58 protein-coding genes, 2 pseudogenes and 1 riboswitch (2 of these 61 cut by a window edge) are annotated in these 57,671 nt (G+C 28.9%); of the genes and pseudogenes, 44 read left to right on the top strand and 16 right to left on the bottom strand.

The features are described from left to right. Positions 1-217 carry the 3' portion of a pyridoxamine 5'-phosphate oxidase family protein gene (locus tag JYG23_RS01970; RefSeq protein WP_207236781.1) on the top strand. 185 nt of this gene lie to the left of the window's left edge, so the window shows 217 of its 402 coding nt (coding positions 186-402); the start codon falls outside the window, past its left edge; its stop codon occupies positions 215-217. A gap of 231 nt (positions 218-448) precedes the next feature. Here the strand turns inward: JYG23_RS01970 and JYG23_RS01975 are convergent, their stop codons facing one another. After that, a complete protein-coding gene (locus JYG23_RS01975) occupies positions 449-1,645 on the bottom strand; it encodes an MFS transporter (protein ID WP_207236782.1) in 1,197 nt (398 codons plus the stop codon). A gap of 886 nt (positions 1,646-2,531) precedes the next feature. Between JYG23_RS01975 and JYG23_RS01980 the strand changes: the two genes are divergently transcribed. Beyond that, positions 2,532-3,641, top strand: coding sequence for an alanine dehydrogenase (locus JYG23_RS01980; protein WP_207236783.1), 1,110 nt, complete (start codon positions 2,532-2,534; stop codon positions 3,639-3,641). A gap of 291 nt (positions 3,642-3,932) precedes the next feature. Here JYG23_RS01980 and JYG23_RS01985 read toward each other — a convergent pair whose 3' ends face one another. Further along, on the bottom strand, positions 3,933-4,370 hold the full coding sequence (locus JYG23_RS01985; RefSeq protein ID WP_207236784.1) for a hypothetical protein: 438 nt from the start codon (positions 4,368-4,370) through the stop codon (positions 3,933-3,935). Positions 4,371-4,606: 236 nt separating this feature from the next. Between JYG23_RS01985 and JYG23_RS01990 the strand changes: the two are divergent. From JYG23_RS01990 to JYG23_RS02020, 8 genes and pseudogenes are all read left to right on the top strand, one after another. After that, positions 4,607-5,454 (top strand): annotated as a pseudogene (locus JYG23_RS01990) (ParA family protein). After that, a complete protein-coding gene (locus JYG23_RS01995; protein ID WP_207236785.1) occupies positions 5,408-5,569 on the top strand; it encodes a hypothetical protein in 162 nt (53 codons plus the stop codon). The pseudogene JYG23_RS01990 and the gene JYG23_RS01995 overlap by 47 nt, the downstream one beginning before the upstream one ends. Before the next feature lie 2 nt (positions 5,570-5,571). Further along, positions 5,572-6,093, top strand: coding sequence for an ABC transporter permease (locus JYG23_RS02000; protein ID WP_242631613.1), 522 nt, complete (start codon positions 5,572-5,574; stop codon positions 6,091-6,093). Between the two features lie 35 nt (positions 6,094-6,128). Next, the gene (locus JYG23_RS14745; protein ID WP_242631614.1) at positions 6,129-6,401 is read left to right on the top strand and encodes a hypothetical protein; all 273 of its coding nucleotides are present in this window, start codon (positions 6,129-6,131) and stop codon (positions 6,399-6,401) included. After that, positions 6,374-7,087 (top strand): ABC transporter permease, encoded by a 714-nt coding sequence (locus JYG23_RS02005; RefSeq protein ID WP_242631615.1) that lies wholly within the window; start codon positions 6,374-6,376, stop codon positions 7,085-7,087. Before JYG23_RS14745 ends, JYG23_RS02005 begins: the two co-directional genes overlap by 28 nt. 11 nt (positions 7,088-7,098) lie before the next feature. Then, positions 7,099-8,733 carry an AMP-binding protein gene (locus JYG23_RS02010; protein WP_207236787.1) on the top strand — a complete coding sequence of 545 codons (1,635 nt, stop codon included), beginning with the start codon at positions 7,099-7,101 and terminating at the stop codon, positions 8,731-8,733. A gap of 102 nt (positions 8,734-8,835) precedes the next feature. After that, positions 8,836-9,537: an ABC transporter ATP-binding protein gene (locus JYG23_RS02015; protein WP_207236788.1), complete on the top strand. Its 702-nt coding sequence runs from the start codon at positions 8,836-8,838 to the stop codon at positions 9,535-9,537. After that, positions 9,534-11,243 (top strand): ABC transporter permease, encoded by a 1,710-nt coding sequence (locus JYG23_RS02020; protein WP_207236789.1) that lies wholly within the window; start codon positions 9,534-9,536, stop codon positions 11,241-11,243. Before JYG23_RS02015 ends, JYG23_RS02020 begins: the two co-directional genes overlap by 4 nt. A gap of 235 nt (positions 11,244-11,478) precedes the next feature. On the opposite strand, the pseudogene JYG23_RS02025 reads toward JYG23_RS02020, so the two are convergent. Next, positions 11,479-11,580, bottom strand: a pseudogene (locus JYG23_RS02025) (IS3 family transposase); the annotation flags it as partial. Between the two features lie 253 nt (positions 11,581-11,833). Here JYG23_RS02025 and JYG23_RS02030 point away from each other — a divergent pair. Together JYG23_RS02030 and JYG23_RS02035 are read left to right on the top strand one after the other, a co-directional pair. Then, the gene (locus JYG23_RS02030) at positions 11,834-12,397 is read left to right on the top strand and encodes a TetR/AcrR family transcriptional regulator (RefSeq protein WP_207236790.1); all 564 of its coding nucleotides are present in this window, start codon (positions 11,834-11,836) and stop codon (positions 12,395-12,397) included. Between the two features lie 131 nt (positions 12,398-12,528). Further along, positions 12,529-13,323 (top strand): SDR family oxidoreductase, encoded by a 795-nt coding sequence (locus JYG23_RS02035; RefSeq protein WP_207236791.1) that lies wholly within the window; start codon positions 12,529-12,531, stop codon positions 13,321-13,323. 289 nt (positions 13,324-13,612) lie between these two features. Here JYG23_RS02035 and JYG23_RS02040 read toward each other — a convergent pair whose 3' ends face one another. Further along, positions 13,613-14,914 (bottom strand): MATE family efflux transporter, encoded by a 1,302-nt coding sequence (locus tag JYG23_RS02040; protein WP_207236792.1) that lies wholly within the window; start codon positions 14,912-14,914, stop codon positions 13,613-13,615. Between the two features lie 60 nt (positions 14,915-14,974). Here JYG23_RS02040 and JYG23_RS02045 point away from each other — a divergent pair, with 60 nt between their 5' ends. The 6 genes from JYG23_RS02045 (at position 14,975) to JYG23_RS02070 (ending at position 20,009) form a co-directional block, all read left to right on the top strand. Beyond that, on the top strand, positions 14,975-15,808 hold the full coding sequence (locus JYG23_RS02045) for a MerR family DNA-binding transcriptional regulator (protein WP_207236793.1): 834 nt from the start codon (positions 14,975-14,977) through the stop codon (positions 15,806-15,808). 220 nt (positions 15,809-16,028) lie between these two features. Next, positions 16,029-17,063: a hypothetical protein gene (locus JYG23_RS02050; protein ID WP_207236794.1), complete on the top strand. Its 1,035-nt coding sequence runs from the start codon at positions 16,029-16,031 to the stop codon at positions 17,061-17,063. A 165-nt stretch (positions 17,064-17,228) separates the two neighbouring features. Beyond that, positions 17,229-18,515 (top strand): hypothetical protein, encoded by a 1,287-nt coding sequence (locus tag JYG23_RS02055; protein WP_207236795.1) that lies wholly within the window; start codon positions 17,229-17,231, stop codon positions 18,513-18,515. An 18-nt stretch (positions 18,516-18,533) separates the two neighbouring features. Then, positions 18,534-19,193, top strand: a complete 660-nt coding sequence (locus JYG23_RS02060) for an ABC transporter ATP-binding protein (RefSeq protein WP_207236796.1) — start codon at positions 18,534-18,536, stop codon at positions 19,191-19,193. Between the two features lie 308 nt (positions 19,194-19,501). Further along, positions 19,502-19,717, top strand: coding sequence for a hypothetical protein (locus JYG23_RS02065; protein WP_207236797.1), 216 nt, complete (start codon positions 19,502-19,504; stop codon positions 19,715-19,717). Continuing rightward, positions 19,698-20,009, top strand: a complete 312-nt coding sequence (locus JYG23_RS02070) for a YbjQ family protein (RefSeq protein WP_207236798.1) — start codon at positions 19,698-19,700, stop codon at positions 20,007-20,009. Before JYG23_RS02065 ends, JYG23_RS02070 begins: the two co-directional genes overlap by 20 nt. Before the next feature lie 108 nt (positions 20,010-20,117). On the opposite strand, the gene JYG23_RS02075 is transcribed toward JYG23_RS02070, so the two are convergent. Next, complete coding sequence (locus tag JYG23_RS02075; RefSeq protein ID WP_207236799.1) at positions 20,118-20,582, bottom strand: HD domain-containing protein; 465 nt, start codon at positions 20,580-20,582, stop codon at positions 20,118-20,120. A gap of 325 nt (positions 20,583-20,907) precedes the next feature. On the opposite strand from JYG23_RS02075, the gene JYG23_RS02080 reads away from it, so the two are divergent. The 9 genes from JYG23_RS02080 to JYG23_RS02120 all read left to right on the top strand — a co-directional run bounded on the left by JYG23_RS02080 (position 20,908) and on the right by JYG23_RS02120 (position 28,522). Then, positions 20,908-21,228, top strand: coding sequence for a PadR family transcriptional regulator (locus JYG23_RS02080; RefSeq protein WP_207236800.1), 321 nt, complete (start codon positions 20,908-20,910; stop codon positions 21,226-21,228). Between the two features lies 1 nt (position 21,229). Beyond that, positions 21,230-21,823, top strand: a complete 594-nt coding sequence (locus tag JYG23_RS02085) for a DUF2812 domain-containing protein (RefSeq protein ID WP_207236801.1) — start codon at positions 21,230-21,232, stop codon at positions 21,821-21,823. A 101-nt stretch (positions 21,824-21,924) separates the two neighbouring features. After that, positions 21,925-23,121 (top strand): metallophosphoesterase family protein, encoded by a 1,197-nt coding sequence (locus tag JYG23_RS02090; protein WP_207236802.1) that lies wholly within the window; start codon positions 21,925-21,927, stop codon positions 23,119-23,121. Positions 23,122-23,981: 860 nt separating this feature from the next. Then, on the top strand, positions 23,982-24,167 hold the full coding sequence (locus tag JYG23_RS02095) for a PspC domain-containing protein (protein WP_207236803.1): 186 nt from the start codon (positions 23,982-23,984) through the stop codon (positions 24,165-24,167). Positions 24,168-24,240: 73 nt separating this feature from the next. Continuing rightward, positions 24,241-24,975, top strand: coding sequence for a hypothetical protein (locus JYG23_RS02100; RefSeq protein ID WP_207236804.1), 735 nt, complete (start codon positions 24,241-24,243; stop codon positions 24,973-24,975). A 412-nt stretch (positions 24,976-25,387) separates the two neighbouring features. Further along, positions 25,388-25,852 carry a hypothetical protein gene (locus JYG23_RS02105; protein ID WP_207236805.1) on the top strand — a complete coding sequence of 155 codons (465 nt, stop codon included), beginning with the start codon at positions 25,388-25,390 and terminating at the stop codon, positions 25,850-25,852. Positions 25,853-25,863: 11 nt separating this feature from the next. Beyond that, positions 25,864-26,370 (top strand): GNAT family N-acetyltransferase, encoded by a 507-nt coding sequence (locus JYG23_RS02110; protein ID WP_207236806.1) that lies wholly within the window; start codon positions 25,864-25,866, stop codon positions 26,368-26,370. Positions 26,371-26,685: 315 nt separating this feature from the next. Continuing rightward, positions 26,686-27,726: a ribosome small subunit-dependent GTPase A gene (rsgA, locus tag JYG23_RS02115; RefSeq protein ID WP_207236807.1), complete on the top strand. Its 1,041-nt coding sequence runs from the start codon at positions 26,686-26,688 to the stop codon at positions 27,724-27,726. A 13-nt stretch (positions 27,727-27,739) separates the two neighbouring features. After that, entirely contained in the window at positions 27,740-28,522 is a 783-nt protein-coding gene (locus JYG23_RS02120; RefSeq protein ID WP_207236808.1) for a GNAT family N-acetyltransferase, read from the top strand. A gap of 214 nt (positions 28,523-28,736) precedes the next feature. Here the strand turns inward: JYG23_RS02120 and JYG23_RS02125 are convergent, their stop codons facing one another. Then, positions 28,737-29,738 carry an alpha/beta fold hydrolase gene (locus JYG23_RS02125; protein WP_242631616.1) on the bottom strand — a complete coding sequence of 334 codons (1,002 nt, stop codon included), beginning with the start codon at positions 29,736-29,738 and terminating at the stop codon, positions 28,737-28,739. Between the two features lie 404 nt (positions 29,739-30,142). Next, positions 30,143-30,655, bottom strand: a complete 513-nt coding sequence (locus JYG23_RS02130; RefSeq protein ID WP_207236809.1) for a helix-turn-helix domain-containing protein — start codon at positions 30,653-30,655, stop codon at positions 30,143-30,145. 775 nt (positions 30,656-31,430) lie between these two features. Here JYG23_RS02130 and JYG23_RS02135 point away from each other — a divergent pair. The 5 genes from JYG23_RS02135 (at position 31,431) to pepT (ending at position 36,822) form a co-directional block, all read left to right on the top strand. After that, positions 31,431-32,093, top strand: coding sequence for a hypothetical protein (locus JYG23_RS02135; protein ID WP_207236810.1), 663 nt, complete (start codon positions 31,431-31,433; stop codon positions 32,091-32,093). A gap of 130 nt (positions 32,094-32,223) precedes the next feature. Then, the gene (locus tag JYG23_RS02140; protein ID WP_207236811.1) at positions 32,224-32,793 is read left to right on the top strand and encodes a TetR/AcrR family transcriptional regulator; all 570 of its coding nucleotides are present in this window, start codon (positions 32,224-32,226) and stop codon (positions 32,791-32,793) included. Positions 32,794-32,979: 186 nt separating this feature from the next. Next, positions 32,980-34,089 carry a Xaa-Pro peptidase family protein gene (locus JYG23_RS02145; protein ID WP_207236812.1) on the top strand — a complete coding sequence of 370 codons (1,110 nt, stop codon included), beginning with the start codon at positions 32,980-32,982 and terminating at the stop codon, positions 34,087-34,089. Positions 34,090-34,109: 20 nt separating this feature from the next. Further along, a complete protein-coding gene (locus JYG23_RS02150) occupies positions 34,110-35,549 on the top strand; it encodes a sodium:solute symporter (RefSeq protein ID WP_207236813.1) in 1,440 nt (479 codons plus the stop codon). A 43-nt stretch (positions 35,550-35,592) separates the two neighbouring features. Further along, the gene (gene pepT, locus JYG23_RS02155; protein WP_207236814.1) at positions 35,593-36,822 is read left to right on the top strand and encodes a peptidase T; all 1,230 of its coding nucleotides are present in this window, start codon (positions 35,593-35,595) and stop codon (positions 36,820-36,822) included. 159 nt (positions 36,823-36,981) lie between these two features. On the opposite strand, the gene JYG23_RS02160 is transcribed toward pepT, so the two are convergent. Further along, complete coding sequence (locus JYG23_RS02160) at positions 36,982-38,703, bottom strand: hypothetical protein (RefSeq protein WP_207236815.1); 1,722 nt, start codon at positions 38,701-38,703, stop codon at positions 36,982-36,984. A gap of 218 nt (positions 38,704-38,921) precedes the next feature. On the opposite strand from JYG23_RS02160, the gene JYG23_RS02165 reads away from it, so the two are divergent. From JYG23_RS02165 to JYG23_RS02180, 4 genes are all read left to right on the top strand, one after another. Then, complete coding sequence (locus tag JYG23_RS02165) at positions 38,922-39,218, top strand: helix-turn-helix transcriptional regulator (protein WP_207236816.1); 297 nt, start codon at positions 38,922-38,924, stop codon at positions 39,216-39,218. Between the two features lie 17 nt (positions 39,219-39,235). Next, positions 39,236-41,758: an FAD-dependent oxidoreductase gene (locus JYG23_RS02170; protein ID WP_207236817.1), complete on the top strand. Its 2,523-nt coding sequence runs from the start codon at positions 39,236-39,238 to the stop codon at positions 41,756-41,758. 310 nt (positions 41,759-42,068) lie between these two features. Further along, the gene (locus JYG23_RS02175; RefSeq protein ID WP_207236818.1) at positions 42,069-42,407 is read left to right on the top strand and encodes a YlbF family regulator; all 339 of its coding nucleotides are present in this window, start codon (positions 42,069-42,071) and stop codon (positions 42,405-42,407) included. 15 nt (positions 42,408-42,422) lie between these two features. Then, complete coding sequence (locus JYG23_RS02180; protein ID WP_207236819.1) at positions 42,423-44,234, top strand: YcaO-like family protein; 1,812 nt, start codon at positions 42,423-42,425, stop codon at positions 44,232-44,234. 180 nt (positions 44,235-44,414) lie between these two features. Here the strand turns inward: JYG23_RS02180 and JYG23_RS02185 are convergent, their stop codons facing one another. Beyond that, the gene (locus JYG23_RS02185) at positions 44,415-44,807 is read right to left on the bottom strand and encodes a hypothetical protein (RefSeq protein WP_207236820.1); all 393 of its coding nucleotides are present in this window, start codon (positions 44,805-44,807) and stop codon (positions 44,415-44,417) included. 353 nt (positions 44,808-45,160) lie between these two features. Here JYG23_RS02185 and JYG23_RS02190 point away from each other — a divergent pair, with 353 nt between their 5' ends. Together JYG23_RS02190 and JYG23_RS02195 are read left to right on the top strand one after the other, a co-directional pair. Continuing rightward, positions 45,161-46,039, top strand: a complete 879-nt coding sequence (locus JYG23_RS02190) for a YitT family protein (RefSeq protein WP_207236821.1) — start codon at positions 45,161-45,163, stop codon at positions 46,037-46,039. A gap of 169 nt (positions 46,040-46,208) precedes the next feature. Then, positions 46,209-46,430 (top strand): small acid-soluble spore protein Tlp, encoded by a 222-nt coding sequence (locus JYG23_RS02195; protein ID WP_207236822.1) that lies wholly within the window; start codon positions 46,209-46,211, stop codon positions 46,428-46,430. A gap of 168 nt (positions 46,431-46,598) precedes the next feature. Here the strand turns inward: JYG23_RS02195 and thiT are convergent, their stop codons facing one another. Continuing rightward, positions 46,599-47,234 (bottom strand): energy-coupled thiamine transporter ThiT, encoded by a 636-nt coding sequence (thiT, locus tag JYG23_RS02200; RefSeq protein ID WP_207236823.1) that lies wholly within the window; start codon positions 47,232-47,234, stop codon positions 46,599-46,601. Positions 47,235-47,259: 25 nt separating this feature from the next. After that, positions 47,260-47,347, bottom strand: a riboswitch (TPP riboswitch). A 113-nt stretch (positions 47,348-47,460) separates the two neighbouring features. On the opposite strand from thiT, the gene JYG23_RS02205 reads away from it, so the two are divergent. Continuing rightward, a complete protein-coding gene (locus JYG23_RS02205) occupies positions 47,461-48,063 on the top strand; it encodes an HD domain-containing protein (protein ID WP_207236824.1) in 603 nt (200 codons plus the stop codon). A 54-nt stretch (positions 48,064-48,117) separates the two neighbouring features. Here the strand turns inward: JYG23_RS02205 and JYG23_RS02210 are convergent, their stop codons facing one another. Together JYG23_RS02210 and JYG23_RS02215 are read right to left on the bottom strand one after the other, a co-directional pair. After that, positions 48,118-49,140 carry a helix-turn-helix domain-containing protein gene (locus tag JYG23_RS02210; protein ID WP_207236825.1) on the bottom strand — a complete coding sequence of 341 codons (1,023 nt, stop codon included), beginning with the start codon at positions 49,138-49,140 and terminating at the stop codon, positions 48,118-48,120. Between the two features lie 133 nt (positions 49,141-49,273). Continuing rightward, entirely contained in the window at positions 49,274-49,966 is a 693-nt protein-coding gene (locus JYG23_RS02215) for an MgtC/SapB family protein (RefSeq protein ID WP_242631617.1), read from the bottom strand. A 349-nt stretch (positions 49,967-50,315) separates the two neighbouring features. Between JYG23_RS02215 and JYG23_RS02220 the strand changes: the two genes are divergently transcribed. Beyond that, positions 50,316-51,050 (top strand): nitroreductase family protein, encoded by a 735-nt coding sequence (locus JYG23_RS02220; protein ID WP_207236826.1) that lies wholly within the window; start codon positions 50,316-50,318, stop codon positions 51,048-51,050. Between the two features lie 96 nt (positions 51,051-51,146). Here the strand turns inward: JYG23_RS02220 and JYG23_RS02225 are convergent, their stop codons facing one another. Beyond that, a complete protein-coding gene (locus tag JYG23_RS02225) occupies positions 51,147-52,007 on the bottom strand; it encodes a DUF89 domain-containing protein (protein ID WP_207236827.1) in 861 nt (286 codons plus the stop codon). A gap of 368 nt (positions 52,008-52,375) precedes the next feature. Here JYG23_RS02225 and argS point away from each other — a divergent pair, with 368 nt between their 5' ends. Beyond that, complete coding sequence (gene argS / locus JYG23_RS02230) at positions 52,376-54,136, top strand: arginine--tRNA ligase (RefSeq protein WP_207236828.1); 1,761 nt, start codon at positions 52,376-52,378, stop codon at positions 54,134-54,136. Positions 54,137-54,187: 51 nt separating this feature from the next. Here argS and JYG23_RS02235 read toward each other — a convergent pair whose 3' ends face one another. Further along, positions 54,188-54,631 (bottom strand): hypothetical protein, encoded by a 444-nt coding sequence (locus tag JYG23_RS02235; RefSeq protein ID WP_207236829.1) that lies wholly within the window; start codon positions 54,629-54,631, stop codon positions 54,188-54,190. A gap of 228 nt (positions 54,632-54,859) precedes the next feature. On the opposite strand from JYG23_RS02235, the gene gltS reads away from it, so the two are divergent. From gltS to JYG23_RS14750, 3 genes are all read left to right on the top strand, one after another. Beyond that, positions 54,860-56,056, top strand: coding sequence for a sodium/glutamate symporter (gene gltS, locus JYG23_RS02240; RefSeq protein WP_207236830.1), 1,197 nt, complete (start codon positions 54,860-54,862; stop codon positions 56,054-56,056). Positions 56,057-56,122: 66 nt separating this feature from the next. Continuing rightward, positions 56,123-56,578: a GNAT family N-acetyltransferase gene (locus tag JYG23_RS02245; protein ID WP_207236831.1), complete on the top strand. Its 456-nt coding sequence runs from the start codon at positions 56,123-56,125 to the stop codon at positions 56,576-56,578. A gap of 133 nt (positions 56,579-56,711) precedes the next feature. Then, positions 56,712-57,239, top strand: a complete 528-nt coding sequence (locus JYG23_RS14750; protein WP_242631618.1) for a hypothetical protein — start codon at positions 56,712-56,714, stop codon at positions 57,237-57,239. A 48-nt stretch (positions 57,240-57,287) separates the two neighbouring features. Here JYG23_RS14750 and JYG23_RS14980 read toward each other — a convergent pair whose 3' ends face one another. Continuing rightward, positions 57,288-57,422 (bottom strand): hypothetical protein, encoded by a 135-nt coding sequence (locus JYG23_RS14980; RefSeq protein WP_256440285.1) that lies wholly within the window; start codon positions 57,420-57,422, stop codon positions 57,288-57,290. A 143-nt stretch (positions 57,423-57,565) separates the two neighbouring features. Next, positions 57,566-57,671: the end of an insulinase family protein gene (locus tag JYG23_RS02255; RefSeq protein WP_207236832.1), read on the bottom strand. The gene runs 2,828 nt beyond the window's last position; the window shows 106 of its 2,934 coding nt (coding positions 2,829-2,934); its start codon lies off the right edge, out of view; its stop codon occupies positions 57,566-57,568.

Consider the following 57,671-nt stretch of genomic DNA (forward strand, 5'->3'; position numbering starts at 1 on the left):
TCCATATGTTTCAATTTATGTTTGCGATACAGCGGAAGGAAAAGCTTATCAAATAAAGGGTGAAGCAATAATTAATACTTCTGGAAAAGTGTATGAGGATACAGTAAAATGGGTTAAAGAAGTTTCATCAAAACTTAATCCAAAATCAGGTGTAGTAGTTAAAATAACAAAAATATATAATTGCCAACCAGGTCCAAAACTTGGAGAAGAATTATAATAAAAATACATACTTTGTTGTGTGTTATTTGTAATGTGTGTTTGATTGTGAGAAAATAAAAAAACCAAGACCTCTAAAACTTTGATTACATAAGGGCTTAGGTTTTTTTTGTGTTCTGCGGTGTATGTATGGAAATAATTCAAGGCAGACCCCTTTTATCTTTTGTCACATAATTTGACGTCTGACTTTTCATAGTTTCCAATCTTTTGTTACTAATGGTTACGGTTAATTTTATTTATTTTTAAATAAGTGAACTAGATATACTAATAGAAATATTATAAATAATATTGATGAATATAAAAACATTGAACTATAACTTGTTAGCTGTACTACAACTCCTAATATTATAGCTCCTAACCCTATTCCTAAATCAAATGCGTTATAAAATGTAGCATTTGCCAAGTTCCTTTTTTCAATAGGGACAAGATTAATACACCATGCTTGTACAGATGGAAAAATTGCTCCATATCCCATGCCATAAAATAAAGAAGAAATCATAAGTTGGGTTGTATTTGTTGTTTTTGCTAATAAAACAGTTCCAATTAGACAAGCTACAGCTCCTGGTATTAAAATCACTGAAGGTCCCTTGCTATCAAATATTTTCCCTACAAATAGCCTAGAAATCAATTCACATATAGCCATACCCATAAAGAATAAACCTACATTATTTATTCCTACTTTCTTGCCAAATAATGCAATGAATCCCAATATTCCACCATAAGAAAATCCAAGGAGCATAATAAGTACTGATGCTATTAGTACCAGTGGTTCAAAAAAAGAAGATAATTTAAATTCCATTTTTTCCTTTTTATTTGAAGTGGATTTAATTTGTGTTGATTCAGATATCATCTGCATAAAAATAATTGCAGCTAACAATATGATAATTGCAGCAGAGAATAGCCAAAAAAAATTAAAAGCATTGAGTATCCAGATTCCTATAAAAGAACCTATTGACATAGACACTGCTGAACCTAAACCAAAATATCCCATTCCCTCTCCCATTTGTTCTTTTGGAATTGAATCAGCAGCTAAGGTTGCTAAAAGTGTAGTTACTAATCCAAAACCAAATCCATGTAAAATACGCACGATAAATATTATTGATAATTTTGAAAATACGTAATAACCACCGGTGCTTATAACGCAAATCCATGTGCCGATAATTAATATCTTTTTTCTTCCAAATTTTTTTGGAGATGAATCAGAAAATGGACGTATTATAATTGATGATATTGTAAATATGCCGATTATAATTCCTATTATTGAACCTTTACCTCCGAGTTTAGAAATATAGATAGGTATAGTAGCAAGAAGCATTTCATAAGATAAAAAGAAAAAAAAGTTTGCAACAAATAGAAATACAAACTTTTTTGTCCATATATCGTTGGATTTTTCTTGCGTAATATTAATTTGTTCTTTTGTACTTATCATTTAAAAAGTCTCCATTTCTAATAATAGTTAAAAACTAAACATTTTTACTCAAAAAAAGAGTGCTTTGTTAGCTTATCATTATCGTTTGTAGATGTCAAATTATTACCACATTTTACAGCGGCAAAGAATAAATTTCATTAAACTAAAATATTTGCAAATAAAAATCTAATAATCTGAGGGTTACCCCAAACCGTTCCCAAAATATAGCCTGCGGTTTAGTTAATCTAAAATGCAGGCTTTTTTTGTTATTATTAATGAAACAAGTTATTCTAAAAACTAAATTGTTAATATGGTAAATAGATATTGAATATGTATAGAACATGCATAAATGTATATCGCTTGTATATTGAATTGTTATCTGCTTTGACTTGAAAACAAAATGTATATGTAATAAGTAAACTATAATATTTATATTGGCGGGTTTGAAACTTTAAGTAATATAAATATTTACCCTAATTTTCAAGAAGTCAATTTATTTACATGTCGAAACATGACAAACAATAACCCTTTACCAAATAGAAAAAACGATATATAATAAAAATGTAAACAATGTTAATAATATACATTTTACAGCAGCTATAAATTTTTTAGTATACTTCAGCAAGATGTAGCATAATAAAATAATTAAAATTTCTACACTAATGTTTCGCATTGAGAATTGTAACTTCAGCTGTATTCGTAAAAGCCAAGTGAAGGTGGGAAATATGAAGATTATCTTATTGAAGAAGAGTTGAAAATAATAAGATAGAATCTAACTTTAACGTTAGAAGAATAAAAAAATTTAAAAGAGAAAATAATAACATAAAAACTTAATTGGCTACTAAAGTTGTTTAAGGTTTGAGTACTATAAGTAGTATTGATATAATGAAAAGGAGCCTGTGAAATTATGAAAAAAAGTTACGGATTTCCAAAAATGAACAAAGAAATCGAAGAAGTAAGGGCATTTCTACCATCTTTTTTTAGAGAATTAAAAGAAGCCAATATTGATATTTGGTTAGAAAACAATTATGGTGAAGAAATGGGACTTTCAGAAGATGATTATCTAAAAGAAAATAAACATATAAATTTTGTGAAAAGAGACATTGTTTTTTCGAAGGATGTAGTGGTAGTACTTCGAACACCAGAAAGTGAAGACCTTAAGAAAATGAAATCTGGGTCAATTTTAGTTTCTATGTTACATTATATAACTCGCGAAAGTAGAAACCTGTTAATGAAGAGACTTGGTATTATATCTTTTTCAATGGATTCGATGATTGATGATGATAATCGTAGAGTTGTAGTTAATTTTTATGAGACTGCCTTTAGTGGAGCACAGCAAGCGTTAAATAAATTAGAGATTAATTTGGAAAACAAGAGCTTAAATAGACCTGTAAATGTTGTAATTATAGGCATAGGTGTAATAGGATTAACAGTTGCAAAAGCTTTTAAAGATTTATCAAACGAGAAATTTTATAAATTAAACGAGGAGTATGGTGGATTAAAAATTACACTACTCACGAGAAGTATGACGGGAAATTCTAACCTTTTTAGAGATGAATTAAAAAAAGCTGATATATTGGTTGATGCATCATCAAGAAAGGATACTTCAAAGTATATAGTAACAAATCAAGATTTAAAAGAATTACCATTGCATTCAATTATTCTTGATATTACAGCTGATCCTTATGATTTTAAAAAAGAACCACATCAAGTTAAGGCAATCGAAGGCATTCCAACGGGAACTCTTGATCAATTAGTATTTAAAACTGATGATAGAGCTTATGATGAAATTAATAATTTCATGAATACAATTAATAGAAGATTAGTAGTGAGTTGTAATGCATGGCCAGGAGTTAATCCTATAGTTTCTATGAAACTATATGGACGTCAATTACTCCCAATTCTTAGAGTTTTAATTAATAAAGAACATGAGCAATTAAGTGTTGATTCAAAAAATTATTATGAGCGTATATTAGCTAGATCATCATATGAATATTTTGAAAATTATATGAGTTAATAAAAATGATATAGATAGAAACTATAATGCAGATTAAATGTTATTTTATGTTAAGATAAATGTAAATGATTTATATTAAAGGAAAGCTACCTAGAATTTTAGGTAGCTTTTTGGTATGCGAATAACATTCTGAATGCGAACATAAACATTTTCAGCCGAGACGACTACTCCCCACGATTGATATGTAAATAATTTTTTGCTTATTGTTTATGTCTTGAATGTAGAAAGAATAGGTGTTGTTCATACTCTACCAAACGACATTTTATTGTTTTTCAAATAATCCTTCTTTGGTCATATAATAAACAACGTCCTTATCTGTATCGTAGATATATCATTGTTTATCCGTAATGCCTTTTTGTTTGTATGTTCAAGATGAATAACCCATTCTTTATCCAAGTAATAGTCCTCTGATTGTTGAAATTCTGTAGTAACAGCAATATCTTTTGAGTTTACCTTTGTACCTAAAGCAAATACCCAAAATAGACTTAGCAATATCATTATTGTCAAGAGAGCAGATATCAATGAAATAATTATTTTATTATTTCTCAACTTTTTCTTAAAAGCTTTAAGGGTTTGTGCTTCTTGTAAATATGCTTCTTTTCCATTTTTTATATTTATATGTTTATTCAAAACAGCTACTTCTTCTCTACAAATTTTACAATCAAATAAATGTTTCTCTACAAGTTCTCTTGTGTCATCTGCTGCTATATTGTAAGAACAACATATCAAAAAAAACCAGTGTTTATGCGGGTTTGCAGAATTTCAAATTTTGAGGGCTGCGACCGTATAAGAACAACAAAACACAAATAAATGCGATAAAACATACTTTCCTACAATATTTTAACATAAAAGCCACTTAGTTCTGGGTAGCAAATTGCTAATAAGAACGAGTGGCTTTTTTGTATTCACAGATACATAGCCATTTTATTTTTGAGATGGCTAAAAATTGAAAGGAGGAAAAAGTGATGTCAAAGTTTTCAAAGTCACATGATGGTGGGTATGCGATTGCGTTATGTAATCAAAAAGGTGGTGTTGGTAAAACAACTACAACAGCAAATTTAGGTATAGGGCTTGCAATGAAAGGAAAAAAAGTTTTACTTGTTGATGCAGATCCACAAGGTGATTTAACTACCTGTTTAGGTTTTGAAGATCAAGAAAACTTGCCTATTACATTGCAAACGCAAATGAAGAAAGTTATTTATGACCAGCCTATTTTGCCGCAGGAAGGAATATTACATCATAAAGAAGGTGTTGATCTTATTCCATCCAACATTGAATTATCTGAAATGGAAATGGCACTTGTAACTACTATGAGTCGAGAGTTTACGTTACGCACATATCTTAATGAAGTTAAAAAAGATTATGACTATGTGCTTATAGACTGCATGCCAAGTTTAGGTATGATTACAATTAATGCTCTTGCAGCAGCAGACAGCATTATTATTCCAGTGCAAGCTCAATATCTATCTGCAAAGGGTATGACACCGCTAACAAGAACAATAGGGAAAGTTAAAAAGCAAATTAACCCTAATCTAAAAATTGATGGTGTTTTACTTACTCTTGCAGATATGCGAACCAACTTTGCAAAAATTACATCAGACTTTATTAAGCAAAACTATGGTGGTGTTCTAAAATATACGACACTACAATTCCAACTGCTATTAAAGCTGCTGAAACAAGTGCTTTAGGCAAAAGCATTTATGCTTATGACAAGAATAGTAAAGTCGCCATTGCCTATGCGGATTTTACCAAGGAGGTGTTAAAAGATGGCGAAAAGCAACGCAATCAAGCTAAATCTTCCATCAGCAGATGACCTCTTTTCCACACAGGAAACTCGTGATAATGCAAAGCGAGAAAAGGTAATGGAAATATTGCTTAGTGAAATAAGCGATTTTCCTAATCACCCATATCATGTTGAAGTAAAATGATAATGGAAGAGAACGTTAAGCTACCGAATATGAGAATTGGTTATTCATTAGAGAACGAAAAGTTTATCTATATTTCTAAGATAATAGCTCTTACGTTATGCGACGTGGTCTCAATTACAGTATATATGCTTATGCTAGGGTTTGTATTTCATGTTGATTTCGGTGAAAATGTTTTAGTGATATTTATCACATATCTGATACTTGGCTTTTTTTTCACATGTCTTGGAACATTTCTATGTATACTGTTAAAAGACGAATCGACGTGTAATAACATTCTTGGTGTTATTCAGTTGGTGTTGTGTACATTGGGGGGAGTATTCTTTCCTGATACCTATTTAGGTAAAATTGGTATCATGTTATCCAATCTTTCTATTGTTAAATGGATAAATTATGGATTAGGAAACTATGTATACGGTTTTAGTCTTAGTAGTCTAATGTGCGTATGTGGGATAGCATTGATTTGTTCTCTGATCTTGTTGCTTATAACAAGAAAGCTTTTTAAGATACAGTTATTTATAAAGTAAAGCGGTAGCAATTTTGTAGAAAGGGGAACTTTATTATGAAAAATATAATCAAATGCTTTTGTATAAACGTTATTCGTAATTTTAGCAATAGCATGAGTATGATTATCTCTGTGTTGATCATTCCGATAGTAGTTTTAACATCTTTTTATATTAATAATCTTAGCGGAGATAATGTTAAAATTGCAGTTGTTGGAGAAGACTCTCAGTTTATTCAGTATCTTGAGGAAAATCATATTTCATATGATCTGAAAGAAGAAAACCAGATAAGAAAGATATTTATATGCGTTGTTATATTGGAACTGTCATAATAAAAAGCGATACTAGCTCTGTTATTTCCTACAATGGAGCGAATACAGAGCAAATGCTTGAGATGATACTGAAAAGAGAATATGTAAATCAAGAAGCAGATAAAAGTTTTCCTAAAGCGTTTTATTTGAATTTGTGTATCCTGCTTATACAGGCAGTGCTGAATATGAAATTGTTTGTCAGTGACAGACAAAATGACATTATGAACCGTTTGCAGATTATGGGTTTGCAGAAAAGTCAGTATCTTATTTCATATTTGTTTTTTAATTGGGCAGCTTTATTTATACCATACAGTATTTCAAATATAATATGCAATATAATATTTTTTGGATCGACAATGATTGAAAATATAAAGATTTTATTTATCTGTTTTATTGTTACAGGACTGTTTGCCAGCATTGCGCAGCTTATTTGTTCAAGCGTGAAGGATAATGCATCTGTAATTATGGTAGGTAATATCATTGCTTGTTTTACCACTTTATTATCAGGAATGTTTGGAAGCTGGAACAATAGGATACTAAAAGCTGTTGGTAACTGTATGCCACAGAGCATAAGTTACAGGTGGGTTGACAAGATCTTTCATCAGGGCAGTATTATTAATAGCAGTTTTCTATTGATTATAACATTATTTATTGTTATTTTGTGTTCAACGTTGCTTATTTATAATAAAACTAGTAAAATAGACTAAGGAGGAAAAACATGGCAAAGATTTGCGAAATATTTAAGAACAATATAATTCGTAAAGATAGCAAAAGACTTTATTTATACTTTGAGGGCTATAAGGTAGTAGAAACCGTAACTTACAAAGAGTTTGGAGCAAGGGTGCAGAATTTTGCAGGATATCTTCAGAGTATTAAAAGTAAGGGTGCGTGCGCATTGATTTTATTGCCTTCATCAATTAATTATATTACCGCTCACGTTGCCTGTTTGTTTACACAGACGATTTCTATTCCACTGTATGAAGTTACAGAGCACAACCAGATAGATGATATTAAAAAGATTATCAATAACAGTGAGGCAGAGTATATTATCACAGAAAGCAGATATGTTGATGATTTGAAAAACTGGCTGGGAGATATGGCAGAAAATCTTGTATTTTGTATGATAGATGATTTCACGGCAGGATCATATACCGAAGAGAAGATTGATGATGATAGCATTGCTTATCTTCAGTATACATCAGGTTCTACCAAAAGCGCCAAGGGAGTAAAAATTTCTTATAAAAACATATATGCTAACTGTCAAATAATGAGTAATCATTTTAAATTTACTGAAGATGAAGTTTTTGCTACATGGCTTCCTTTTCATTTTGATTTGGGATTATTAGGCTTTGCAATTAATACAATTTTTAGTGGATCAAGTGGTTGTTTTACATCTGCAAACAGCTTTATTAAACGACCTGATTCATGGCTTAATGCGATAAGTGTATACCGTGGAACTATTATTATTGCCCCTAATTTTGCATATGAAATGTGTTCAAAGTTGCCAGAAGAGATTCTTGAGAAAACAGATTTTTCATCTGTAAAATCGACCGTCAACGGTTCTGAGCTCGTAAGAAACCGAACTTTGAATTCACTGGCAGATAAGTTGAAAAAGTACGGATTAAAGCCTGAAACATTTAATCCGTCTTATGGTTTGGCAGAAAATACTTTGGTCGTATCATCACACATTCTTGAGACAGGTTATCAGTATGTCACATTGAATGACGTAAAGCTTAGAGAGAATGTGATTGAATATGTTGATGAGGGTCTGGTTATCGTTTCTTGTGGAGTTATCTGTGAAGGTGTGACAGCCAGGATAGTTGGCTTGGTCAATAATGAAGTTCTTGGTGAAGATGAGATTGGAGAAATTTGGATAGCTGGAGATAGTTTGTCACAAGGATACTGGAACGCAGATGAGGAAGAAGGCTTCAACAGTCGATTAGAAGGCGACAATACTGCATATTTTGCAACAGGTGATCTCGGTTTTATGCATGATAAACATCTTTATATCGTAGGAAGAAAAAAAGATATGGTAATTATTCGCGGCAAAAATTTTTACTCACAAGATATTGAAGAATTGATTTTGAATGCAACAAAGAATGTGGCCAATACAGCAGTAGCCTTTGCAATAAATGAAGAAGAAGAAAAGCTTATAGTAATGGTAGAGGTGGAAGATCGTTTTATGGAAAAGGGAGAAGAAATTAAGGATAAAATTAGAACTATGATTTCACTAAACTGTAAGATCATTCCTTCGGACATTGTGCTAAAGCAGGTTGGAGCTCTTGCAAGAACTGATAGCGGAAAGGTTCAGAGACAGATTTGCAAAAAGATGTATTTGAATGATAAGAAATAAAGTATTAAGTCAAAAAGATAAAATATATGAGTGTTAAGTTGCTATATTTAAATAATATGCTAGATAATTGAAAAAAATTTAGTTAGAAACGAGGATACAAGTATGAAAGACAAAATTGAAGTGAAAAATATAAGTAAAGTATTCAGTAATCAGGAATATGTGTTAAAGGGTATAAGCTTGAATATCGTAAAAAAAACATTTAACGTTTTGCTTGGTCAGAGTGGATCTGGAAAATCAACTTTATTGAATATTATGTCTGGTTTGCTTAATCCAACATCTGGTGGAACATTTATTGATGGTAAGAATATTAACACTCTTAGTGAAAAGAAGCTGGCTGATATACGAAGAAACAGGATAAGTAATATTTATCAGGATTATATGTTGCTTTCTGAACTGACTGTTCAGGAGAATATAGAGCTTGGTAAGGGAAAAGATAACCTTGAACTTAATGATGTTACAAAATCGCTCGGCATCACAAAGCTATTAAATAAGTATCCTTCTCAGCTATCTGGTGGGCAAAGACAGCGTGTTGCTATAGCGAGGGCAATTATTAAGAAGCCTGAAGTTTTGTTTTGTGATGAAGCGACAGGAGCACTTGACGAAGAAAACAGCCAGCAGGTAGTAAAGCTACTTCATGATATAAAAGAAGTGTATGGAATCACTATAGTGTTTGCGACCCATAATCTGAAAATTTCAATGACCGCTGATAGAGTTGTTACCATTAAAGATGGAATTATCGCTCAGGATATTATAAATAAAGCACCTTTATCACCTTTTGAGATTAATTGGGGGATTCAGGTATGAATAAAATATTAAAGCAGTCTCTTGGGTATTTCAAAAAAAATAAAATCAATGTTGTGATATTATGCATATTGACATTTTTAACTTCGTTCATGTATTTTTTTGTTGAATGTTCAATTGATAAAAACTTTTCTATATTGAATAATAAGAGTAGCTTGAGTGCCAATGAGGAAGATTTTTTGGTTGGACTTAATTCCAATACAGTGCTGGCTTTTGTATTTCTTGTGTGTTTAATGGCAGTTACAGGGTTTATCTTTTATATATTTTATAAGAAGGATTTTGAGCTTTCTAGGAAAAATATTGGCTGTTACAGGGCGTTGGGATTTACAAATGGTCAGATCACTCGGATACATATGGAAATCACTTTTGCAATAGGCATTGTGTTTACTCTGTTGGGTCTTTTGGTAGGTTATTATTTTTCCTATATTTTGTTGGATAATTATGTGGTGTCATATCATATCGACAGTGCTGTAAGAGGTGTATCGTTCAGTAGCTTTTTTATTGGAGTCTTTGTAACGTCGGTTGTTATCAGCTTATCCGCTTTTATTGCATCAAAATCTTACTTGCGTGAAGAGACAGCTACACTTATTAACGGACAGAGTAAAGAGATGAAAAATAATATTGTAAACAGGGGTGCAGAAAAGGTATCTAAACTGATGGTAACCAAATATTCCTTTTCGAGCAGGCTGGCATTGAGAAAACCTTTTAATTTACTTCTTGTACTTGTTTCGGTATATGTGTTTTTAGTCCTTAGCGTGATAAGTGTTTCATTGAATCTTAGCAGTAACAGGGTTTATAAAATCTTGACAGATGGCAGGAGCTATGAATATGAAGTGAAATTTCAGGAAAACACAACGAGTTATAGTAATGAATCAGCCGAGTATTTTCTTAATGAAACGGTGAAAGTATTCTTTGATAATAATGAGATTGGTGAGCAGGAGCTGACTGCGATTGACAATGACGGTAGTCTGTTTCAACTGTTAAGTAATAATGAGCAGATTTGTGTAAGCGAAAACGAGATTGTCGTGAACCAGAGAATATCGCAAGTTTATCATGTGAATGTCGGTGATATAATTACACTGCAAAGTGATGGTGGGTTATATGAATTTGTGGTAAAAGCCGTGGCGGATAACGGCAGAATAAAAAGCGTATATGTTAATAGGTCGGCATGGAATAAGTTAAACGGTAATGAAGAAGGAACTTATAGCGGTGTATGGAGTAAGGAACTCGACAATCAGTGGTCTAAAGGCGAAGTTACATCTTATGAGGAGTATTTAAAAGCGCTTGACGATGATAATGTTTCAAATCGTGTTAGCGCAGTGATTAATCAGGTGTTAGGCTGTATTTTTGGTATTCTTTTGCTTTCCCTTGTTCTTTTGTTGAATTTTCAGGATAATACCCAAAATTTTATTTATCTCAGAAAAATGGGATATCTGCGAAAAGAGATAAAAGTAATGCTTGTAAATATTTATTTTCCTATTTTACTGATTGCTTTTGCTGTTAGCATAATTCCATCTATTTTTACAAGTAAAGCTATTTTGAGGCAGTTATCGTTTCAAACAGGCGATTTTATGCCGTTTATCAGTAGTGTTATTGTGTTTGTTTATGCATTGGCTGTGCTTATAGTTTTATATTTTTTAGTATTGAAACTTTTTGATATAAAGCTGAAGGGTATGCTAAAGAGAATTGATAATGGAGACTATAAGTAATAATAAGTATGCTGTCGGATTGTGGATAGTTTTGCATTTGGCAAAAATATTAAAATGAGAAAGATAATTTATCTCCAGCCACATTGACAGTGTTGGAGATATTTTTTCTTTCTGTATCCCAAAGAATTCTGTGGGAGAATAAAAATGTTTATCAGAAAGGAGATTTTAGAATATATGAAACCAAATTCTATGCAAAGAAATAATGTTGTAATGTCAACGCTTTTTTATACAAAATTTATTCGGACATTTTAGATATTTTAAACTCTACAGGGGTCATGTAATTTAATGATCCATGTATTCTATGATTGTTATACCAATTAACGTAATCAAATAATTCCACAATTCTTTATTGAGGAATATGGAATATAACAGGCATATGATGTAAGATTTGGTAGATACGAGATAACTTTAATAATCTTCATTTGGGCTTATTACAAGATGTTTTGTGCAATTTGTATTATTCATATTATAGATAAGAATAGAATGATAGCAGAAAATGTAATTATAATACGAATGAATAAAATTCATTGACAAATATTCAATAAGCATCTATAATAGTGAATATAAAAAAACGAAAGGTGATTTGAATAATGCGTGTTTCAAAAGAACCAGAAATAAGAAAAAGAGAAATGATTGATACGGCTATGAAAATATTTGCTTGGAAAGGATATGAGGGAACAACCATGGCAGATATTGCAAAAGCCATGAATGTGGTTCCAGGATTATGTTACAGATATTTCAAATCCAAACATAAATTATACCTGGAAGCAGTTTCTGTTTATGCAAAGGAGTGCATTGTACCAATGATTGCAATAATGCAGAAAGAAGAAATTTCTGTAAATAAATATTTGGAACAGTTTTCAACTTGTTTTATTGCAAGAGATGGAAAAGAGAAATATCATGATTTTTTTCATGGACAAGGTAATGATATGTTTAATAAGCAATTAGCTATTACAATGTGTGATGCTTTGACTCCATATGTGACAGAATTTATCATTTGTTTGAATAAAAAGGGGATGCTTCATGTTGAAAATCCAGGAGATACTGCAAGATTTGTTTTGTATGGTGAAATTCCTATTTTGAATGATGAGACATTAAATTCTGAAGAAAAAGCAGATAAGATTATGCGGTTAATTAGAAAAATAATGGTGTAGTTTTAAACTCCGTCTGAATAACGGGGTTTAAAAGTGCATAATGAATGAATGATATTCATTGAAAAAGAATCAATAAAACATTATTTGCTTTTTCAAAAGAAGACAACTAAAAGGAAAAGAGGAGATGTAGTATGAAAAAAACAGCGCTAATTACAGGTGCAACTAGTGGACTAGGACTGGCATATGTAAATGAATATGCCAAAAGAGGATATGATTTAATTATTACAGGAAGGCGGAAAGAAAAAATTGAAGCTAATGCAAAGGATATAATAGAACGGTATGGAATCAGTGTTATGGTCGTAATTGTTGATTTGTCAAATGAGAATGGATTAAATAAACTTCTTGAAATAATTAAGGATAAGGAGATAGATGTTCTAGTTAATAATGCAGGATTCGGCTTGAAACCCTATTTTGCCGACCTATTGGTTGAAAATATTGAGGAAATGATTTATTTACAGACGAATACAGTTGTACTTTTGGTTCATACTGTAATACAAGGAATGATTAAGAGAAATCACGGAACGATTATTAATATTTCTTCGGACGGTGCTTTTGCAGTAATTCCAAAGAATGTTTTGTATTCCTCAACTAAGATATTTATCAAAAATTTTACGGAAGGAATTTATATGGAATTAATGGAGACAGAAGTAAAAGTTCAAGTAGTCTGCCCAGGATTCATGGATTCTGATTTTCATGAGAGTACAGGTATGAAAGTAAATAAAAGCCAAAAGGGATTTATGAAATTCAGTCAACCTGAAGATATTGTAAAAAAAGCCATGAAAGATTTGAAGAAGGGGAAAGTAGTATCTGTATTGGGAACGGATGCTAAGTTAATCAGATTCTTGTCTAATATTCTTCCAAGGAAAGTATACTATTTTTTTGCAGTCGGTTTTGTAAAAAAGAAGTTTGTCCCCAAAAATGTTTAAATTTATGAAGTAAATGATCAATATACTAAGAAAAGAGAAATGAAGCAATAACGAGTTCAAGATATTAATACGAAGAAACAGGGTAGTATTAAAATGGTATGTTACCCTGTTTTCTTTCGTAAATATTAAATTAAATGGAGGTAAAAAATTGAATAATAGTTTTGATGATGAGCTACTGAAAATAGTAGCTTTTATTATTTTAAAAAAGAGGAATGAACTTGTTAGAGACGAACATAAACATTTTCAGCTGAGAAGACTACTATCCTTGGCCGATAGGTAAAATATTTTTTTATATCAGAGAAGCCTCCTTGGACTTTTTGTTTTGTGTAATTGCAATTATCATAACTACCAATTCGGCAACAATCATTCCAGTCCACACCATATTTATTCCAAATAAAGCTGGCATTAAAAATATAAAAATACTATTGCATATAAAACTTCGAAGCACTGCTATCATCATAGCAACTTTTGTATTTTTAGTAGCAAGGTTATAGGTAGTGTATACAATATTAACAGATGCGAATATAAACGAAATACCGTAAATTATTATGCAATTATAGGCTGTTTTTATGAGTTCTGCATCATTGTTAAATATGGATATAATGGCTTTTCCAAATATAAGCATTATCAAATAGATAATACACGAAAGCAATATGTTAAATTGTAAACCTTTCTGAAAGAAAAAATTTTCTTTTTCCCTATTGCCCTCTCCGATACTACGGCTGAGTAATGGCTGTATACCCTGTGCCAATCCTATAAAGACAGCAAGGATAACGACAATTATATAGGAAATTACCGAAAAGGCAGAAACACCGATTTCTCCAAAAGTATTTAAGACAATATTATTATAACAAAGAATTGTTACCGGCTGACTCATCTGTGTGACAAATTCAGGAATCCCTGCTTTAATAATCTGAGTAATTATGCCTTTTTCTCTAGCAATTGTCTCAATTTTAAGAACACCTTTTCTGCACATAAAATGAGCAGATAATACAATACACGCCAAAATTTGACCTAATCCAGAAGCAATAGCAGCCCCTTTTATTCCCATCTGCAATGGGAAAATAAAGAGCCAATCAAAAAAAACATTGCTTATTGCGCCTATAATCATTCCCCAAAAAGCAAGTTGTGGATTACCGTCATTTCTGACAAAGGCAGACAGTGTTGACGAACCACAGAGGAAAATTCCAAATATTACATAATATTTTAGATAAGTGGCTGTACTTTCTATAAGCATGTTACTTGCACCTAAAAATTTCACCAGCTGTGTAGGGAACAAAACGCTGATAGCAGTCATACCTAGCGAGAATAGTAGGACTAATAATAAACTTGTATTAAAATAATTATTTGCTTTTTTGTTTTCACCTTTACCAAAAGAAATAGAAGTAAGAGTTGCTCCTCCCATTGTAATCATCATAGATATTGCTGTAAGAAGTGAGATGAAAGGAACTGCAATATTAACAGCAGCAAGCCCGTTTGTTCCAACACCCCTACCTACAAATATTCCATCAACAACAAAATAAAGTCCCGTTACAAGCATAGAGCCTATAGACGGGATTACAAATCTGTAAAATTGTTTTTTATCCGACATATTTTTCTCCTTTAATTGAACTATAATTATGATATAATTATAACTATAAACTATACCATTATGGTAGAGTCAATAGCAATGGAGGAAAATATGAAAAATTATTTATCGATTGGAGAAGTTTCAAAACTAAAGGGAGTAAGCGTTAAATCACTAAGATATTACGGTGAACTTGGAATACTTATCCCTGCTTATATCAACAAAGAAACGGGGTATCGGTATTATTCTATGGAACAGATGGTTATTGTAGATTTAATTATCACTTGTCTAGATTTTGATATTCCTCTTAAAAATTTTAACAATTACATTATGAAAGACGGATTTATAAATACGGAAAAAATCCTAAACGATGGTAAGAAAATTGCTAATCAAAAAATTTTAAATATCAGAAAAAGTTTTAAATTATTAGAAAATATTTCAAACCATTTGAGTATTACAACAAAAATAAAAACATACGAAGGCGTTTATAACAGAAATTTCTCAAAACGATTTCTTCTTACTGAGGAATGGAGCGGAAATATTTATGATATTAGATTGTTTATGGAAAAAATAACTAAACTCTATAATGATAGTGAAAAATATGGCTTAACTCCTCTATATAATCAAGGGGTTCTTTTTCTTTATAAAAACAACAAAGTTAAGGATATGGTGTTTTTAGAAGTTGATAAGTTTTGTGATATAACAAATAATATGCTGATATTACCAGACGTTGAATTTGTCTGTGAAGTTTTTACTAATGATGAACTTCTTATTGCCGAAAATAAATATCTTAAGGACAAAATGCATCCCGATGGCAGTGTAATTTTGATAAGAGAATTATACGATAAAAAAATAGATAATCAACCGACACCAGTGGAGGTACAGTTTTATTTAAAAAAGCAGGAAAACCACCAATGATAACATGTTAATACTTTGTATTAATTGTTTCTTCATAAATTTATTTGTATGTCGAAAAATGACAAACAATAACACTTTACGAAAAAACAATATATGATAAAATGTAAATAATAGTAAAAATATACATTTGACGCAATAAATAAATATTACATGTATAGTGTAGCAAGTTATAACATAAATAAGTAATTTATAGTTACTATGATTTTAAAAGTGAGGAAGTATGACTAAAAAATTAGTTTTGGGTTTCTCTATAATAATTTTATTATTGCAATTATTGTTCATATCATATATTAATTACAATGGTTTTGTTGATTTACAAATAATTACATCAAATTCGTTAATTTCAGATAAATCTGTTTCGTTAGTTTTCAGAGCAGGCGATGAACCACTACTATATGAATTATTAGAATTAATTAAACTTTATCCTGATATAACTCTTTTGTCAAAACTTTATAATTTCGACAATTTGATAGTATGGGGACTTTGTGGTAATTGCTATTTAGATAACAATGCAAATTTATTGATAAATGGTACGTTTTTTGTAAAAGACGATTTTTTCAAGGAAGATTTCAAAGCTGTAGTAGGTAAAAATGTATTAAATTCAGATAGTTGCTTTTTAGATAAAAATGAAAAAATATATTTTAAATTCAACAATAATAATTATGAAGTGATTGGTGTTATATCATCAAATATTAGCAATATGCTTGATAATACTGTTTTTGTCAATTTAGATTCACTTAATATTGAATTTCTAAATAAATTTATTATAGATGGTACAGATAATAAAGTTATAGATAAGACTGTAAACAGCATAAAACAAGAATATAATGTTGATATAATAAGTGAAAATAATAATTTTGTAGAAAGATATATATTTAACAATGTTGATAAACATATATTGAATATTTTTATGGTTATCTTTATTAGTATACTTATAATTACACTTTCAATGTTTATTTTACATTACTATAGCGAAGAAATTAAGGTTAAAAGAATAATAGGCATAAGTTTTAAAAGAATTTTTTTTGATTTGTTCAAAAACATACTTGTTTTAACTTTGGTAAATACCATTTTATTTGTTGCTGTTTACACAATTATTTACTATAATGTTTTGCAAAAAATTCATTTATTTTTTTATTCCTTTCACGTGATTATATTTTCGTGTATTATACTTATAATTATTGGATTGATAATATATCTGTATATGCTTATATCAAATAAATTTTTTTCTATGCTAGGAAAGTTTTACTTCTAGTATAGAAAAAAACAAGGATTGCAAAGGATGGGACGTCCTTGCCTTTAAGGGAGGTGCTCAGTAAAAATGCTTATGTAGTAGGCATTTTTACGCCGAAGGGGGACATAGGTTCCCCTAGCGGAGTTGCGTATCAACTTTTTTATAGAAACGGAGTGAAATGAAAATATGAAGTATAAATTCAGCAACTATATACATATATTAATATGTTTTTGCTTATTGACTATTGCCATGACAGTATTTACGCTTTCAAATAAAAACTTTAATAAAGTAGAACATAAAATAATAGATTTTGATGATAAAAATGTTGAATCGACATATTTGAGAGTAAACGATGTTTACGGACAAGATAATCAAAAATCATTATTAGAGTTTTTTGCAGAAAAAGATGCATTGAAACGAATGAAACAGTTTTGCAGTATTTTAAATGAAGAATTTAATTATTTAGAATTTGATAAGCAATCCGTGGTTATACGGGATGATTTTAATTATAAGGATGAATTCCGAATTGATTATGGAAGTAAATATTTTGGAGAAAACGACAAGATTGGTATATCTTTAAAATCTGTACAGATAGGGAAAAATGCTTATGATGAATTTGATCTTGAAAATCAATTAGCTGATGGAAGAGGATTTGAGCCAAAAGACTTTATATTTGATAATAATAAAACAGTTTCAGCTATATTTGGGTATGAATATTCAGAGTTAATTAATATAGGCGATACAATAAATTTTGAATATTTATCTAAAGATATATCTGTGAAGGTTATAGGCTTTTTTGAAAAGGATACTTCAGTGACATTAAATAATAACATCTTTTTTTTAGATCGATATATCACAATTCCTTCATTGGATATGGACTTTATTCCGTTAAATAAAGATGATGAAAGATTTCAAAAGATACTATATTCGTTAAAAAACTGGGGATATATAAAAGTAAGCGATGGTGAAGATTATTATGATTATAAAAATAGAATTGATGATGTAAGCAAAGCTTTAGATTTGAAATATGTTGTAAATGAAGCTTACATTTATAAACATATAAAAAATATTTCAAACACAATTAATTCAAGCAAAGGAATATTTTTAATTGCTTCGATAATCTTGTTTCTGATATTATCAACCATTTTTGCTTATATATATATATGGAATTACAATAAAAACAAAAAAATCTATGCAATTCATTTAATTTGTGGTTGTAGTTTTATCAGAATGAAGCTAAAGATATTTTTTGAAATATTTACACAATTTATATTATCACTAGGAATTGCAGATTTAGTTAACAGATTAATACTAGGTTATGATAGTATTTATGTATCTGATCGCATTTTACTTGATAAGGCAATTAGGCAAACTACAAGATTTTCATTTATTATAATGCTTGTAATATGTCTAGTATTAAATATCTATATTAATAAAAGTAATATTTATTCTTCTATCAGAAAAGAAAATTGATAATAAAGGAAAATATATATGATTAAATTTAAAAGTATTAGTAAAAGTTTTAAGTATAAAAATACAGAAATAAAGGCACTTGATAGTGTTAGTTTACATATAGATAATAATGAAATGGTTGCAATTATGGGACCAAGCGGTTCGGGTAAAACAACATTGTTGAATATAGCAGGCGGGATATTCAAACAAACCAGTGGAGAATATTTATTCAATAATAAAACTGTGCTGGGTAACGAATCTGATATGGCTAAATTTAGAAGTGATAATGTTGGATTTATTCTCCAGCATTCTGCATTAATTAATAATAGAAATGTTTTATATAACATATCATTGCCATTAAAATATAAAAATATCGAAAAAAACAAAATAAAAGAAAAAGTTTTGATAGTTACTGATTCACTTGGTATTTCAAATAAACTTGAAATGTATCCTCATATGCTGTCTGGTGGAGAGTGCCAACGTGTAGCTATTGCTCGAGCAGTTATTTCAAATCCAAATATTATTTTAGCTGATGAACCAACATGTTCTTTAGATGATGACAATAAATACGAAGTATTAGATATATTGAAAAAATTAAACAAAGAAGGTATAACAATTATAATAGCAACTCATGATGATACTGTAGCTCAAATTTGTGATAGAAAAATAAATATCAAAAACGGAAAAAATTTTAATTAAAATGTTTTGGATTGCAGAAATATCTGTTTATTTATATAGTATAATAATTAAAATAAAAACAACTTGAGCTAACATGGCAGAGAAAACACAATATAATTGCATTAAGAAGAAAATTAGAGAAATTATGTACAAGTATAAATTAATATCAAATTATACAATATTAAATTATATGTCACTAATTCATTAATTCTATTATATTTTTTTATGTGACTTATTCTATAGGTTGGTATATAATAGAATAAGATATAAGTTGTACTAGTTTCGGACTGCAATGGAATTTGTACATGTCTATGGAAAGGAGAGAGATAATGAAAAAACTAATTGTACCGATAATAATTACAGTATTGCTTATTGCAATAGAAATTGCATACTTGTCAATTTATATTAGCGTAGTGATTCCAATTACTATAAAAATAATAATTGCTTTGGTGATTTTGTTTATAATCGGAGTCAGCGTTTTCGTGTTAATAGAAAGAATAAAAGAAATAAGGAGTGGAGAGACAGATGATCTTAGTAAATACTAATTTTATTAGTGGCAAAAATTTTGAAACATTGGAAGTTGTAAAGGGAAGCACAATTCAGACTAAGCATGTTGGAAAAGATATTCTTCAGAGTTTTAAGACTTTGGTGGGTGGAGAACTTACGGCATATAATGAAATGATGAATGATGCTAGAGCACTTGCAACCAAAAGAATGGTTAAAGAGGCAGAAGTTTTAGGAGCAGATGCGGTTATTAATATTAGATATGCAACAAGCGCAATTATGCAAGGTGCTGCAGAGGTAATGGTTTACGGTACGGCAGTAAAATTTAAATAAGACTAAAGAGAAATCACTATCGAGTTTTTCGACAGTGGTTTTTTTTAGCAAGTTTCTGTGGTTTTGTTGTACATAGTTTTTATAGGTATTCACACTATAGCTTAATTTCTACGCAATGCCAAATTCAAGTTTAAGTTTTTCGTATCTGCTTTTTTCATGTGCTTTGATTTCATACATAGGATTATACAAACAATGCTGAAAAACATCTGCATCAATTAAAATTTCATTAAATTTAGAATGTATAATTTCTTTTTCACTATGATTATAAATAGCATCACAAATCATTTTAGTTTCATCATCATTTGTTATCTGTAATGATGTCAATATTTCTCTTGCTAAGATAGCACCTTTATGCGCATGGTCTTTTGTGTCCATTTTAGCATACGAATATATGTCATGAAGCATACCTGCCATAGTGGCAAGCTCAGCGTTTTCTCCACGCTTTAGTGCAATTAATGCACAAGATTGAGCAACTCCATATAAATGCAAATAAGCACATCTTCGTTCTTCAACATCAGTCATATTCAAGAGTATTTCATCAATATATTTTCTTAAAATTTCAATTCTGTTCATAGTTAATCCTCCCCAAAAACATAGGTAGTATCTGTAATATTTTGTAATGCGTATTAAAATATAGTTTATATAAATCAAATTATAACATTTACTTTAATATAATGTATATAACTAAATAGATATAGACTATTATTTTTTAAAATTTGAATTACTACATTGACAGTCAGTCGTCTTTTCTTCATATGACACAGTACCATTTTTTAAAATCTTTAATGTTAACCGTGTTTTGCAATTTTTTTTATTTTCGTTTGACATATACAGTTAGACTGTATATAATGGAACTATACAGTTTAACTGTATAGGATAACGATATAAGGAGAAAGTTGTGAATATATTAAAAAATCTTCCGCTTACGGAAACAACATATTATATTCTGCTTGCTTTGAGACGAGCCGGACACGGCTATGCAATAATGCAGAGGGTTGAAGAATTAAGCGATGGAAAAGTAAGGATTGCTGCAGGTACTATGTACGGAGCATTAGAAAATCTATCAAAGCAAAAGCTGATTATTTCTGTGCCTTCAGAAGATGCAAGAAGAAAAATGTATCAAATTTCTAGTGATGGTATTAAGGTGCTTGCACTTGAAGTGGAGAGATTAAAACATCTTGTCACTGTTTATGAACGTACAGAAATGAAAGGAGAATAAAATGAAAAAGTATAAAATATTTGTTGATCTTGAAAAAGAAGAGCAGTATCTCAATGAAATGGCTAATCAAGGACACATTTTGAAAAAGTATTCTGCTTTTGGGGTATACCATTTCTCAGACGGTGAAAAACAAGATTTGAAATATCGTGTAGATTATCGTACTTTTAAGAATATGAAGGATTTCGAAAATTATAAGGCTATGTTTGAAGACTTTGGTTGGAATCATGTTTATGGAACAAAATGCAACGGAAATCAGTACTTTTTGCCAAAGAGTGAGAATTCGGATGGTGAAATATTTTCAAGCAAAGAATCTTCTGTTTCACGCTATAAAAGGTTGTATGAAATATGCACTATGAATATGTTTTTTGTAATTTTTTATTTCTATATCATACTTTATAATAGCGGATTTAATTTACCAAATTTTGTTTTCCGAACACCTAATTTGTGGGAAAAGACAGGCTTTGACCTTGTGAGAGCTGTATTGTTTGAACTTACAATACGTGTCGGCCCTATATTTTTGTTCGCTGTAATTGGAATTGTTTATTGTATATGGGCATATAAAGTTCATAAGTTGTATAAAGAAAAAATGCAGTAGGAAACGTAAAACGAAAAAAATATATCTTTAGTTTTAACATTGGTCTAGATATATTTTACATATGATTAAATGATAGTAAAACTATAGAAAGTAGGCAAAAAGTGAATTATAAGGATGAAACAATAGACTATATAAAAAAAGTTAAAGAAAATTTAAACATGGGAAAATACCTTTCAGAAAAAGATTTAGAAAAAGATTTTTACTCAATTAATGAAGTAAGTGGCGTAAAAACTAATAGTTTTAAGTATGAAAATTTAAATGAAATGTTTAAGGTGCAAGAATTTCTTATTGACGAAGTATGCAAGATTCATGAAAAAGAAAATGACACGGAAAATGAGAGGCTTATTAAGACAAGCCTGAATATAAAAGAGCTACAAGAACATCTAAATGATGCTAAAAGGGCTTCTAATATATATTCGTTTAATAAAAGTGATTACGAGTATTATTTAATTGGGGATATACATTCAGATACTGTTAGCTTCAAAAGGATATTACACATTTGCAAATTCTTTGAAAACATTGTAGATAAAAAAAGAATGCGCCTAATCTTTTTAGGGGATTATGTGGATAGAGGAAAGGCTCATATAAAAACCCTAGAGTATATAATGGCGTTAAAATATGTTTTTCCAAACAATGTATATTTGTTAAGGGGAAATCACGATGATGGAACTATTGTTAATGAGGAAATCAAGTTACGTGTTAAGAAACGTGATGATGAACCAAGAGATAAATATTTTCTTCTTTATTTAAGTAACCTTTTAGATAAAAAAGAATGCAAGTTTCATATTATAAATCAATACTTGAAGTTCTTTAATAGTTTATGTAATATTGCATTTATTGATAATATGAATATTACATTGATGGCTGTTCATGGCGGTATTCCAAGACCTAGAAAAGATTCTTCAATGTATTATAATTATATTAAGAGCCTTTATGACCTTACTAATGTTGAAATAGTAGATAAATTAAATAAAACCATAAGAGATAATATGGTTTGGAGTGATCCATGTAATGAAGGTGAGGATCTTAAAGATAATTCTGGAAGATTTAAATTTAATGTGAAGCATTTTGAGGAATTTAAGAGAAGAGTTAATTTTGATATTTTAATAAGGGGACATCAGGCAATTGAAGAAGGAAGTAACAATTATTTTAATCATAAATTGTTTACTGTTTTTTCAAGCGGTAAAATTTTTCAGAATAATATTGATATAAACAATGAAACAGCATATAAGGAAGTAACACCTAAAATTATGTGTTTCTCCTCAGAAGGGGAGCTGTCTTTGATTGAAACTATGTGATACCTTAAGGACAAGCAATACTTTTGAGGACTGTTTTTTTGTTTAACGATTTAGTAAGTCCCTGTGGTCTTGTTATAGTAAGTCTCTGTGGCTTGTTGTAGCCATCCTCTGTAGAAAGAAAAATAATTAAAATTTCTAGACTAATGTTTCGCATTGAGAATTGTAACTTCAGCTGCACTCGCAAAAGCCAAATGCGTAGATGAGTTTTTAAAGATAGACTAAATTGGCTTAAAACGTTTGTTTCGCTTTGTACAATTCTTAGCAATGCTCCACAATGTTACAAAATTTTGAATTATTTTTCTGTTGAGTAAGCTAGTCTGTGCTAGGTCAATGCAATGTTTTAAGAAAGACATTTTGAGCAAATCTCTGTGGTTTTGTTGTAGCCAGCCTCTGTAGAAAGAAAAATAATTAAAATTTCTAGACTAATGTTTCGCATTGAGAATTGTAACTTCAGCTGCACTCGCAAAAGCCAAATGCGTAGATGAGTATTTAAAGATAGGGCTAAATTGGCTTAAAACGCTCGTTTCGCTTCGTACAATTCTTAGCAATGCTCCACAATGTTACAAAATTTTGAATTATTTTTCTGTTTGGGAAGCTAGTCTGTGCTAGATATGGAGGTATACTTTGGAGACGGTTTTTTTCATTGAAGCATAAACAACAAGAAATATAAAATAAATAGTGTAAATGATTATACAGATAGTAATTTTAATTTAATATATAGCTATTATTTAAGTAAAATTTAAATTAATTTAAAATATATATAGTATAAAATTAACACTAGGTGTATAATAATCATTATATGGCAAAATTTATATAGAAGTGAAAGTGTTATCTAAAAATATATAAGGGTGGGAAAAAACATGGAAAAACAATTGCGTAGAAGTAGTACTAATAAAAAGTTAGCTGGTGTATGTGGTGGTATAGCAGAATATTTTAATATTGACCCAACACTAGTGAGGTTAGGATGGGTTTTATTTGCTTTTTTTGCTGGTGGAGGTATTATTGCTTATATAATAGCATTAATTGTAATGCCTGAGGGTAATTAATTATAAAATAAACATGAAATATTATAATGAATTACAAAATTATAATATGTTTTAAAATAAGGAGTTTAGCATAATGATTGATAGTAAATTAGGAATAATGAATAATTTAGAAAAGTTAGAATCTGAGCATTATATTTTTTATTTCGAAAAAGATAGTTTAGCTAATAAAGATATAGAAAAAATAGAAAAAGAACAAGAAAATTGTTACTATGAAATTACTAAAACATTGAAAATTGATTTTAAAGGGAAAATAACTTATTATTTGTGTGATAATCCAGAAATTCTTGGAATTATATATGGCGATAATGAACCATGTAATGGTTTTGCAGACATAAAAAATAATGCTATTTATGCTGTTTATAATGAAAATATAAAGTGTATTGGTGCTCATGAGGATGCTCATGTTATATCATATTTGTATAATTGGCCGGATTCAGTGGCTATAAGAGAAGGCATAGCAATGTATTTTGATAAAACTTGGTGGGGTATAGATAACTATGTTTGTACGAAAATATATTATGATAGAGGCGAATATCATTCGATAGCACAAATGATAAATGATGAAATTTTTTATGACATACCATGTGAAATATCATACCCAATTGTGGGAGCTTTTACTGACTATGTTATAAGTAGATGTGGAATAGATAAATACATTGATTTTTACAAAAGCAAAGATATTATGTGGGAAAAGTATTTAGGAATATCTATAAACGAATTAGAAAAAGGTTTTGTAGAGAAAATCCAAAGTTTGAAACTAGATAATAATACTAGAAAGAACGCAGAGAATGTTTTATTCAAGCAATAATAAAAAACACGGACAACCATACATAGATGAAAATATAAAAAAAATACAACAAGCTACTGAAAATGACTTGTTGTATTTTTTATTAGTAGCATGATGTTTGAGCTAACAAAATAAATAAAATTTAATTGAATATTTTTAGACAATAGTTTAAAATCAAAGTAAACGAGAAATTGTTAAAGGAATGGAGTTTCTCAATGTGATTATTTTGTATTTTAAGCCAGATTCAAAACATTGGGAATCATGATTGTCGGATTTTTATGTATGTTTTCTGTAGCTCTTATAGTTTACTTGGTAATTTAAGCAAGGAGGAAGTTTTTATGGTAAATAGCAGTTTAGATTTACTCGTAATTTTGTTGGAAATCGTAATAATGCTTGTAATTTAATTGATGGTGAAACTTTATTAAATAACATTTTGTCTAAAAATATAAAAGAAATCACTAGTGAGTGCGCAAAATTTATAAAGAAAATATTAAGTAGCGATATTTTGTTTTGTAAATTGGATGATGAAGATAAAAATATTGCTTGTTTGTTAAAAAAACTCGGATATATTAATTTTGATGAAAAAACAAGTATAATTGAAATTATTGTTCCAGTATTTTATGAATTTGAAAATCATTTACTTGATGACATATCCAATATTATTATGAATGAAATATATAGTATTGTAAAATCTTGTTTTGACAATTTTTTAGTTAATGCTAATGTTTTCACTTCTGTAAAACATGGAGTTGATATAAAAGAACTAGGCAATGAATTGTGGCATCAAATTTTTGGATTTACAAATGAAATGCTAGTAAAATCAGGTTTTGTTCAAAAGCCATTGTATATAGAAACAGAAGGTAGATATTTGAGAAGTTTATGTATAGAACTTATGTAAGGGGAAGAAGTATGATAGAAAGTATTTGTTTAGCTACTATTCAGGACGTCGAAAGAATAGCCCTTATACATACTGAGTCTTGGAAGGTAGCATATAAGAATATCATTCCTACAGATAAATTAGAAGAAATGACTAAAATTGAACCTCGCACTAAGATGTGGGCTAAGCTTTTGACAGAATATAAGGATTCTACTTATGTGTATAAGCTTAATGATGAGATAATAGGATATTTCACAATTGGAAAATCAAGAGATAGTGATTTACAAGATGCATATGAACTTATAGGTATATATTTTCATCCTGATTTCTACGGTAGGGGATATGGTAATAAAATGATGGAATTTCTTATGGAGAATGTAAAACATAGAGGATTTAATAAAATTTTTCTATGGGTGTTTAAAGAAAATGAACGAGCTATTAGATATTATAAAAAATTCGGGTTTGAATTTGATGAAAACGAGAAAATACATGATTTAGGAAGAAAAGTATTAGAGCAAAGATATTTAGCATATATATAATAAAATGAGAATTTTAGGCTAAATAATTTAACAATTTGTAAGAATACTTATAGTTTATAAAATTTTCTTGCAATATATGTCAATTTGATATATAATAATTGTGGAATTATTTTTCCAATTTTGTTTTACGAAGGAGTGATTAAATTATGGCAAAAATAAATATTATGGTGATTATTAAATAATTTAATAAAGTGGGTGCAAAATCAAATGCTGGTTTTTGTGTACCCAAAAAAACCCTTTTGTAAATACTGTATACATATGAAAACAGAACTTGCCAATGGGCAAGTTTTTTTTATGCAAAAATTGGAGGAAATGATGATTAATTTAAATGAATTTGGATGGAATTTAGAATATGCAGAGGAAGTAAAACAAAATTTAATCCCTGCGAGAGTAATAGAGGTTCACAGAGAACTATATAAGGTAATTTGTGAACATGGAGAAATTAATGCAAGATTAAAAGGAACATTTTATAAAGAAATAGAATTTGATGATGATATCCCTGTAGTAGGTGATTTCGTTTATTTATTATATAATCAATATGGTGATTCATTGATTGCAAAACTTTGTAAAAGAAAAAGTAAGTTTTCTAGAACAGACTTTTCAGGTCATGCGGTTGGATATGTAAAAACAATCCATGAACAAGTTATTGCGGCTAATTTTGATTATGTCTTTATTGTGGTTTCACTAAATCACGATTTTAATATGAATCGTATAGAAAGATATATAGGTGCAGCAATTCAAAGTGGTGCTGAGCCAGTTATAATACTTACTAAAGCTGATTTAAATAGTGATTATGAAAAATATGTCCAAGAATTAAAAATACAATATAATGATATAGATGTTATTGCAATAAGCTCTAAAACTGGATTTGGGTTAGATATTTTAGAAAAATACTTAAATAAAGGTAAGACTTTGGTATTTTTAGGTTCATCAGGAGTTGGTAAATCAAGTCTTGTCAATGCAATTGCGGGTGAAGAAATCATGAAGGTTAATGATATTCGTGAGAGTGATTCAAAGGGAAGACATACAACTACTCATAGACAGCTAATAATGCTATCTTCTAAAACCATGATAATAGATACCCCTGGTATGAGAGAACTTGGTATGTGGGATGCTGAGGAAGGAATCAAAAAAACTTATTCTGATATTGATGAATTGATAAAACAATGTCGTTTTTCTGATTGTTCTCATGTGAGTGAGCCAGGATGTGCAGTAAAAGAAGCTATAAAATCTGGTGAGCTTGACGAAGATAGATGGAAAAGGTATCTCCAGTTATCGAAAGAAAATAGATTTGGAAAACAAAAATCAGCATATACAAAACGTGAAAAATTAGTTAAAAAGATGAAGAAACGATAAGGAGATACAATAAATGAAGAGAATACTAAAACCAAATGAAAATATAAGAAAATTACTTGAATTTACACCTTTACAATATATGATAGATTCAATAGAAGAAAATACCAAGTTAGCAGAATTATATATTAATGAATGTGAAAATACATGTTTACTGCTATTTGGACATTATCTCTTTGTAGCTGGAGAAGTTACTGATGAAGCTACAAACTTTTTATATTATGAAATATTGACAGAAAAAGTTAAAAAAGAGTTAGAAATTATAATTGTATTCTTCCCAGATGAAACTTGGAAGGATGCAATGATTAATTTGTTTCCTGATAAAAACAATCTATGTGAAAAAAGTTTATATAGAGTTAAACCAACATGTATATGTGATAGTTTTGCTAAACAAACAACAAATATAAGAAGAATTACTACTGAACTTTTGAATTCTAATGTTAATAATATTGATATGATTATTGATGAAGTTATAGGTACTGGAACTTATAATAGTATGGATGATTTTACCCAAAGGGGTATTAGTTTTTCACCAGTTATTGATAATAAAGTATGCGGATTTTGCACAAGCGAATATCCAACTAAAAGCGAAATAGCAATAGGGATAGAAGTATTAGAGCAATATCAAAAGCAAGGTATAGCAAAGCAAATGACAAAAATGTTTCTAAGTGAAGCAGCAAAACAAAATCTAACAGTTAATTGGGAATGCTGGAAATACAATATAGCATCAGCCAATACTGCAAAATCATGTGGCTTTGAAAAAGTTGCAGATTATCCAGTGATATTTATAGATTTGTAATATTTATAATAGTTCAAAATTAAAATAATGTTATAGGAGGTTTAAACTATGAATAAATTCTAATTTTAGACAAAAACAACTGTCTCCCAAATGATATAGCTTAAAACATCAAGATTTTTTCTTGACGATTTAAGCTATGTTGCTATAAAGGGTATACTCATAACAAATAGTTAATTTGGGTATAGAACATTTTTTCCTAATATGCTTCATTGAATCATTTTGTGCTCTCCAAAAGTTTGTCGGTGATTTCTGCAATTTTATCTATGTTATTTAAATAGATAAAGTGTGTGCCATCAAGAATTTCAAATTTTGCGTTTTTGCCAATTCTCTCAAGATGCATATGCTGATATGCTTGTGGTGTCATTTTAATTTGCTTATTTGGAGTTTCATAAGTTTGCTTTGAAATGATCTTAAAGTATGGAATAGATGACGGAAATGGTAAATCCATAGTTTGTTTGATAAATTCAGTTGAATTTGCCATCTGTTCTAATACATTATCCGTTATTGAAAATCCATTAAAAACAGTTGCATCGCTAATTTCTTTTTCAGTGAAACCGTTTGAAAGTAAATCAGTTTTATTTACTGTTAAAGATGCTATGAGTGAGGTGACACCTATGTTTTGTTGGAATTTTGCTATAGGCAATAAAGATTTTACAATAGCAGGTATTTTTTCATAAATTGCAGTAGATGTACTGTCAAGAGAGATTATAGCTTCAATTTCATTGGGATATTTTGCCGCATAATATTCACTGTAGATGCCAGAAATAGAATGTGGCATTAAAACATATGGTGCTTTAAACCCTGCTTTGCTTAGTGCTGTTCTTGTCTCTTCAATGTAGTTTTCACATGTACGAGGCTTCGATGTTTGACTGCTAAATCCTACACCGAAATATTCTACACAGACAACAGTGTATTTTTCACTGAGCTTTCTCATAAGTGGAGAGAAATCAGCAGATGGGAGGGCTATACCCATACCGGGTAATAATACAATTGTCTTTTCGCCATTGCCCATAGAATAAACATGCATTTGACCGTCATCAACATCAATAAGCTGACCATAAGGCTTTATTTCTACTAACTTTGATTTAAAATATGTACTATGTAAAATTGCTCCAATTGACATTAAAACTGCAATCACTCCAACTATAATTCCCAATATCATCATAATCTTATTCCCTCTTTTCATTTTTGGTTTGGTATAATTTGAACAGTTCATAATATTTTCTCCTTTATAATAAGTTTATAGGTAATTAAATAACTAATGTAAACTTATTTATTTTTTTAATATTTAATATAGATAAAAGATCAATTTACACAATAAACAATAAATACTTTTTATATAACAAGTTCTTATCTAGTAACTAAATATATAATTAATATCTATTGCTGATTCTTTAATGTCTTTTGTCTATATAATTTACAATTTTTATTTATTAAAATAATTCCTAATGTTTCTTAATATAATTAAAAGCAATGATTTTAAAACAACTATAATTGGATTTGAATCAACTTCTTTTTATAGTGTACACATTGCAAATTTCCTATATGCTAGTGAAAAACTTATGCTATTCAAGTCGTATGTCAAAAGAAAATTGCTAATTATAAAGCTTCCTTCAATGTTTACGCTTCGTCAACTGGTGATGAAATAATAGAAATATCCCTCGGCTTTCTGTTCTCTGAGATTTTGAAATTATATTTTTTTGACAATGCTGTCATTTCAGCTAAGAATGAATCAAACTCTTCATCACTCATCATAAGAACAATGTTACTTAAAAACAATTTTTGCTTTGACATATTCTCCTTATGTGCTGAAAAATAGTTTTTAAACTTTTCATAAATACTCATTAAAAATCCGAAGGCATTTTTTACAGCATTTTCAGCAGTATTTAGATCTCGTATTGCGTTTATATTTAATGCAATTGTTCGTTCTACACTGCCTCTTACTTTTTTCTCAGAGACAACTGACAGAATATCGTTATTAAGCAAAATTTTAACATGGCGATAAATAGTTGTTCGTGGAACATCATTCATAAATTTGCATAAATCATTAGTAGTGATAGATTTCTCTGTGGACAACCTCTGTATTATTCTCATCCTGACTGGGTTAAAAATGATATTATTAATATCTTTCATAATTGCACCTCCATTAATACCAAATATTATTATAATACCAAAATTGGTATTAGTCAAGCCCCTAAATTAAAAATAAGATGATAGAACTATAATGCTCTGATCATCTTGTAATTTCATGTTACTATTTATCATAAAAATATTGTTCTGTGAATTTTTGAAATGGCAGATTGTGCAAAAAAGCAACAAATAGTTGAATATCAATTTGGAATAATAAAAAGAGTATTTGGCACGACTGCTTCTTGAAAAACTCTAAGTTGTAAAATAAAATGATCAAGTTATGCAAAAAAATGTCCTATATTTAAAATTCAATGTATAATGTTAAGTGACCAAACCAAACAAATACAGGGGACAAAAATATGGGACATATAAAGAATAATACATAAAGTCGAAAAGGGAAACACCTAACTTATCTTGAAAAGATATTAAATCGTCTAGAAAGAAAGTATGGAGGGAAGTTGAAGAAGATATTTAAATCAATAACAGTGGATAATGGTTGTGGATTTCTGGATTATGAAGAAATAAAAAGGATTGAAACGTAGATAAATAATTATCCACGTAAAATATTAGGGTATTATTCTGCAAATAAAATTTACGAAAATAGGTTTGCTTAATTTAAATATGTGGGCATTACATATTGCAATTTTCATATCGTTTCTACGTATATATTTGACAAATAAATGTAAGTATAATATAATTAAGCATATTTAATAGGGGGTAATGTTTTGATTTATGATATCATATTTAAATGAATACATTACTTTAGGAGTAGTGTAAAATGAGAATATATGAACAAGAATCTTATAAAAAATCTGTATATAAATTAAAGAATGAGTATAAAGCGAGTATGGAAAAAATAGAAGCATATTTTAGAGTATGTTTTTATGGTTCACGACAAGCTGAAGAACAATGTATAAATCAAATTTTAGGAGAGATAATTTCTGCACAAAAATGCTTAAAACCTATGTCAATGGTTGTTGGTAGTAATTTGAAAGAATATTGTGATAAGTACATTAAGTTTTATCAACCTGCAAATGCAAGTATATTGAAATTTTTAAAAACAACTTTAATATATGTATTTTTTATTTTATTAGTTATGGTTATTAAAACAGTTAGAGAAAGTTCTTTTTCTTCAATAGGTAATTTACCTTTTGGTCCGCTTGAAGCGATTATAGCTTTATATGCTATAGCTTGGAGTGGATTAAGAGTAGCTATATCTAAAATAGCTATGAAAAATAATAAGCGTATCAAATTTTTAGATATGTTTACGAATGTAATTTTCATTATTTTATTATTGCCAGTATTAGAGTTAAGCAATATAAACGTATTTGTAATTAAAGTTCCTCTAATATTATTTTTAGGTATAATAGCTATTTTAGTAATAAGTATAGTAATGATTGGCAAAAATAAAAATCAACAAGATTTAGATTCTAAAGAATAAATTATGTAGCCACAAGTATTTTTAGCGTCTTGTGGTTTTTTATTGTTATAAATAGTTGTCTTTGATTTGCAACATAGGGTTTGGGTTATTTATTAGTAAAATGTAAATTGAAAGGAAGAAATTTTTAAAAATGACTAAAGGAGAAAGAACGAAAAGAAAAATTTTCAAGATAGCAATAAAGCTTTTCAAGGAGAAGGGATATAATAATGTTTTAGTTGAAGAAATAGTATCTTGTGCAAATATTGCTAAAGGGACGTTCTATATTTATTTTCCATCAAAATCATATTTAGTAGCTGAGCTTTTTGAAGAATATGATTATATGTATGATGATATGTTTGATGAAATAGTATGTTATAAAACGGCTTGCGAAAAAATAATGGTAATAGTAAAAAAAGCTTTGTCTATGACTAATGATGAAATAGGATATGATCTTACAAGAATTGCATATCAGTCTCAATTAGAGCTTAAAACTAAATCTACTGATTTAAATCGTCCTCTATATAAAAAGTTATCACAGATAATTTCAGAAGGACAGGAAACTAAAGAATTTAATGAATTAAAGTCAGCTGATTTTTATACAATGCTTATTGTCAGAAATATAAGGGGTACAATTTATGAATGGTGTATGTCGCAACAATCATTTGATATAGTAGAACATGGTTGTGATTATATGAAGTACATAATTAAACTATTATATTGACTTAAATTAGAAAAAATAAAATTTATTATATATAAAATATCTCAAATGTTAATTTAAAATTTAGCATAATGAGATATTTTTTTGTTTTAATGTTGCAATTTTTAATAAATAAAAAATTCGATTTATATTGACATTATATGACAACAGTTATATAATGTAAAAAATGACTAAGGTCATATTTAAAAAATGAAGGGAAGTATAGGCATGAATGAAAAGTACTTACAAAATTTAGTAGAAGTAATGAAAAAAAACAAAGTCGATGCAATGTTGATAGCTCCTTCAGAAGAACTTCAATTTATATTAGGTCATACGACTTTCTTGTGCGAGCGTTTCCAAGCGCTAATTATCAAAGATTCAGGTGATTATTTTTACATATGTAATATGCTGACTTATGATGAAATGTCTGCTGTTATGGATAAAAATCATGAAATATATGGTTGGTATGATGGGGCAGGTTACATGGATGTTGTAAAGAAAGCTTTTGAGGAAAACGATTTAATTGGCAAAACAATAGGAGTTAATTCAACAGAAAGAGCTTTCATTGTTCTTGATATGCAAAAAAGATTAAATGTAAAATTTATTAATGGCAGACCACTACTTGAACAAATGAGAATAATTAAAACAACTGATGAAATTGAAAATATTAAAACAGCTTGTAGAATTACAGATGAAACATTCAATTCAATTGTTAATTATGTAAAACCTGGAATGAGTGAGGGAGACATAATTAAATTTATTAAAAAAGAGTTTGCAAAAAAAGGTGCAGAATTTGGTTTTGCAATTGTAGCATCTGGATTAAACTCAGCATTACCACACTATAATGATTGTAGTAGAATTATTGAAAAAACTGATGTATTGTTAATTGATTTTGGATGCATATATAAAGGCATGTCGTCTGATATGACTAGAACTGTATTTATTGGCGAAGCAACAAAAGATCAAATTGAAACATATAATTATGTTTTGAAATCAGAACAAACTGGAGTAAAAAAAGCTGTTTGTGGAGCATATATACCTGATATTGATAAAGCATCAAGAGATATAATCGACGAATCTGGCTATGGAAAAACTTTTGTTACGCGTTTAGGTCACGGAATAGGTTACACAATGCATGAAGCTCCGGATATTAAGCAAAGTAACAAAATGAATTTAGAACCTGGTATGATATTTAGTATTGAACCTGGAATTTATCGCGCAAATGAGTTTGGTGTAAGAATAGAAGATTTGGTTCTTTGCACACCTGACGGTAACGAAGTATTAAGTCATGCAAACCGTGATTTGATAATAATAAAATAATAATTTATTAGGAGGTCAAAATGATAAAAGCAAGTCCAATTATAATTTGTTGTGTATTTATTTATTTAATATTTATTGTAGGTGTAGGTTTTTACTTATCTAAGAAAAAAGTTAAAAACTCTGATGACTTTGCTGTTGCAAGCAGAAGCTTACCAGCTGTAATTCTTATCGGAACCTTGTTGGCAACATGGTGTGGCGCAGGTGGAATCACAGGTTCTGCAAACTTGATTTGGCAAAACGGACCGTTGTTCGGTATATTAATATTTATGGGTGCACCAATAGGAATGTTACTTTTATATTTCGTTTCTGGACGTATTCGTAAAGCAACAACATATACAATTCCTGAACTATTTGAAATAAGATATGGTACTTCTGCCAGAGTTATATCAACTATATGTATAGTTTTGGGATATATTGGTATTTTAGCTTCCCAATTTAAGGCTGCAGGATATTTAATTAATCTTACTACAGGTCTTGATGTTCAGGTTGCTGTAATATGTAGTGGTATATTAATGGTTGTTCTTGCTATAACAGGAGGTATGTTTAGTGTAGCATTTACTGATGCAATTAGTGCATTCTTATTTGTTGGTGGATTTTTAATTGCAATTCCAATATTGTCAAATAAAATCGATGTTGGATTTTTAGGAATGTTCAAAAATCTACCAGCTGGTAAAAACTCATTTATTGGTAATTTAAATATTATTCAAGCAATAGGTTATATATTTCCTATATTTTTCCTAATATTAGGTGACCAAAATATGATACAGCGTATGGGAGCAGCAAAAAATGTTAAGACAGCAAAACGTTCTGGATTAGGATTGGTTATTTCTGAAGTTATAGTTTGTACAATTATTATTGTTGTAGTAACAACAGGTATTTATTTGTTGCCTCAAATTGATAAACCTGATACTGTAATTTTCCAATTAGCAATTAATTTTTTACCTCCAATTATAGGTGGTGTACTAATGGCAGCATGTATGGCATTTGTTGTAACAACAGGTGACTCTTATGTTTTATCAATATCTTCAAATATTACATACGATATTTGGAACAGATTTATCAAAAAAGATGCAACTGACAAACAAAAGCTTAAATTCTTAAGATGTTCTGCTGTTGGAGTTGCAGTATTGGCATATGTTTTAGGTAGGTTTTTCCCAGATATTTTATCAGTTCAGATGTATGCATATTCAATGTACGGAGCATCAATAACACCTGCTCTTATCTGTGCACTATTTAGTAAGAATGTTACAAAGGTCGGAGGATTATGTGGTATTATAGCCGGTGGACTTGGTACAATATTATGGGAAATAATTTTACGTTCACCATTTGGAATTAAGAGTGCAATTATAACAGTTCCTCTTGCATTTATAGTAATTTATGTAGTATCTTACTTTACTAAAAATTCTGAATCAGTACCAATAGAAAAAATATATATAAATAGTGATGCTATAGAAGAATAAATTAAACGTAATTAATAATATTATTTATGAAAGAAGGATATTTATGAAAAATATATTAGACAGATTTTTAGATTATACTATGATTGATACGCAATCAGCATATAATCCTAAAACCGTTCCAAGTACAGAAAAACAAAAGGATTTAGGACGAATTTTGGTTGATGAACTAAAAAAAATGGGTGCAGAAGATGCATATATGTCAGATAATGCTTGCGTATATGGTACTATTCCTGCAAATTACGATAACTGTAAAGCACCTTCAATAGGTTTTTCATCGCATCTTGATACTACTCCTGAGCTAAGCGGAAAGAATGTTAAAGCTAAGGTTGTAAAAAATTATGATGGTAAAGATATAGTTTTAAATAAACAAGAAAATATAGTAATGGAAGTAAGTAAATTTCCACATATGAAAAATTATATTGGAAATGATTTAGTAGTAACAGATGGTACTACACTCTTAGGAGCTGATGACAAAGCAGGTTTAGCCGAAATAATGAATATGGCTCAGTATTTCTATGAAAACCCTAATGTTAAACATGGTGAAATACAGTTCTTTTTCCCTTGTGATGAAGAAATAGGTTGTTTTGGAACTAAACAATTAGATAAATCAAAATTTAGTCCTACTTTTGCTTATACATTAGATGGAGGTCCAATAGGTGAAATAACTTATGAATGTTTTAATGCTGCAGAAGCAAAAGTTAAGATAAAAGGTGTCAATATACATCCTGGTTTATCAAAAAATCAAATGAAAAATTCTATTTTAATTGCTAAGGAATTTTTAAATATGCTTCCTGATTTTGAAACACCTGGTCATACTGAAAATTATGAAGGATATTATCATATTATTGATTTTTTAGGAGAAGTTGAACTTACTAATTTAAGATTTTATTTAAGAGACCATGATAAAGCAAAATTTGAAGTAAGAAAAAATAGAATTAAAGAAATATCAGAGTATCTAAACAAAGTCTATGGAGAGAATACCGTGGAATTTAAAGTTAATGATACATATGGTAATATGAGTGAAATGATTCTTCCACATTTCGAAATAGTTGAAGCTATACAAAATGCTATGAAATCAGTAGAGGTAAAACCTTTCTTTATTCCTATGAGAGGTGGAACAGATGGTTCTATAATGTCATTTATGGGCATACCATGTCCTAATATCTGTACAGGTGGACATAATTTTCACGGTAGATATGAATATGTTCCTGTTCAATCTATGGAAAAAATATCATCTATATTGATTGAAATTGTGAAAAGCTTTGCAAAATAAAAAAGAGTTGCACTGGCAAGGTCTGATATAATTCATCTTTTGCATAGTGGTGTGATTGAACAGTCAGGTATACCAATAGAGATGATATTATAATGTTTTAACAATAGGCGAGTTAATAGTTTATATTAATTCGCTTATTGTTTTTATTGAGACAATATATTATCTATCTAAATCAACAACATAAATGTTAAATTCATCTTTTATAATTAAAATTTTATCATCAATAATAAATGAATTATCAATATAATCACCAGGTAAAAAGTTGTTTGCACCAAACCTCATATCTTTCTCAACACTTTTACTATCAAGTGAAAATATTTTAGCAAAATACTCATGCTTATAGTGATTATATGCCCAAATAAACAATTTAGAGAAATCACTTGAAAAACGTCTCGAAAATTCTAAATACATTCCTTCGCTTTCATATGTTTCCCGATGTTTTTCTGCATCATATTCATATGCTTCTAGATATTTTTCTGCATCATATAATTCAACATACTCATATGGCTTTATATTTAAATCATAATATCCCAAACTATAAGGAAAAACATCTGCACCATACGGTAACTTATTAGAATATATTCTATTATTAACAATTTTATAAATACATTGTCCTCGAGATTTATCAAATTTGATATTTTCTCCAGTTTTTATATTTACTATGCCAAAACCATTACTCCATTCATATCCTGACATACAATAGATACAGTTTTCATTATCTAACCATCCATAAGGATAATATGAATTATATTCAGATAAATTTAGGTTTTCATCTGAAACACTTTCTAAAGTAACAATTACTTCATCCTTTTGAGTATTTTTTATGATAAGATTTCCGTTATTATCACTAAAGGCATAGTAATTGTTATCTTCACTATATAATTTATTTTTATCTTTTTTATTATATTGAACAATATTACCATCGATATCAATCAAATAATCTATTGAAATATCATTAGCTTTTTCATATCCAATATTTGCAATAAATCCAATTTTACTAGTATCATGTGACTTATTGTAAATTTGATTGCCAACATCAATTGTCTTTGTAACTTTATTATTATTATAATCAAAATAACAAACCTTTAAATTATGCATCAATGAGCCATTATCTTCAATTTCAACAACTTTACCCATAAGCAAAATCAAATCTTTATCATTTACTAATACATCGTATAAACTGTATCCTGGCAAAATTGTGTTTTGGTCTATTGTGTTTGCTATACTATTGGCATTAGGATTTTCTTCAAAATATTTAGTAATATTTTGATTATCACTAAATCTATCATCTTTTGAAACAACATCTAAGGCATAGCTAAATAACTCAGCATAGCTAAGATTAGTATTATTGATAACATCTATATAATATTCTATTTTATTATCAACACTGGCTTGAACTAAATAAATTTCATCAGTATATAAATTATTATCGTTTTTCAATTTGTTATTGATTTGTTTTTTACAATTAAACTGTATAAATACCTTATTTATATTTACTGTTAAGTTTTCATCAATAAATTTGGGATGACGTTTTAAAATTTGACTTTTTATATCCAAAACACCATAGTCTTTATAAGTATATTCAAGCCATTTTTTTATCCATTCTTTTTCAGTAAGTTCAGAACCCTCATCATAAATATATCTTGATAGTTCAAGATTTCTAAGTTCATCTCTGAAATTTAAAGTACCTTCTTCATTTTTAGTATCTGTGTCAATTTCTTTCTTATCATCATTATTTATTTCATCTGCTATTGTTTTGACTTCTTCGTCCTCGCTATTATCAATATTTGTTTGAACATCATTTGCCTTATCAAAACTACAACCTATAACTGCAAATATAATCAATAAAATCTCCAATGCCACTAATATAAGCTTTTTCATCATATCCCCCATATCTAAATAATTTTACATAAAACATATTTTATACAATAAATCATACTATATTTTACCATAATATCATAAATTTAACCAATAGATAATTATTTTAACTACTAATTATAAAATATGCTAAAATTCAAATAAAAAACAATTCAAAAATTCTTGACAATATATGCAAATATGCTAATATTATAATATAGTAATATAAGAGGTGAAAATTTATGATTGATTTTAGTAATAAAGAAAAAATTAAGGGAATACTAACAGAAAAAGCAGAGATTTTTAAAACAATAGGTCATCCTGTTAGACTTTGCATATTGACTATGCTTATAATGGAGCAAAAAAGCAATGTAAGTGACATGCAGTTCTGTCTTGATGTTCCTCAACCATTAGTTTCTCAGCATTTAGCAAAGCTGAAATCTGCTGGTATCATTTCGTCAGAAAGAAAGGGTACAGAAATAATTTATAAAATTAAAAACGAAGAAGTAAAACATATAGTAGAACAAATTTTAGAATGACAATTGGAGGAAATAAAATGAACAAAAAGGTTTTAATTATTGGTGGTGTAGCAGGTGGTGCTAGCACTGCAGCTAGATTAAGAAGGCTTGATGAAACAGTAGAAATAATAATGTTTGAAAGAGGTTCATATATTTCCTATGCAAACTGTGGTCTTCCTTATCACATTGGCGATGTAATAAAGGAAAGAAGTTCTTTGTTGTTGCAGACTCCAGAAGCTATGACAAAAAAATATAATGTAGATGTTAGAATAGATAGTGAAGTTATTTCAATAGACAAGGAAAATAAATATGTTGAGGTTAAGAAAACAAAAACAGGTGAAACTTATAAGGAAAATTATGATACATTAGTTATTTCAACAGGCTCATCCCCTATAAAGCCACCTATAGAAGGTATAAATACCCCTGGAATATTTACGCTTTGGACAATTCCTGATACCGATGAAATCAAAAAATTTATAAATAAAGGACATTCTAAAACAGCAGCAGTAATTGGTGGTGGATTTATAGGATTAGAAATGGCTGAAAATTTACATCATGCAGGATATGATGTAACTGTTGTTGAAATGTTAGACCAAGTTATGGCTCCTGTTGATTATGAAATGGCACAGCTTGTTCAAAAAAATATGGTCATGAATAATATTAAACTAAATTTAGGTGATGGAGTATCTAAATTTAATAGTTCAAATGATTCTATTTCTATTATACTAAATAGTGGTAAAACTATATCAGCAGATTTAGTTATTCTTTCTATTGGTGTACGTCCAAATAGTGAACTTGCTAAAAAAGCTGGCTTAACATTAAATAAACGTGGTGGTATTGTTGTAGATAAATACTTAAAAACATCCGATTCTAATATATATGCGTTAGGAGATGTTATAGAGGTAGAAGAATTTATAGGAAAAGATAAAACTATGGTTCCTCTTGCAGGACCTGCTAATAAGCAAGGTAGAATTTGTGCTAATAATATTTGTGGTGCAAATGAAGAATACAAGGGAACCCAAGGAACATCTGTAGCAAAGGTATTTGATTTAACTGTTGCTTCTACTGGGGTTAACGAGAAAACTTTAAAAAGATGGGGCTTGGTTGAGGGTAAGGATTATTTAACAGCTATCATAGCTCAAAAATCTCATGCAGGATATTATCCTGGTTCGTGCGAGTTAATCTTAAAGCTTATATTTTCTCTTGATGGGAAAAAAATATTTGGAGCACAAATTGTCGGTGAGGATGGAGTAGATAAAAGAATTGATACTATTGCAACAACTATTAGATTAGGTGGAAGCATTTATGATTTGAAAGAATTAGAGCTTGCTTATGCACCACCTTATTCTTCAGCAAAGGATCCTGTGAATATGCTGGGTTTTGTAGCAGAAAATATAATAGAAAATAAAATTTCTTTATCAAAATGGAATGATTTAGATCCGACTAAAAAAGGTGACTACACTGTACTTGATGTGCGTGAGGACGTTGAACGTTTAGTGTTTTCAATACCAAATTCTGTTAATATACCTCTAGGTGAACTTAGAAATAGAATGGCTGAACTTAATAAAGATGATAACATAATTGTATTTTGTGCAGTTGGGGTGAGGTCCTACAATGGGCAAAGAATATTAATGGAAAATGGATTTAAAAATGTGAAAGTATATCCAGCTGGAACAAATTTTTATAAAGCAGTTTATTACAATTATTTTAATAGCATAGAGGATAATTCGAACTCAATTAATGTATCAAATAGTAATCAAATAGACAATTCTACAAAGGAGTTGAATGAAAATATGTTAAATAACATAAAAGCATCTATAAAAGTAGATTGCAATGGTTTGCAATGTCCAGGACCTATCATGAAGGTATATGAGACAATAAGTAAAATCAATGATGGTGATATTATAGAAGTGTCAGCTACAGATTCTGGTTTTTCAAAAGATGTTGGAGCATGGTGTAGAAGGACAGGAAACAGATTGCTTAAAGCAGAAAAAATAGGCAAGAATAACATAGTGTTTATTCAAAAAGGATTGGACGATAAAAATTCAAATTCTCCTATGCAAAATGGAGCTAATTCTAATCAATCAGCTAATGATGGTAAAACAATTGTTGTGTTCAGTGGTGACATGGATAAGGTATTGGCATCTTTTGTTATAGCAAATGGTGCTGCAGCAATGGGCAGACCTGTTACAATGTTCTTTACATTTTGGGGTCTTAATGTTCTTAGAAAAACTGAAAAACAAAACATTAAAAAACCTATTGTTGATAGGATGTTTGGTAAAATGATGCCTCAAGGTGTTAGCAAATTAAAGATTTCAAAAATGAATATGGGTGGTATGGGAACTGCCATGATGCGTAAGGTAATGAAAGATAAAAATATTGATTCTTTAGAGGATTTAATTAAAAAGGCAATGGATAACGGTGTAAAAATGATTGCTTGTACCATGTCTATGGATGTTATGGGAATTACGAAAGAAGAATTGATAGATGGTATTGAATATGCTGGTGTTGGAACGTATCTTGGAGATGCTGAGGAATCAAATGTAAATTTATTTATATAATCTATAGTTACAATTAAAGTTTATTATAAATTAAAATAGAATAAAACAAAATATTGATTTGCAATAAAATTAATTTTAATTTTGGCTTTGCCAGACTAAATTGTTGATTTGCTACACAAAATAAGGTTGTCTTGATAGACAACCTTATTTTAGTTATTTTTCTTGCTAGCTAGCGAGTTCAGCGGTAGGCATTACAGAAGATATTGCTTTAGTTCTCATCGCAAGTATTAATAGACTAATCAATAATATGTTCTAAAGTATATTAAAATAACATAGGATACTAGTGATTAAAATAAAAGGGGAAATAGCAATGGAACTAAAAAAAAGTGTTCAAACTTTTTCTAATGCAATTAAATCAACTAAAGAGTTTAGTGATTTAATTCAGGCAAAAAGAGCAATTGAAAAGAATAATATGTTAAAAAATGAAGTAATTGATTTTAACCAAAAACTATCAAGTATCTATTCATCCAATAAGCCTCAAAATATAATTAAATCCGAAGCAGAACAACTGTTTAAAAAATTCGATTCACTTAATAAAAACATTGAAGTTGAAAAATTCTTAAAAGCTTCAGATGAATTTAACAAAATGATGTATAGAACAAACCAGTATATGAATGAATTGGTTCAAAAAGAGTTAATTCTTAAATAAAGGTGGGGAATATTATTGAACTTTATTAAAAAGCGTAAATATAAGGATGAATATCCACTTAATACAATCAATAAAATTAGAAACATTTTAAATGACTTAGGAATTTTAACAGTTGAAAGTATGTGGAAACATTCAGCTAATGATTTTTTTTCTGTAACAGTTACTGTAGTTAATACAACTCTTTCAACGAATGGAAAAGGAACTACGTATGAATATGCGTTAGCTAGTGCTTATGGAGAACTTATGGAAAGGCTTCAAAATCAGGCTCCGTTCAACCTTGGTACCAATGTAAGCCAGGAAGCAATTGAATATAAAAACTTTTTTTATGCACCTGATGAAAAGCAGTTAAGTGACAATGATATTTTAAATAGCCAGGAAGAATGGATAAATAAAAAACTAGCGAAACTAAATCCTGATATTGATAAAAAAACTTTTCTTAATAAATGGAAGCAGATGTCTCATGAAAAAATCCCTTGTGACTTTATTGCAGTGCCTTTTTATAATATTAATAGTAGAATATCCTCATATATTCCTATTAAAATGCTATCCAAAATGTATATGTCTAATGGAATGTGTGCGGGAAACACTCCTGAAGAAGCATTAGTTCAGGGAATTTCCGAAATACTTGAAAGAAATGTCAATATGAAAATCATTACCAATAAGCTTACACCTCCTACTATACCCAGAGAATTTATCAAAAAACATAAAAGAGTAGATAATCTTATATCTCAAATTGAATCAAGCGGAAATTTTGAAATTATTCTAAAAGATTGTTCATTGGGTCAAGAATTTCCGGTAATAGGAGTTATTTTTATAAACAAAGATACTCAGTCATACTTTGTAAAGTTCGGCGCCCATCCAATATTTGAACTTGCAGTGGAGCGTACTCTTACAGAACTTTTGCAAGGTCAAGACATAAATCAAATGAAAGGCACATGTGAATTTTCATATAGAAGTTTTATTTCCGACAGTCATAGTAACTTAATAAATATTTTAGTTAATGGTTGTGGTGAATATCCTGTAGAGTTCTTTAGCGAAAAAGAAAGTTTTGAATTTAAAGAACCGGTTAATACAATTCAAATGAACAACAAAGATATGTTAACATATCTAGTGAATCTACTTAATAAATCAGGCCATGATGTTTACGTGAGGGATGTATCATTTTTAGGATTTCCTAGCTTCCATGTAATTGTTTCGGATCTTAGTGAAATTGAAGAGATAGACGATATTCGTCAGATTGAAGACTATGTACAATTTATAAAAACGAAGAAAATGATAAGAAATTTGCATATGTTAACCAATAATGAAATGATTGAACTTGCTGATTTGATAGAACAAGCGAATTTAGGATTTGAAACGTCAATAATGCAATATTTAAACACACCTAACTGCAAATATTCTTCATGGTATTTTTCTAATTTTGACTTGTTCACTACCGCTATTTATTGCAAAATAGGCAATTATAATAAAGCTTTTAATAAAATTGAAAAGCTTTTAATTTCACTGAAATTAAATTCATGTAGCATACAAATGATTACATATTACAAGTGTATGAGGGATTATTTGGCTGCAAAAGCTGATGAACTTAATGACACTCAGATTATAAGAAAATTATCAGTATTTTATCAACAAGATATGATAAATGGTATAATTAATGAAATAGGGAAGCCTGAAAGTATTTTTAAGAATCATTCCACTATTAATTGTTCCAATTGTAAATTCAAATCTAATTGTGAATATATAGAAACTGAAAAAGTATATAAATTGTTAAAAGAGAAATATTCATTTGCCAAGATTGATAATAAAGAGTTAGTAAATTTGTTTTAATAATAAGAATAAGGTCTGTTATAAGCGAAAGTTATAGCAGACCTTTAGAAGTATGTTTTATGTGATTAATGCTTTGTTTTCGTCTGCTTGAATTCTTATTTACACAAAATTTTTTACACAATCAATTAAAGCCGCATATTCTATATTACTTATTGCTGCTATACCTTGAATGTTATTTATTTATTTCGTACCTTTCATATTTTTCATACCTTCCATACCTTCCATGCTGTCCATGCTGTCCATGCTGTCCATGCTTTCCATACTGTCCATACTTTCCATACATTTCATGCTGTTCATGCAATGCATACTATTCATGCAACGATTACCGTTCATACATTGCATACTATGCATGCAACGATTACCATTCATACATTGCATACTATTCATACAACGATTACCGTTCATACATTGCATACTATTCATACAACGGTTACTGTTCATACACTGCATGCCTTTCATACATTGCATACTATGCATGCCTTTCATACTTTTCATACCATGCATACCTTGCATACTCATCATTTCATTATCATTGTTAGATGGTGAAGATACTGGCATTTCATATTTATCCATTTAATTTACCTCATTTCTTTTAAATTATTTTAAGCCTTTAATATTATATGAAGTTGTTATTACTTTGTTACGTAAATTGTAATACGTCTGTTCATGTTTGGTGATTTAGAGAGAATTATTAAATTAATGAAGGTTGAATGCAATAATCAGTAAGTATAGAATTTTATTTACATATTGAATTCTTGTAATTATTCTTTAGATGTGGTATCCTATTTCCTGTGTTATGGTATTGTAAGCATAATATTTTATTTGGTATGGATAAGTACTATTGGTATTATTTTAGATTATAAATAAATTACTGACAGAGTCAGAATAATATAAAAGTTTTAAACAATTTGGGAGGACATTAAATAGTGAAAAAGATATTTAAAATTAAATTAGTTCGTATAATATTATTGACAGTAGGAAGTTTAATATATGCAATAGGAATTGCGTTGTTTTTAGATCCGAACAGTCTTGCACCAGGTGGAACAACCGGAATTGCAATTATTATAAGCAAGTTGACCAGCCTTAAAACTGGTACTTTAGTGTTATTAATTAATATTCCTATTCTTTTATTTGGATGGTGGCGTTTTGGAACAAAATTTATTTTCTCGACTATTTATGTTACTTTTATTTCATCATTCTTTATTAACATGGTTTCTGTAAATATAGTTGTCAAATATGGTGTAGTTACAAAGGATTTGTTATTATCGGGAGTTGCAGGTGGTTCTTTGATGGCGATAGGTATGGCAATGATTTTTCGTCAGGGTGCAACTACAGGGGGAACGGATATAATTGTAAGGGCTTTGAGACAGAAATATAGGCATATAAAAACGGGAACAATATTTATTATTACAGATTCAATAATAATTACAGCGTCAGCTATAATATTAAAAAATGTTGAAATTGCTCTGTATGCTGCCATAACCATTGTAGTAAGTAATTTTGTGTTAGATTCGGTTCTATATGGTGGAGATAGTACAAAGCTATTATATATTGTCAGTGATAAATATGATTTAGTTGCTAACAGAATATTAGAAGAAATTGATATCGGAGTTACATTTCTAAATGCTGAGGGCGCTTATACATCTAATGATAAAAAGGTAATCATGTGTGTGTGTAGAAAGTACAATTATTCCAAAATTAGGGATATTGTTAAACAAGAGGATGAAAGTGCATTTTTTATTGTATCAAGTGCAAGCGAAGTGTTTGGCGATGGTTATAAAAGCCATTTTATTGAAGAAATTTAGTACATATTAATTATTTAATTTTACGGAATAAATATTGAGGAATTCTTTTTTATGTATTTAATTCAGATGTAGCCATTTATTTCTATGATTATTTTTCAATTTAATTTTAATAATATTTATATAGGCTATTTTTAATAGCAATAAATTGGAATAAAATGATGGAGGTCATATGGCACACATAAGTAAAGATAAAAGAAATAATATTAAAAAAATACAAAACAGTATTGATAATACAATTGAAAACTATAATGAAGCTAAAAAGCAAATTGAAGTAGCAGATAGTCCAATATCTATTAGTAACCTTAAAGCAAAAAATGAGAGAAGATTAGAATCACTTTCAGGTATGAAGGATGAAATCAGGGAAGAAACAAAACATAATAAGAATAATTAATTATAATTTTTATACTTATGGCATTAGATTAAAATTGTAAGTGTATATACATTTGTTTTATGCTTGAACATATAAAAAGGAACGATTATAACAAGATAACCGTTCCTTTTTAATGATTGCGTTTAAATATAATTTTAATTATTATTTAGATATATTTATTTGTATATGCTAAACATTGCTAACTTTAAATCTGTCAAAGAATTTAACAAGTCCTGGAATTAATAATATTATTATTGTTATTATTCCTTCAACACCTATGTAACCAATGTTATAATATAAAGACCATGTTACAGCATTAAAGCCTTCTGGAGCATATTCTCCGAAAAATATGGCTCCAGATAAAAATGCCATAACGTATCTTCCGAATATACCTAAAATATAAGATTTAATTAATCCGTGATTTTGATTTCTTAATAATGCACCAATACCCAAAGCGCCGAATGCAAGAGGGTATTCTAAGAATAACTGTACAGGATGTACAACATATGGGTTAATTAATAAATCTAATAATCCAAAAGTTATACCTGCAAGAATTCCTTGTCTTGCTCCAAATAAGTAACCAATTAAAACAATTACAAGCATACTAAATGGTGTAATTGAGCCACCCTGAGGCATTCTGAATAGTGTTATTTGATTTAACACATAAGCTATTGTTATTAATATTGCAGTTTTAGTCATAATTTTAACATCAAATTTCTTTTGTTTACTAGATATCGCAATGATAGCTAATAATGCAAACATAACAACAACAATAACGATTTGTCCAATTGTGGACTCAACAAAATTTTGTAATAATTCTGACATAAAAAAACTCCTTATCCAATGCATAAAGAGAACTAACACGCTTCCTTACGCTGGTATTAACCAGTTCAAGTTATAAGGGTAAATCTCAGCCGTTGGCTCCCCTAGCAAAATATTGTATTTACTTAACAAAAGACATTGTAGCATAATATGAAAATAATTTCAAGCATTTTGTTTAATATATTTAAGATTTTGGGTAAACATAATCTGGAGGTGAGAATAGACAGAAATGAATACACATGAATTGTATAAAAATATTAATAAACATATATTAGAAGATGAAAAGCCATCCATTTACTTGAATGAAATCTTTGAAGGTGAAGTTTTTAAGCAGTATCCATTTAATTTATTGCATGAAATGAGAAATACTGAACAGTCTAAAATTCACCATCCTGAAGGTAATGTATGGAATCATGTTATGATGGTTGTTGATGCTGCAGCAAAGATTAAGTATAAAAGTAAAAATGAAAGAGTATTTATGTGGGCAGCTTTGTTACATGATATTGGAAAACCACCAACTACCAAAATTAAAAAAGGTAGAATTATATCATATGATCATGATAAAGTTGGCGAAGAACTTTCAGAAAAATTTTTATCAGAATTCACAGATGATAAAAATTTCATTTATGATGTTTCAAAGCTTGTCAAATATCATATGCATATTTTGTATGTAGTCAATAAGCTTCCTTTTGCAGATGTTGAAAATATGAAAAAGGAAACTGATGTAGAAGAAATAGCATTGTTAGGTTTTTGTGATAGAATGGGTAGAACAAATAGCAATTTTGAAAAAGAAAAGAAAAATATAGAAATGTTTATAAAAGCCATCTCTTAGTTTGAATACTAGAGATGGCTTTATTGTGTGTATTTTTTATACTACTAAATATATTTATAGACTTTCTATTCTATGAATACATCTTTTGAAGTAATCTACTGGTTCACCTTCAGTTATTTTCCAATCAGTTTTAAGTAATTCTATTGCCATGTTGTAATATTTTATTGCTTCATCATATTTTTCTTCAATTTCATATATATTTGCAATTCCTTCATATGAATCAGTATATTTAGGGCTTGGTTGCATATTACATGCTTTTATATAATTTTCAATAGCGTTATCATATTTGCATAAAGTTGCATAGAAGTTGGCTTTTGAAAACCATGACAACCAGTCATCTGGATAATTATTAGTCATTTCATTTATGTATTTGATAGCTAAATCGATATTTCCATTTTTCTTTTCAATTAATGACTTGTAACATAGGTATCTATAGCTACCATCAACCTTCTTCATTTTTTCAAGTATTTCTCTTGCTTCTTTGCATCTTCCATCGGCTATAAGCAGATCTAAAAGCCATAGATATCCTCTGTTATAGTCAGGATGTTCACTAATAAAATTAAAATAATATTTTATCATTTCATGATGATTTGCAATATTCCAATCAACTATAACTCCATTGGTAGCCTTACTTAAAAGGTTATGATTTTCTTTACTTGTTGGGTTTAGTTTTAATGCATCAAAAGCATAATTTTTTGAGATTTCAAAATAACCATTTGCTTGTTGATTGTATAATGCTGATGACAGAGTTAATACTCTTGCTTTGTTATCGTCATCATTTAATTTTGACAATAGATATTCTTTATAGGAATCAAAAACATCCCTTGATAACATACGTTCATTATCTATTGCATTTTCTATTCTATTTAAGTGATTTTCATCAGTTAATGAAAATAATTCATCAATTGTTACTCCAAATATAACTGAAAGCTGTGGTAAAAGTGATATATCTGGTGTAGTCAAATTATTTTCCCATTTTGATATTGCCTGTGATGATATATTTAATTTTTCTGCAAGCTTTTCTTGTGTTATACCTTGCTTTAATCTAAGTACTTTAATTTTAATACCTATTTCCATAATAAAAATCTCCTTTAAATTGTTCAATCGATTGTAGCTTAATTCTAATATACAAATAGATATATAACAATGACTTAATAGTTTAATCTTATATACTGTTGGTTAAATTTATTGTGGATTGTTTAATAAAATTTTACAAAATCTCAACAAATTTAATTCCAGTGATATTAATTGCTAACTCAATTATGTCACAGCTTTCTTTTTTGTTTTGATTTTTGATAGTTAAAATTGCACCAGAAGTTTTTTTGCATTTTAAATCGTCATTAGAAATTTCAATTTTGATAATTGTAAAATTAATTTTTTTTAATTCTGATATTAACATGCTCAAATTTCGAATATCTTCAAATTCTATATAAACTGTTCCTATTTTCGAACGAGAAGTAATAAAATAGTCTATTCTGTAAAAAAGTGTAGAAACTATAAAAATCATAATACACGAAATAATTGCTGCTTCATAAAATCCGATTCCTATAGCGAGTCCCATACATGCTGATGCCCATAAACCAGCTGCTGTGGTAAGTCCTTTTACTTGATTTTTTGATGTTACGATTATTGTTCCTGCTCCTAAAAAACCGACACCACTAATAACCTGAGCTCCAAGTCTGGCAGTATCAGTGCCTCCAATTGTTTCGCTTATATATTGATTTGTCATCATAGCAAGAACTGAACCGATACAGACAAGTATATGCGTTCTAAATCCAGCAGGTCTGCCTTTCTTACCCCTTTGCAACCCAATTACTCCACCACAAATAGTTGCTAATATCATTTTAAAAATGATGCTTGCAATATTAATTTTGCATAAAAAAGGATAATAATCACTAATCATATAAAATCCCTCCAATATAGTAGTATAATAAAATTTTAGTAAAATGTTACTAAAATATAAATTTATAGACCGTTTACGTCAAATAACTATAATATCATCATTATTGTAACATTTGCATAAATAAAAGTAAAGCTGGTCAGTATAAACCGTTTACGTCAATCAACTATGTCAATCAAGACAAGATATGAACGAATTAATTTTCCATGGTATATATGGTATAAAAGAAAAATTTTTATTAAAAAGTAAAAGAAAACCTTTTCAAAAGTTACTAAAAATGCTAATATTAAACTATTAAGTGTAAGGAATTTTAAAAAAATTATTATATTATTATATTTAAAGGGGTATTTAAATGAATGAGATAATTAAACAATTATTTGATAGAAAATCAGTTAGGCTGTATGATGATAAAAATATAGATGATGAAACTAAAAAATTAATCTTACAATCAGCAATTCAGGCACCAACAGCAGGCAATATGTCATTGTATAGTATTATTAATATTACGGATCAAAATATTAAGGATAAATTGTCAGTAACATGTGATAATCAACCTTTTATTAAAAATGCAAAAATGGTTTTGATATTTTGTGCTGACTATTCAAGATGGTATAAAAGTTTTTGCGAAGTTGAATGTCAGGTTAGAAAACCTGATGCTGGAGATTTATTACTTGCATTTTCTGATGCTCTAATAGCTGCACAAAATACTGTTGTTGCGGCACAGTCAATGGGAGTAGGTTCATGCTATGTTGGTGATATTTTGGAAAATTATGAGGTTCACAAAGAAATGCTTAATTTACCAAAATACGTAGTTCCAGCATGCTTGGTTTTGTTTGGATATCCAACTGAGCAACAAAAAAGCAGAGTAAAACCTAGAAGATATAAATTAGAGGATATAGTTTGCAATAATACATATTTCAAAAACAATTCAAATAATCAGTTTAAAATGATTAAGTGCGTGACTGATAAAACTGATGAAGAAGTAACGAACTTTATTAAAGCAATATGCAAAAGAAAATGGAATTGTAATTTTAGCAAAGAAATGAGTCGCTCGGTTACTGAAATGATAAATGATTGGATTGAGTAATCTGTTTACAAGTATTTTATTTGAAGAAAAAATGATTAAATTGTTGTGAAAAAATAAATAAGGAATTTTAGATATGTTTTCTAAAATTCCGTTTTTTTATATCATTTTCATTACTAAATCACCAACATTACAACCAATATCTTTTGCTACTGAATTGCACTTTGCTTTAAACAGATAGAATATATTTTTATCTTTTACTTCACTTAGTGTTTCATAGTTAGCTTGACCTTTAGCAATAATTAAATCAGCATCTTCGAATTCCTTAATAAATTCTTGAGAGCATAAGCTCATTATTGTTCCTTGCGCATCTGAACCGTTATCTATAACTCTAACTAAATCATTTATTTTAACGTCTAGGGCGTCTTTTATAGTTGCATCATTGACAATAGGTTCTTTTTTAACAACGTATGTTATTTTATTTTTTGGAAGTTTGCTAATAAATAGCTTGTCAAAAACAATCTCACCGGCGTTATCTGCTAAATATAATATTTTATTACTGCTTTGTAAATGTTTGATAAAATTTTCTACATCGTTACCAAATAATCTGTCGGTTATACATGTTTCTAAAGTTTTTGTTACTAATTCCTTTGTTATGTAATCATGTGCACTAAAGTCAATTATATTGCCTGCTATTGCAATTCTGCATGCAGTTTCAATAGGAGAAGTGCTTTTATTTATCATTTCTTCAAGCTTGTATGTTTCACATAATTTAAAAGCAAATTTATTGCAATCATCCTTTATTTGTTTGTATGGGTCATCTAAATTTAACTCATCAATTACATATTTATTAAATATTCGGTTCAATTCAGGTGATGTTTCTTGAAAAGTTACGTCTCCTAACTTTTTATATAAATTTCTTATTATATTTTGTTGGATTTCAATATTTTTTGTACTCATAGTTGCTACTTTTGTAATTTGTCTTGATAAGCAAATTAAACAGTCATAAGTTATTTTCATTATTATCTCCTAAGTAAAAATAGTTTTCGTATTAATTATATGTTAAATTGTTCCTTTATTCAAATTAAATTTTAGCTGATAAATATATTGACAAATTATTATAAATTTGTTAGTATAATAAAAAATATAAGGTGGAACTAAAATGAAATATAACGATTCGCAAATATTGAAGTTGAGACGCAGACGATAGAGCTTGTATTCTTATTGATAGGTACAGGCTGATTTATGTTATGTATCTATCGTGTGAATTGTTAACATAGAGCACTGTTAGGTATATACTTAGCAGTGTTTTTTTATGTATTATTGTATATTTTACATAATTTTTAATTTAATATGGCCTTAAAAATTTAACCAATGGAGGATAAAAAATGAAAACTTTATTACAAATATTAACTGAAAAAGTATCTGATGCATTTAAAAAATGTGGATATAATTATGAACTTGGGAGGGTGACTGTTTCAGATAGACAAGATTTATGCGAATTCCAATGTAATGGTGCTTTATCAGGAGCAAAGCAATATAAAAAAGCACCAAGAATTATTGCAAATGAGATTAAAGAAAAATTAGTGACTGACAGTGATTTTGAAAAGGTTGAGGTTATAGGTGCTGGCTTTATCAATATTAACATTAGTTCAAAATTATTAATTGATTATTTAGTAGAGCTAAATGCTGATAAAAGTCTTGGTATACCTCAAACTGAAAATCAAGAAACTGTTGTTGTGGATTACGGCGGACCAAATTGTGCTAAGCCTTTACATATAGGTCATCTTAGAGCAGCGATAATCGGAGAATCTTTAAAAAGAATAGCATTAAAAACAGGAAGAAATGCTATTGGTGATGTGCATTTGGGAGATTGGGGATTGCAAATTGGTTTAGTTATAGCAGAAGTTTTAGAAAGATTTCCTGAATATAATTATAACGATAACAATTTTGATGAAGAACATGAAAAAATAATTAAACTAAATGCTGAAATGCTTAATGAGATATACCCATTTGCAAGCAAGAAGAGCAAAGAAAATACAGAGTTTAAATCATTAGCTCAACAAATCACAGCTAAAATGCAAAAAGGACATAAAGGCTATTTATCTTTATGGAAGCAGATTCTTGATATATCAAAAGATGATTTTAAAATTATTTATGATAGCTTGAATGTTCATTTTGAGTATTGGTATGGTGAAAGTGATGCTGAAAAATATGTAGATAGACTTACCCAAATACTTGAAGATAAAAATCTACTATATGAAAGCAATGGAGCGATGGTTGTTGATGTACAACAAGAAGATGACAAAACAGAAATTCCTCCTGTTATAATTAAAAAATCTGATAATTCAAGCATATATGCAACATCAGATTTAGCTACAATACTACAAAGACAGCTTGATTTTCAACCGACTTCAATTTGGTATGTTGTTGATTCAAGACAAAGTTTACACTTTAATCAAGTATTTAGATGTGCTAAAAAAGCTAGTATAGTTGATGAAAATGCTACACTTGAACATTTGGGATTTGGTACTATGAACGGAAAAGATGGAAAACCATTTAAAACAAGAGATGGTGGAGTTATGAAACTTTCTGATTTGTATGATATAGTGTATGAAAAAGCTTTAGAAAAATTGAGTGAAAGTAATTTTGTAAGCAAAGAAAACATTGATGATACAGCTAAAAAAATTACAGTTGCAGCTCTTAAATTTGGAGACTTAATTAATCATAGATTAAAGGATTATGTATTTGATGTAGATAAATTTATAGCTACAAAAGGTAAAACTGGAGTATTTTTATTGTATACAGTTGCAAGAATTAATTCATTGCTTAAAAAGCTAGAAAATAGCTATGATGGTTCTTTAGACATTAAGAATATTTACTCAAAGTTAGAAAAAGAATTGTTATTGAAAATTGCATTAACACCTGAGGTGTTTGTAAAAGCATTCAATGAAAAGGCTCCAAACTATATTTGTGATAATGCATATGATTTGGCTTCCGTTTATTCAAGTTTCTACAATGATAATCATATAACAACAGAAACAGATATGGATAAAAAGAAAACTTGGATTAGTTTATCAATGCTCGTGAAAAAAGTTCTTGTTAATCAATTGGATGCACTTGGAATTGAAACAGTTGAAGAAATGTAATTTTAAATAAAAGGTCTGTTTCTGAGTTTAATAAGAAACAGACCTTTTTATTTATTCCATTGAACTTCTTAAAAAGTAGAGTATTTTGCCATAGTTTGTTGAATGTTGTGTAAATACATCTGTTACATCTAATTGACCAATTTCATCAGAGTATGCCATAATATCATCTGCTAAGTATTTTAGATATTCAATCATTGATATTGCAAATTCTACTGATTGTGTAAAGTAATATGGTTTAGTTGAATCTATTGATGTTATTTTAGCACATTTTACAGCGTCGCTTATACTCGCTTTAGGGAAAGCTTGTTGAAATCTGATCTGTTCTGCTGATATATCAATATAATCAGCTAATGTTTCATAAAGCATACCGTAATATTCATGGTATGGAATAAAATTATTAGATAATAAATTCCAGTGTAAAATGCTCATATTTCTTTGAGCTATAGTTAAGTCGCATAAGTATTGATTTATTTTTTCAAATAATACTGTGTCCATTTTTAAATACCCCCATTTGATTTCATTAGTTTAATATATGTGAATTATTCATTTTTGTTAATTTAGTTATTCCTTTTACATAACTTGTTGAAATATTGGCTGTAAAAAAAAGACACAAGCTTGGAAACGTGAAAATTTATTATGAGTTTTTTAAAGATAATATGAAATTATTTGAGTAAATTTGGGTATATTATATATTAGTTTATTTTACTAGAAAGGAATATACTCATGATAATAAAATTAGATTTATATCAAACTGTTGCAATGGCAGTTCTAGTATTTTATATAGGTAGTGTACTAAAAAAGAGAGTAAGCTTGTTTGAAAAATATTGCATACCATCTCCAGTAGTTGGAGGAATTTTATTTGCACTTTTAACTTTATTGCTTAATGTTACAGGATTAATGACAATTGAGACTGATGATACAATGAGAAATGTTTTTATGACACTTTTCTTTACAAGTGTAGGTTATACAGCAAGCTTAAAATTATTAAAAAAAGGTGGTATTCAAGTGATCGTATTTGTTTTATTATGTACAGTTCTTGTTATACTTCAAAATGTAGTAGGTGTTTCTCTTGCAACGTTCTTCAAGCTTAAGCCTATATTGGGCTTGTGCGTTGGTTCTATACCTATGATAGGAGGGCATGGTACTGCAGGATCTATTGGTACAATGCTTGAAAATATGGGTGTTAGTGGAGCTGCAACTGTTTCAGTGGCCTCTGCTACATTTGGACTCATAATGGGCGGAATGATAGGTGGACCAATTGCTAAAAAATTAATCAGCAAAAATAATTTAAGTTCCACAGCTGTTATTTCAAAAGATGGAATAGATGATTTTACAGAAGAAAGATTGGATGATGAACCTAATTTTGAACAAATGTTGAAGGCATTTTCAATGCTTTTTTTAGCAGCTGGAATAGGAAGTATAATTTCTAAACTCATTCAAAAAACAGGAATCACATTTCCATCATACATTGGAGCAATGCTTGCAGCAGCATTTTTAAGAAATGTATCTGATGTTACAAGAAAATTTAGCATAATGGAAGATATCATTGGAATTTTAGGTAGTGTATCACTAACGTTATTTTTATCCATGGCACTTATGGGACTTAAGTTATGGGAGCTAGCAGAGCTTGCATTACCACTTGTAGTCATGCTTATTGCACAAACAGTTTTAATGATTTTATTTTCATATTTCATAACCTACAATGTTATGGGTAGAGACTATGAAGCGGCAGTTATGTCTTCGGCATGCTGTGGGTTTGGTATGGGTGCAACACCTAATGCTATTGCTAATATGCAAGCTATAACATCTAAATATGGACCTGCACCGAAGGCTTACTTTATAGTACCATTGGTTGGAAGTTTATTTATAGATTTTATTAATGCTAGTATTATAACAATATTTATAAACTGGCTTTTATAATAATATGTTGGTTTAAAAAATATGGTAAAATATATTAAATATATTGATATTATAAGGAGAATTATTATGGATATAAGTAAAATAGTAATAAGAGTAGCTTCTGATGTGGACAAGCTTAAGATTGTTAAACTATCAAAAGAATGGGAACAGGAAAATAGTACATATGGTTTTTATGCTGACGAAATTGAATATATAAATGAAAACAGATGCTTTGTTGCATGTTATGAAGAAAATATTGTAGGATATATTATGGGTAATCTTTGTGAATCAAAAAAAATGAAAAGTATAATGCAAGAGGGTACTCAGTATTTTGAGGTGGAAGAAATATACATTACTCCTAAATATAGAAATTTTGGTATTGGTTCAATGCTTTTTGATTATTTGGAAAATGTACTTAGTAACGAAAATATAAAAGAAATGCTGTTAAGTACAGCGACTAAAGATTATGAGAGCATACTTAACTTTTACATAAAAAGAAAGGGTATGCAATTTTGGAGTGCAAGACTATTTAAACATTTATAAAAATATAACTTAAGTTTGTACACATCTTTTTAATACATGCATAAAATATACTATTAGATTTAATTTAATTTAATTTAATTTAATTTAATTTAATTTAATTTGACTTTAAATTTTTTCTATGGAGGTGTTTTTTATGTGTGAAAATTGTTCTTATAATTGTTTCGAAGATGGATATGGTAATTATTCTGGAAATGGATATGGTAATTATTCTGGAAATGGATATGGTAATTATTCTGGAAATGGATATGGTAATTATTCTGGAAATGGATATGGTAATTATTCTGGAAATGGATATGGTAATTATTCTGGAAATGGATATGGTAATTATTCTGAAAACAGATATGATAATTGTCCTGAAAATAGATATGGTAATTATTTTGAAAATGGATATGGTAATTATTCTGGAAATGGATATGGTAATTGTTCTGAAAATAGATATGGTAATCATTATAGAAATTGTTGCTATGGTAATCATTTTGAAAATAGATATGGTAATCATTATAGAAATTGTTGCTGTAGATGTTGCTGTAGATGTTGTTGTAGATGTTGCTGTAGATGTTGCTGCAATCGCTATTACAACTGTTACGAACCTTCAGATTGTCAACAAGATTGTCATTGTTATCCTTATCGTTGCTGGTTTTGTAGTGACAACAGATATTAATGTAAAAAAAGACGGGCCCTTTCGGGCTCGTCTATATTAATGTACAAATTAATAATATCTTCTATTACAACCATTTCTACAGCAACATCTACGCTTACAACAACATCTAGGATAACATCTAGGATAACATGAATTCCCAAAAATTGTTCCAACTAAAAAAGCTCCTAGTAATCCACAGCACATAATAAAGCCTCCTTTGTTTTTCAGAATTTTAATCTATTGCAGGTAATTAGAATTAGTTAAAAATTAATGAATCTTATACTTCAATATATGCATGTATTATAGATGTGTTCTGATAAGAAAATATATTTGCAAATACAATTGATTTATAATACAGTAATGATTTTATCAAACAATTTCTTGTTTTCTTTTATCTTTTCACTATTTCCGAATACTACAAATAAATTTTCATCTATTACACTTGAAATTAAC

This window comes from Sedimentibacter sp. zth1 (genome assembly GCF_017352195.1).
Lineage (GTDB): Bacteria > Bacillota > Clostridia > Tissierellales > Sedimentibacteraceae > UBA1535.

Bases quoted from the DNA above. Each gene is read 5' to 3' on its own strand.
- JYG23_RS01975 (WP_207236782.1), bottom strand. From the start codon at position 1,645: ATGATAAGTACAAAAGAACAAATTAATATTACGCAAGAAAAATCCAAC.
- JYG23_RS01980 (WP_207236783.1), top strand. From the start codon at position 2,532: ATGAAAAAAAGTTACGGATTTCCAAAAATGAACAAAGAAATCGAAGAA.
- JYG23_RS01995 (WP_207236785.1), top strand. From the start codon at position 5,408: ATGGCGAAAAGCAACGCAATCAAGCTAAATCTTCCATCAGCAGATGAC.
- JYG23_RS02000 (WP_242631613.1), top strand. From the start codon at position 5,572: ATGGAAGAGAACGTTAAGCTACCGAATATGAGAATTGGTTATTCATTA.
- JYG23_RS14745 (WP_242631614.1), top strand. From the start codon at position 6,129: ATGAAAAATATAATCAAATGCTTTTGTATAAACGTTATTCGTAATTTT.
- JYG23_RS02005 (WP_242631615.1), top strand. From the start codon at position 6,374: ATGCGTTGTTATATTGGAACTGTCATAATAAAAAGCGATACTAGCTCT.
- JYG23_RS02010 (WP_207236787.1), top strand. From the start codon at position 7,099: ATGGCAAAGATTTGCGAAATATTTAAGAACAATATAATTCGTAAAGAT.
- JYG23_RS02015 (WP_207236788.1), top strand. From the start codon at position 8,836: ATGAAAGACAAAATTGAAGTGAAAAATATAAGTAAAGTATTCAGTAAT.
- JYG23_RS02020 (WP_207236789.1), top strand. From the start codon at position 9,534: ATGAATAAAATATTAAAGCAGTCTCTTGGGTATTTCAAAAAAAATAAA.
- JYG23_RS02030 (WP_207236790.1), top strand. From the start codon at position 11,834: ATGCGTGTTTCAAAAGAACCAGAAATAAGAAAAAGAGAAATGATTGAT.
- JYG23_RS02035 (WP_207236791.1), top strand. From the start codon at position 12,529: ATGAAAAAAACAGCGCTAATTACAGGTGCAACTAGTGGACTAGGACTG.
- JYG23_RS02040 (WP_207236792.1), bottom strand. From the start codon at position 14,914: ATGTCGGATAAAAAACAATTTTACAGATTTGTAATCCCGTCTATAGGC.
- JYG23_RS02045 (WP_207236793.1), top strand. From the start codon at position 14,975: ATGGTAGAGTCAATAGCAATGGAGGAAAATATGAAAAATTATTTATCG.
- JYG23_RS02050 (WP_207236794.1), top strand. From the start codon at position 16,029: ATGACTAAAAAATTAGTTTTGGGTTTCTCTATAATAATTTTATTATTG.
- JYG23_RS02055 (WP_207236795.1), top strand. From the start codon at position 17,229: ATGAAGTATAAATTCAGCAACTATATACATATATTAATATGTTTTTGC.
- JYG23_RS02060 (WP_207236796.1), top strand. From the start codon at position 18,534: ATGATTAAATTTAAAAGTATTAGTAAAAGTTTTAAGTATAAAAATACA.
- JYG23_RS02065 (WP_207236797.1), top strand. From the start codon at position 19,502: ATGAAAAAACTAATTGTACCGATAATAATTACAGTATTGCTTATTGCA.
- JYG23_RS02070 (WP_207236798.1), top strand. From the start codon at position 19,698: ATGATCTTAGTAAATACTAATTTTATTAGTGGCAAAAATTTTGAAACA.
- JYG23_RS02075 (WP_207236799.1), bottom strand. From the start codon at position 20,582: ATGAACAGAATTGAAATTTTAAGAAAATATATTGATGAAATACTCTTG.
- JYG23_RS02085 (WP_207236801.1), top strand. From the start codon at position 21,230: ATGAAAAAGTATAAAATATTTGTTGATCTTGAAAAAGAAGAGCAGTAT.
- JYG23_RS02095 (WP_207236803.1), top strand. From the start codon at position 23,982: ATGGAAAAACAATTGCGTAGAAGTAGTACTAATAAAAAGTTAGCTGGT.
- JYG23_RS02100 (WP_207236804.1), top strand. From the start codon at position 24,241: ATGATTGATAGTAAATTAGGAATAATGAATAATTTAGAAAAGTTAGAA.
- JYG23_RS02110 (WP_207236806.1), top strand. From the start codon at position 25,864: ATGATAGAAAGTATTTGTTTAGCTACTATTCAGGACGTCGAAAGAATA.
- rsgA (WP_207236807.1), top strand. From the start codon at position 26,686: ATGATTAATTTAAATGAATTTGGATGGAATTTAGAATATGCAGAGGAA.
- JYG23_RS02120 (WP_207236808.1), top strand. From the start codon at position 27,740: ATGAAGAGAATACTAAAACCAAATGAAAATATAAGAAAATTACTTGAA.
- JYG23_RS02125 (WP_242631616.1), bottom strand. From the start codon at position 29,738: ATGAACTGTTCAAATTATACCAAACCAAAAATGAAAAGAGGGAATAAG.
- JYG23_RS02130 (WP_207236809.1), bottom strand. From the start codon at position 30,655: ATGAAAGATATTAATAATATCATTTTTAACCCAGTCAGGATGAGAATA.
- JYG23_RS02135 (WP_207236810.1), top strand. From the start codon at position 31,431: ATGAGAATATATGAACAAGAATCTTATAAAAAATCTGTATATAAATTA.
- JYG23_RS02140 (WP_207236811.1), top strand. From the start codon at position 32,224: ATGACTAAAGGAGAAAGAACGAAAAGAAAAATTTTCAAGATAGCAATA.
- JYG23_RS02145 (WP_207236812.1), top strand. From the start codon at position 32,980: ATGAAGGGAAGTATAGGCATGAATGAAAAGTACTTACAAAATTTAGTA.
- JYG23_RS02150 (WP_207236813.1), top strand. From the start codon at position 34,110: ATGATAAAAGCAAGTCCAATTATAATTTGTTGTGTATTTATTTATTTA.
- pepT (WP_207236814.1), top strand. From the start codon at position 35,593: ATGAAAAATATATTAGACAGATTTTTAGATTATACTATGATTGATACG.
- JYG23_RS02160 (WP_207236815.1), bottom strand. From the start codon at position 38,703: ATGAAAAAGCTTATATTAGTGGCATTGGAGATTTTATTGATTATATTT.
- JYG23_RS02165 (WP_207236816.1), top strand. From the start codon at position 38,922: ATGATTGATTTTAGTAATAAAGAAAAAATTAAGGGAATACTAACAGAA.
- JYG23_RS02170 (WP_207236817.1), top strand. From the start codon at position 39,236: ATGAACAAAAAGGTTTTAATTATTGGTGGTGTAGCAGGTGGTGCTAGC.
- JYG23_RS02175 (WP_207236818.1), top strand. From the start codon at position 42,069: ATGGAACTAAAAAAAAGTGTTCAAACTTTTTCTAATGCAATTAAATCA.
- JYG23_RS02185 (WP_207236820.1), bottom strand. From the start codon at position 44,807: ATGGATAAATATGAAATGCCAGTATCTTCACCATCTAACAATGATAAT.
- JYG23_RS02195 (WP_207236822.1), top strand. From the start codon at position 46,209: ATGGCACACATAAGTAAAGATAAAAGAAATAATATTAAAAAAATACAA.
- thiT (WP_207236823.1), bottom strand. From the start codon at position 47,234: ATGTCAGAATTATTACAAAATTTTGTTGAGTCCACAATTGGACAAATC.
- JYG23_RS02205 (WP_207236824.1), top strand. From the start codon at position 47,461: ATGAATACACATGAATTGTATAAAAATATTAATAAACATATATTAGAA.
- JYG23_RS02210 (WP_207236825.1), bottom strand. From the start codon at position 49,140: ATGGAAATAGGTATTAAAATTAAAGTACTTAGATTAAAGCAAGGTATA.
- JYG23_RS02215 (WP_242631617.1), bottom strand. From the start codon at position 49,966: ATGATTAGTGATTATTATCCTTTTTTATGCAAAATTAATATTGCAAGC.
- JYG23_RS02220 (WP_207236826.1), top strand. From the start codon at position 50,316: ATGAATGAGATAATTAAACAATTATTTGATAGAAAATCAGTTAGGCTG.
- JYG23_RS02225 (WP_207236827.1), bottom strand. From the start codon at position 52,007: ATGAAAATAACTTATGACTGTTTAATTTGCTTATCAAGACAAATTACA.
- argS (WP_207236828.1), top strand. From the start codon at position 52,376: ATGAAAACTTTATTACAAATATTAACTGAAAAAGTATCTGATGCATTT.
- JYG23_RS02235 (WP_207236829.1), bottom strand. From the start codon at position 54,631: ATGGACACAGTATTATTTGAAAAAATAAATCAATACTTATGCGACTTA.
- gltS (WP_207236830.1), top strand. From the start codon at position 54,860: ATGATAATAAAATTAGATTTATATCAAACTGTTGCAATGGCAGTTCTA.
- JYG23_RS02245 (WP_207236831.1), top strand. From the start codon at position 56,123: ATGGATATAAGTAAAATAGTAATAAGAGTAGCTTCTGATGTGGACAAG.
- JYG23_RS14750 (WP_242631618.1), top strand. From the start codon at position 56,712: ATGTGTGAAAATTGTTCTTATAATTGTTTCGAAGATGGATATGGTAAT.
- JYG23_RS14980 (WP_256440285.1), bottom strand. From the start codon at position 57,422: ATGTGCTGTGGATTACTAGGAGCTTTTTTAGTTGGAACAATTTTTGGG.